The sequence below is a fragment of the Pseudoalteromonas sp. S4492 genome (assembly GCF_005886115.1).
Classification (GTDB): Bacteria; Pseudomonadota; Gammaproteobacteria; order Enterobacterales; family Alteromonadaceae; genus Pseudoalteromonas; species Pseudoalteromonas gelatinilytica.
In genome coordinates this window covers 1-57,671 of the sequence record NZ_PNCP01000017.1, presented here as the reverse complement: position 1 = coordinate 57,671, position 57,671 = coordinate 1, and the positions used below count along the sequence as shown (strand labels likewise).

General features: G+C 42.3%; 49 protein-coding genes. 34 read left to right on the top strand and 15 right to left on the bottom strand.

Features of this window, described 5'->3' with window-relative positions; genetic code table 11:
• Positions 1–77: 77 nt before the first annotated feature.
• The 3 genes from CWC28_RS05140 to CWC28_RS05130 all read left to right on the top strand — a co-directional run bounded on the left by CWC28_RS05140 (position 78) and on the right by CWC28_RS05130 (position 3,646).
• Complete coding sequence (locus tag CWC28_RS05140; protein ID WP_105174972.1) at positions 78–614, top strand: phosphatase PAP2 family protein; 537 nt, start codon at positions 78–80, stop codon at positions 612–614.
• Entirely contained in the window at positions 611–1,660 is a 1,050-nt protein-coding gene (locus CWC28_RS05135) for an MJ1255/VC2487 family glycosyltransferase (protein ID WP_138624835.1), read from the top strand. The genes CWC28_RS05140 and CWC28_RS05135 overlap by 4 nt, the downstream gene beginning before the upstream one ends.
• Before the next feature lie 105 nt (positions 1,661–1,765).
• Positions 1,766–3,646: a methyl-accepting chemotaxis protein gene (locus CWC28_RS05130; RefSeq protein ID WP_105174970.1), complete on the top strand. Its 1,881-nt coding sequence runs from the start codon at positions 1,766–1,768 to the stop codon at positions 3,644–3,646.
• 93 nt (positions 3,647–3,739) lie between these two features.
• On the opposite strand, the gene CWC28_RS05125 is transcribed toward CWC28_RS05130, so the two are convergent.
• The 5 genes from CWC28_RS05125 to priA all read right to left on the bottom strand — a co-directional run bounded on the left by CWC28_RS05125 (position 3,740) and on the right by priA (position 8,854).
• On the bottom strand, positions 3,740–4,114 hold the full coding sequence (locus CWC28_RS05125) for a gamma-butyrobetaine hydroxylase family protein (RefSeq protein WP_105174969.1): 375 nt from the start codon (positions 4,112–4,114) through the stop codon (positions 3,740–3,742).
• 76 nt (positions 4,115–4,190) lie between these two features.
• Positions 4,191–5,519 carry an ATP-dependent protease ATPase subunit HslU gene (gene hslU / locus CWC28_RS05120; RefSeq protein WP_063699943.1) on the bottom strand — a complete coding sequence of 443 codons (1,329 nt, stop codon included), beginning with the start codon at positions 5,517–5,519 and terminating at the stop codon, positions 4,191–4,193.
• A gap of 11 nt (positions 5,520–5,530) precedes the next feature.
• Entirely contained in the window at positions 5,531–6,049 is a 519-nt protein-coding gene (gene hslV / locus CWC28_RS05115) for an ATP-dependent protease subunit HslV (RefSeq protein ID WP_008115012.1), read from the bottom strand.
• Positions 6,050–6,129: 80 nt separating this feature from the next.
• Positions 6,130–6,657, bottom strand: a complete 528-nt coding sequence (locus tag CWC28_RS05110; RefSeq protein WP_063699941.1) for an SPOR domain-containing protein — start codon at positions 6,655–6,657, stop codon at positions 6,130–6,132.
• A gap of 16 nt (positions 6,658–6,673) precedes the next feature.
• Entirely contained in the window at positions 6,674–8,854 is a 2,181-nt protein-coding gene (gene priA, locus CWC28_RS05105; protein ID WP_138624834.1) for a primosomal protein N', read from the bottom strand.
• 234 nt (positions 8,855–9,088) lie between these two features.
• On the opposite strand from priA, the gene rpmE reads away from it, so the two are divergent.
• Together rpmE and CWC28_RS05095 are read left to right on the top strand one after the other, a co-directional pair.
• Complete coding sequence (rpmE, locus tag CWC28_RS05100) at positions 9,089–9,304, top strand: 50S ribosomal protein L31 (RefSeq protein WP_036973208.1); 216 nt, start codon at positions 9,089–9,091, stop codon at positions 9,302–9,304.
• Positions 9,305–9,830: 526 nt separating this feature from the next.
• Positions 9,831–11,072 carry a malic enzyme-like NAD(P)-binding protein gene (locus CWC28_RS05095; protein WP_063699937.1) on the top strand — a complete coding sequence of 414 codons (1,242 nt, stop codon included), beginning with the start codon at positions 9,831–9,833 and terminating at the stop codon, positions 11,070–11,072.
• 102 nt (positions 11,073–11,174) lie between these two features.
• Here the strand turns inward: CWC28_RS05095 and metJ are convergent, their stop codons facing one another.
• Positions 11,175–11,495 carry a met regulon transcriptional regulator MetJ gene (metJ, locus tag CWC28_RS05090; protein ID WP_063699935.1) on the bottom strand — a complete coding sequence of 107 codons (321 nt, stop codon included), beginning with the start codon at positions 11,493–11,495 and terminating at the stop codon, positions 11,175–11,177.
• A 224-nt stretch (positions 11,496–11,719) separates the two neighbouring features.
• Between metJ and metB the strand changes: the two genes are divergently transcribed.
• Both metB and metL read left to right on the top strand, forming a co-directional pair.
• Positions 11,720–12,979, top strand: a complete 1,260-nt coding sequence (gene metB / locus CWC28_RS05085) for a cystathionine gamma-synthase (RefSeq protein WP_138624833.1) — start codon at positions 11,720–11,722, stop codon at positions 12,977–12,979.
• Between the two features lie 5 nt (positions 12,980–12,984).
• Positions 12,985–15,330, top strand: coding sequence for a bifunctional aspartate kinase/homoserine dehydrogenase II (gene metL, locus CWC28_RS05080; RefSeq protein WP_138624832.1), 2,346 nt, complete (start codon positions 12,985–12,987; stop codon positions 15,328–15,330).
• Between the two features lie 83 nt (positions 15,331–15,413).
• Here the strand turns inward: metL and CWC28_RS05075 are convergent, their stop codons facing one another.
• A complete protein-coding gene (locus CWC28_RS05075) occupies positions 15,414–17,924 on the bottom strand; it encodes a penicillin-binding protein 1A (protein WP_138624831.1) in 2,511 nt (836 codons plus the stop codon).
• 132 nt (positions 17,925–18,056) lie between these two features.
• Between CWC28_RS05075 and CWC28_RS05070 the strand changes: the two genes are divergently transcribed.
• From CWC28_RS05070 to CWC28_RS05030, 9 genes are all read left to right on the top strand, one after another.
• Complete coding sequence (locus CWC28_RS05070) at positions 18,057–19,136, top strand: pilus assembly protein PilM (RefSeq protein WP_063699931.1); 1,080 nt, start codon at positions 18,057–18,059, stop codon at positions 19,134–19,136.
• On the top strand, positions 19,124–19,696 hold the full coding sequence (locus CWC28_RS05065; protein ID WP_063699929.1) for a PilN domain-containing protein: 573 nt from the start codon (positions 19,124–19,126) through the stop codon (positions 19,694–19,696). The genes CWC28_RS05070 and CWC28_RS05065 overlap by 13 nt, the downstream gene beginning before the upstream one ends.
• Positions 19,686–20,291, top strand: coding sequence for a type IV pilus inner membrane component PilO (locus CWC28_RS05060; RefSeq protein WP_063699927.1), 606 nt, complete (start codon positions 19,686–19,688; stop codon positions 20,289–20,291). The genes CWC28_RS05065 and CWC28_RS05060 overlap by 11 nt, the downstream gene beginning before the upstream one ends.
• Positions 20,288–20,824, top strand: coding sequence for a pilus assembly protein PilP (locus CWC28_RS05055; protein ID WP_063699925.1), 537 nt, complete (start codon positions 20,288–20,290; stop codon positions 20,822–20,824). Before CWC28_RS05060 ends, CWC28_RS05055 begins: the two co-directional genes overlap by 4 nt.
• On the top strand, positions 20,811–22,904 hold the full coding sequence (locus CWC28_RS05050; protein ID WP_105174967.1) for a type IV pilus secretin PilQ: 2,094 nt from the start codon (positions 20,811–20,813) through the stop codon (positions 22,902–22,904). The genes CWC28_RS05055 and CWC28_RS05050 overlap by 14 nt, the downstream gene beginning before the upstream one ends.
• Before the next feature lie 179 nt (positions 22,905–23,083).
• Positions 23,084–23,602, top strand: coding sequence for a shikimate kinase AroK (gene aroK, locus CWC28_RS05045; protein WP_036973192.1), 519 nt, complete (start codon positions 23,084–23,086; stop codon positions 23,600–23,602).
• A gap of 27 nt (positions 23,603–23,629) precedes the next feature.
• Positions 23,630–24,700: a 3-dehydroquinate synthase gene (aroB, locus tag CWC28_RS05040; RefSeq protein WP_063699923.1), complete on the top strand. Its 1,071-nt coding sequence runs from the start codon at positions 23,630–23,632 to the stop codon at positions 24,698–24,700.
• Positions 24,700–26,109: an AAA family ATPase gene (locus CWC28_RS05035; RefSeq protein WP_138624830.1), complete on the top strand. Its 1,410-nt coding sequence runs from the start codon at positions 24,700–24,702 to the stop codon at positions 26,107–26,109. The genes aroB and CWC28_RS05035 overlap by 1 nt, the downstream gene beginning before the upstream one ends.
• A 53-nt stretch (positions 26,110–26,162) precedes the next feature.
• Entirely contained in the window at positions 26,163–27,005 is an 843-nt protein-coding gene (locus tag CWC28_RS05030; protein WP_063699919.1) for a Dam family site-specific DNA-(adenine-N6)-methyltransferase, read from the top strand.
• On the opposite strand, the gene CWC28_RS05025 is transcribed toward CWC28_RS05030, so the two are convergent.
• Both CWC28_RS05025 and CWC28_RS05020 read right to left on the bottom strand, forming a co-directional pair.
• Positions 26,977–27,162, bottom strand: a complete 186-nt coding sequence (locus tag CWC28_RS05025; protein ID WP_138624829.1) for a DUF2970 domain-containing protein — start codon at positions 27,160–27,162, stop codon at positions 26,977–26,979. The genes CWC28_RS05030 and CWC28_RS05025 overlap by 29 nt on opposite strands.
• 5 nt (positions 27,163–27,167) lie before the next feature.
• Positions 27,168–27,464, bottom strand: a complete 297-nt coding sequence (locus tag CWC28_RS05020) for a hypothetical protein (protein WP_063699915.1) — start codon at positions 27,462–27,464, stop codon at positions 27,168–27,170.
• 333 nt (positions 27,465–27,797) lie between these two features.
• Here CWC28_RS05020 and rpe point away from each other — a divergent pair, with 333 nt between their 5' ends.
• From rpe to trpS, 3 genes are read left to right on the top strand one after another with little or no spacing between them, the layout of a single operon-like run.
• On the top strand, positions 27,798–28,484 hold the full coding sequence (rpe, locus tag CWC28_RS05015) for a ribulose-phosphate 3-epimerase (RefSeq protein WP_138624828.1): 687 nt from the start codon (positions 27,798–27,800) through the stop codon (positions 28,482–28,484).
• Positions 28,481–29,146 carry a phosphoglycolate phosphatase gene (locus tag CWC28_RS05010; RefSeq protein WP_063699909.1) on the top strand — a complete coding sequence of 222 codons (666 nt, stop codon included), beginning with the start codon at positions 28,481–28,483 and terminating at the stop codon, positions 29,144–29,146. Before rpe ends, CWC28_RS05010 begins: the two co-directional genes overlap by 4 nt.
• Before the next feature lie 51 nt (positions 29,147–29,197).
• The gene (gene trpS / locus CWC28_RS05005) at positions 29,198–30,202 is read left to right on the top strand and encodes a tryptophan--tRNA ligase (protein ID WP_054552798.1); all 1,005 of its coding nucleotides are present in this window, start codon (positions 29,198–29,200) and stop codon (positions 30,200–30,202) included.
• Between the two features lie 133 nt (positions 30,203–30,335).
• On the opposite strand, the gene CWC28_RS05000 is transcribed toward trpS, so the two are convergent.
• Entirely contained in the window at positions 30,336–31,229 is an 894-nt protein-coding gene (locus CWC28_RS05000) for a TraB/GumN family protein (RefSeq protein ID WP_063699904.1), read from the bottom strand.
• 55 nt (positions 31,230–31,284) lie between these two features.
• Entirely contained in the window at positions 31,285–31,476 is a 192-nt protein-coding gene (locus CWC28_RS04995; RefSeq protein ID WP_063699902.1) for a hypothetical protein, read from the bottom strand.
• Between the two features lie 277 nt (positions 31,477–31,753).
• Between CWC28_RS04995 and CWC28_RS04990 the strand changes: the two genes are divergently transcribed.
• Positions 31,754–31,999, top strand: coding sequence for a hypothetical protein (locus tag CWC28_RS04990; RefSeq protein ID WP_138624827.1), 246 nt, complete (start codon positions 31,754–31,756; stop codon positions 31,997–31,999).
• Between the two features lie 14 nt (positions 32,000–32,013).
• Here CWC28_RS04990 and CWC28_RS04985 read toward each other — a convergent pair whose 3' ends face one another.
• Both CWC28_RS04985 and uvrA read right to left on the bottom strand, forming a co-directional pair.
• Positions 32,014–33,069: a hypothetical protein gene (locus CWC28_RS04985; RefSeq protein ID WP_138624826.1), complete on the bottom strand. Its 1,056-nt coding sequence runs from the start codon at positions 33,067–33,069 to the stop codon at positions 32,014–32,016.
• A gap of 12 nt (positions 33,070–33,081) precedes the next feature.
• Complete coding sequence (gene uvrA / locus CWC28_RS04980; protein WP_138624825.1) at positions 33,082–35,901, bottom strand: excinuclease ABC subunit UvrA; 2,820 nt, start codon at positions 35,899–35,901, stop codon at positions 33,082–33,084.
• 162 nt (positions 35,902–36,063) lie between these two features.
• On the opposite strand from uvrA, the gene CWC28_RS04975 reads away from it, so the two are divergent.
• From CWC28_RS04975 to CWC28_RS04960, 4 genes are all read left to right on the top strand, one after another.
• A complete protein-coding gene (locus tag CWC28_RS04975; RefSeq protein ID WP_063699895.1) occupies positions 36,064–37,431 on the top strand; it encodes an MFS transporter in 1,368 nt (455 codons plus the stop codon).
• A gap of 20 nt (positions 37,432–37,451) precedes the next feature.
• Positions 37,452–38,138: a single-stranded DNA-binding protein gene (ssb, locus tag CWC28_RS04970; RefSeq protein ID WP_105182086.1), complete on the top strand. Its 687-nt coding sequence runs from the start codon at positions 37,452–37,454 to the stop codon at positions 38,136–38,138.
• A gap of 406 nt (positions 38,139–38,544) precedes the next feature.
• Complete coding sequence (locus CWC28_RS04965) at positions 38,545–40,455, top strand: methyl-accepting chemotaxis protein (RefSeq protein ID WP_158679773.1); 1,911 nt, start codon at positions 38,545–38,547, stop codon at positions 40,453–40,455.
• A gap of 286 nt (positions 40,456–40,741) precedes the next feature.
• Positions 40,742–42,466 carry an EAL domain-containing protein gene (locus CWC28_RS04960; RefSeq protein WP_171038289.1) on the top strand — a complete coding sequence of 575 codons (1,725 nt, stop codon included), beginning with the start codon at positions 40,742–40,744 and terminating at the stop codon, positions 42,464–42,466.
• Here CWC28_RS04960 and CWC28_RS04955 read toward each other — a convergent pair.
• The gene (locus CWC28_RS04955) at positions 42,463–43,359 is read right to left on the bottom strand and encodes a 1-aminocyclopropane-1-carboxylate deaminase/D-cysteine desulfhydrase (protein ID WP_138624823.1); all 897 of its coding nucleotides are present in this window, start codon (positions 43,357–43,359) and stop codon (positions 42,463–42,465) included. The genes CWC28_RS04960 and CWC28_RS04955 overlap by 4 nt on opposite strands.
• Before the next feature lie 238 nt (positions 43,360–43,597).
• On the opposite strand from CWC28_RS04955, the gene CWC28_RS04945 reads away from it, so the two are divergent.
• The 10 genes from CWC28_RS04945 (at position 43,598) to CWC28_RS04900 (ending at position 56,696) form a co-directional block, all read left to right on the top strand.
• Positions 43,598–45,625, top strand: coding sequence for an SUMF1/EgtB/PvdO family nonheme iron enzyme (locus tag CWC28_RS04945; protein ID WP_063699886.1), 2,028 nt, complete (start codon positions 43,598–43,600; stop codon positions 45,623–45,625).
• Between the two features lie 132 nt (positions 45,626–45,757).
• Positions 45,758–46,801, top strand: a complete 1,044-nt coding sequence (locus CWC28_RS04940; RefSeq protein ID WP_054552787.1) for a rod shape-determining protein — start codon at positions 45,758–45,760, stop codon at positions 46,799–46,801.
• Positions 46,801–47,643 (top strand): rod shape-determining protein MreC, encoded by an 843-nt coding sequence (gene mreC, locus CWC28_RS04935; RefSeq protein ID WP_054563354.1) that lies wholly within the window; start codon positions 46,801–46,803, stop codon positions 47,641–47,643. Before CWC28_RS04940 ends, mreC begins: the two co-directional genes overlap by 1 nt.
• A complete protein-coding gene (mreD, locus tag CWC28_RS04930) occupies positions 47,636–48,115 on the top strand; it encodes a rod shape-determining protein MreD (RefSeq protein ID WP_054552785.1) in 480 nt (159 codons plus the stop codon). Before mreC ends, mreD begins: the two co-directional genes overlap by 8 nt.
• Positions 48,115–48,684 carry a Maf family protein gene (locus CWC28_RS04925; RefSeq protein WP_063699884.1) on the top strand — a complete coding sequence of 190 codons (570 nt, stop codon included), beginning with the start codon at positions 48,115–48,117 and terminating at the stop codon, positions 48,682–48,684. Before mreD ends, CWC28_RS04925 begins: the two co-directional genes overlap by 1 nt.
• A gap of 1 nt (position 48,685) precedes the next feature.
• A complete protein-coding gene (rng, locus tag CWC28_RS04920; RefSeq protein ID WP_063699882.1) occupies positions 48,686–50,158 on the top strand; it encodes a ribonuclease G in 1,473 nt (490 codons plus the stop codon).
• A complete protein-coding gene (locus tag CWC28_RS04915) occupies positions 50,158–54,015 on the top strand; it encodes a YhdP family protein (protein WP_138624822.1) in 3,858 nt (1,285 codons plus the stop codon). Before rng ends, CWC28_RS04915 begins: the two co-directional genes overlap by 1 nt.
• The gene (locus CWC28_RS04910) at positions 54,005–54,835 is read left to right on the top strand and encodes a carbon-nitrogen hydrolase family protein (protein ID WP_138624821.1); all 831 of its coding nucleotides are present in this window, start codon (positions 54,005–54,007) and stop codon (positions 54,833–54,835) included. Before CWC28_RS04915 ends, CWC28_RS04910 begins: the two co-directional genes overlap by 11 nt.
• Positions 54,832–56,271: a metalloprotease TldD gene (gene tldD / locus CWC28_RS04905; protein ID WP_063699876.1), complete on the top strand. Its 1,440-nt coding sequence runs from the start codon at positions 54,832–54,834 to the stop codon at positions 56,269–56,271. The genes CWC28_RS04910 and tldD overlap by 4 nt, the downstream gene beginning before the upstream one ends.
• Before the next feature lie 176 nt (positions 56,272–56,447).
• Positions 56,448–56,696 (top strand): hypothetical protein, encoded by a 249-nt coding sequence (locus CWC28_RS04900; protein ID WP_171038288.1) that lies wholly within the window; start codon positions 56,448–56,450, stop codon positions 56,694–56,696.
• 54 nt (positions 56,697–56,750) lie between these two features.
• Here CWC28_RS04900 and CWC28_RS04895 read toward each other — a convergent pair whose 3' ends face one another.
• Positions 56,751–57,485 (bottom strand): MauE/DoxX family redox-associated membrane protein, encoded by a 735-nt coding sequence (locus tag CWC28_RS04895; RefSeq protein ID WP_138624820.1) that lies wholly within the window; start codon positions 57,483–57,485, stop codon positions 56,751–56,753.
• Between the last annotated feature and the right edge of the window lie 186 nt (positions 57,486–57,671).

Genomic DNA, 57,671 nt, shown 5'->3' with positions numbered 1-57,671 from the left:
TCACCTAATTGTTATTTTTAGCACCTAAGCTGAGATAAGTATAAAAATTAGACGCAAAGTATGACAAGGAGCTCACCATGGCAAACAACATACTTACTAAATTGGCCAAAGTCGATGAACAGCTGTTTTTAAGCGTGTTTAACGATGCTTCGCCAATTTGGCTCAGAAGATCAGCGCTTGGGTTATCTAAAAGCGGTGATGGTGGACTTTACGTGGTGTTGTTTCTTGGTTTTTGGTGGTTTACCGAGCAGCTGCATTTCCAACAACTGGCGATGAGTATTTTGGTGGGATTTGCCATTGAGCGGCCTATTTACTTTCTCGCTAAAAAGCGCATCGCGCGGGTTAGACCTTGCGACTGCTTAGTGCAAGGTGCTTATTTAGTGCCGAGCGATCAGTTTAGCTTACCGTCGGGGCATAGTGCAGGAGCGTTTGTGGTGGCGACTATTTTGACTATGTACTTTCCTGAATTTGCTGTGCTGTGGCTGATATGGGCATCTGGGGTGGCGGCTTCAAGGGTGGTTATTGGTGTGCATTACCCCGCTGATGTAGTGATTGGCGCGGTGATGGGATCAAGTTGTGCGGTATTAGCAGTGATGGTGGTGGAATCTATATGAGAATTTTGTACGGTATTCAAGGCACGGGTAATGGACATATAACTCGCGCACGCGTGATGGCAACGACTTTTAAAGCATTGGGAGTCGATGTTGACTATGTGTTTTCGGGTCGTAAAGAGCAAGACTACTTTGATATGGATGACTTTGCCGATTACCGGTCTTTTCGAGGCTTGTCGTTTACCAGCAAATCGGGGCAAGTTGATAGCTTTAAAACTTTAAAGAATGCGCGCCCACTTCAGCTAATTAAAGATATAAAAAACCTTGATTTACGTCACTATGACTTGGTGTTTAATGACTTTGAGCCGATTACTGCGTGGGCAGCTAAACAGCAAGGTATCCCTGTTATTGGTATGAGCCATCAAGCAGCATTTTTATCTGATAAAGTGCCAATGTTTGGCCGAGCTTTCTTTCGCCGTGCGCTGATCCGTAATTATGCGCCAGCGAGTGTTTACTTGGGGGTGCATTGGCAGCCTTATGCAGAAAATATTATTCCGCCATTTATTGCAAACCATCATCATGATAACCCGGTAATGGTCGAAAATAAGGTATTGGTGTATCTACCTTTTGAGAATCTAGACAGTGTGGTTGAGTATTTAATAGATTTTCCTGAACGAGAGTTTTACTGTTATCACCCAGATGCGCAGGATTGCTCAATCGGAAATATTCACCTTCGAGCACCTTCACGCGTTGGCTTTTTAAATGATCTCGCTAATGCCGGTGGTGTAATTGGCAATGCTGGATTTGAACTTGCGAGTGAAGCATTGCAGCTTGGTAAAAAACTTTTACTAAAACCGCTTGGTAAGCAATTTGAGCAGGGAATTAATGCGCAGACGCTATTGTCGATGGGAGCAGCTCATGTCATGAGCTATTTAAACCCTAATGCGATGGATGATTGGTTGCAATCGCCACAGAACAAAAAACTGAATTTTCCGAGCGATCCAGCACCTTTGGTTGATTGGTTGCAAAAAAAGCAATGGGAAAAGCTGGATAAATTGCATAAACACCTATGGCAACAGGTTGATTTAGAACAAAAACTGATTGTTTAAAAGTACCTTATATTGGAAAATGCGCGGCAAGTTTAACCACTTTTTATTAGCTGCTTTAAATAGTTTAGCTATACTTTAAATGCATGTTTCTATAGGGCACTTTGAATGAATGTATTACAAAACTTAACTATAAAGCGACGTTTGCAGTTAAACGCGCTCGTTGTTGGTCTTGCAATGATTGTGATGCTATGTGTAATTATCCTTGAGTCGCGCATGATGCTAAAGCTCAATGAAACAATTCAAAATGCGGAGGAGCTCGACATTCATGAACTTGCGATGCGTAAACATGAAAAAAACTTTTTGTTTTACAAAGATGTCGACAGCCTAGAGCTTTTTGAGAAAGAGTATTCGCAGCTAAAAAATAAAATGGCGCGACTAGACGAGTTAGTGAAAGATTTGTCGATGGATTCATCGAAGCTAAATGAATTTAGACGCCTTGCGAAAACTTATTACGATGACTTCAATGAGGTTGTGGTACTACAAAAGAAAATTGGTTTACATCCAAAAGATGCCTTATACGGCGATTTACGTGGTGCGGTGCATCAAGTAGAAACATTATTAAGTGAGCGCGAAAACTATAAATTACTCACTTTAATGCTTCAGCTTCGCCGTGCAGAAAAAGACTTTATGCTGCGCTTTGACTTAAAGTATATGGGCAAGTTTGATGAGCTTGTCACAAACTTTCAATCAGAGATCAAAAGTGCTGGCTTCGATGCAAACTACGAAAACCAGTTACTTAGTTTGCTTGCGACTTATCAAAGCAAATTTAAAGCCTTAGTTGATGCGCAAGTGGCATTGGGCCTTAATTTAGAATCTGGTGCACTTGGTGAAATGAAACGTAGTGTCGAAATGAGTGATGCTATTGTTACAGAGCTTACAGATCAAACAAAAGCGTTTGTTGAATCAAGTGCATCGCGTGCACAAATGATTGCGCTAGCTGTGTTCATTATTGCAAGTATCATTGTAATGCTGTTGGTGTACTTTACCAGCCGTTCAATTATTCAGCCTATTGAGCGTGTGTACCACACGATTAACGAAATTCGTCGCAATAATGATTTAAGCATGTCGATTACTCAATCGGGTAAAGATGAAATTACCACCATGACGATCGACTTTAATAGCTTGATCAGTGATTTTAAAAAGCTGATTTATGAAGTAAATACGGCGCTAAGTACACTTAACGTGGCAACAGAGCATCTATCAGAAACGACGGCAGCAACTAGCTCTGGTATGCAAGAGCAGCTTCACGAAGCGGATATGGTTGCCACAGCAGCCACCGAAATGCAGGCAACGATTCAAGATATCTCGCACAATACTGAAGCTGCAGCGAAAAAAGCCGAGTCGACTAACTTAAGTGCGCAGCAAGGTCGCTCTGAGGTTGAATCAACGGTAGTACAAATTAATCACTTATCAGAGTCACTGGGTAATGCGTCAAGTGTGGTGTCGCAGTTAGAAAAAGACGCTGAAACCATTGGCTCTGTCCTTGATGTTATTCGTGGCATTGCTGAGCAAACAAACTTACTGGCACTCAATGCGGCTATTGAGGCAGCACGTGCTGGTGAGCAAGGCCGTGGCTTTGCGGTAGTAGCAGATGAAGTTCGCTCACTTGCGCAGCGTACCCAAGATTCAACGCAAGAGATTGAGAGCATTATTTCGACCTTACAAGGGCGTACGCAAGAAGTAGTAAGTATTATGCAGCAATGTCGCACGCAAGGTGGCGAAAGTGCGGCACAGGCAAGTAAAGCAGGTGAACTGCTTCGCTCAATCACCGAAGATGTACAAACCATTATGGATATGAGTACCCACATTGCCACAGCGATTGATGAGCAAAGCCAAGTGGCTTCTGAGGTGAATAAAAACGTGGTACGTATTCGTGATATTGCGCAAGAAGCATCGGGTCACGCGGCAACCAATGCACAAACCAGCGAAGAGGTGTCTGAGCAAGCACGTGTGCTTTATCAGGCAATCGATAAGTTTAAAGTTTAATAATTACTTGATACTTTGTATATAAATAGAGCGCGGTGACGGTTTCGTCATCGCGCTTTTTTGTTGCTTGGGTGTGTATAGCGCGGCTAGGTATTAAGGCACAAACTTAATAGGCACGCTGTCTTTGCTTGCTTCGTGTTCTGAGACCCTTGTTTGGTATTGCTGCCAAAGCTCATCATGGTTAGCTTGCAGCTCACTTAAATAGTGCCAGCTGAATAAGCCACTATTATGATTATCGCTAAACACTAATCGAATTGCATAATGACCAACCGGCTCAATCTTGCTAATTCCTACGTGTTGCTTACCAAGTACGAGTTTCATTGGTTCATTACCATGACCTTGCACTTCTGCAGACGGTGAGTGAACACGCAAAAATTCAGCACTAAATTGGGCAATAGCCTGATCATCAAAATGAACATCTAATACTTTACTAACGCTGTGATAATGCACTTTAGTGACTTCTTTCATGTGAGCCTCGAATCCACGATTTATAAACTAAAAAGCCTCCAACTGGAGGCTTTTTAGTATAACGCTAATTTGTTGATTAAAGAATGAAGCGACTTAGGTCTTCATCTTCAACAAGGGCACCTAAGTGCTGCTCAACGTAGTTGGCATCAATAGTCAGTGTTGTGCCTGCTTTTTCTGAGGCATCAAATGAAATTTCTTCCATTAGTTTTTCCATCACTGTATGTAAACGACGTGCACCGATGTTTTCGGTTTTTTCATTTACTTGCCAAGCCGCTTTTGCGATACGTTCAATTGCATCATCGGTGAACTCAACGTCAACTTGTTCTGTTTTTAACAGCTCACGTTGTTGCTCAGTTAATGAAGCATGAGGCTCTGTTAAGATACGCTTAAAGTCATCAGCAGTAAGTGCTTCAAGCTCAACGCGAATTGGTAAACGACCTTGCAGCTCAGGGATCATGTCTGATGGTTTTGCCATTTGGAATGCGCCAGATGCAATAAACAACATGTGATCTGTTTTAACCATACCGTGTTTAGTGCTCACTGTTGAGCCTTCGATTAATGGTAGTAAGTCGCGCTGAACACCTTCGCGGCTCACATCTGGACCAGACGCTTCACCACGTTTACAGATTTTATCGATCTCATCGATAAACACGATACCGTTTTGTTCTACAGCGAAGATAGCTTGCTCTTTTAACTCTTCAGGGTTAACAAGTTTTGCTGCTTCTTCTTCAACTAATAGTTTGAAGGCTTCTTTGATCTTCAGTTTTCGCTTGCTGCGCTTATCGCCACCCATGTTTTGGAACATGCTCTGTAGCTGGTTGGTCATTTCTTCCATTCCAGGCGGAGCCATGATCTCGACATTAGGTTGAGCTTGTGCAACATCGATATCGATTTCTTTATCGTCTAATTGGCCTTCACGTAATTTTTTACGGAATGTTTGACGAGTTGAAGAGTTCTCTTCTGTTTTTGACTCACCAAATGTATCGCGTGCTGGTGGTAAAAGGGCATCTAGAATACGCTCTTCTGCCGCTTCTTCAGCGCGGTGTTTAAATTTTTTGGTTTGCTGTTCGCGGGTCATTTTAATTGAGATATCAACTAAATCACGAATGATAGTCTCAACTTCTTTACCAACATAGCCCACTTCAGTGAACTTTGTTGCTTCAACTTTAATGAAAGGCGCATTAGCAAGTTTTGCAAGGCGACGAGCAATTTCTGTTTTACCCACACCAGTAGGACCAATCATTAAAATGTTTTTTGGTGTTACTTCGGCGCGTAGCTCGTCGCTTAGTTGCATACGGCGCCAGCGATTACGTAGCGCGATTGAAACTGCTTTTTTAGCTTTAGCTTGGCCAATAATGTGTTGATCTAGCTCGTGAACGATTTCTCTTGGTGTCATCTCAGACATGGCAGTTCCTATTACAATTCTTCAATAGTTTGGAAATTATTCGTGAATACGCAGATGTTGCCGGCAATAGTAAGGCTTTTCTCTACAATTTCACGTGCACTTAGGTCGGTGTTTTCTAGCAGCGCTGTAGCTGCTGATTGTGCGAAGTTACCACCACTGCCAATCGCAATAAGGTCGTTTTCTGGCTGCACAACATCACCGTTACCTGTGATGATCAATGAAGCGGTTTCGTCAGCTACCGCGAGTAGTGCTTCGAGCTTTCTAAGTGCACGATCACTACGCCAATCTTTAGCCATTTCAACGGCAGCCTTGGTTAAGTTGCCTTGGTGCATTTCTAATTTGCTTTCAAATCGTTCGAAAAGGGTGAAGGCATCAGCAGTACCGCCAGCAAAACCAGCGATTACTTTGCCATTATAAAGACGTCGAACTTTGCGGGCGTTGCCCTTCATTACGGTGTTACCAAGTGAAACTTGGCCGTCGCCACCAATAACGACCTTGTCGTCGCGGCGTACACTTACAATAGTGGTCATGATTATTCCTCATCATCGAGCGGCAAGGCCGCTCGTAAAAAGCGATTGATGAGGTGTTTATATGGGTGAATGAACTAAAATCAAGTCCAAAGCCAAATTCCGCAGCCCATTATTTTGATACGTTTAAGTTTATTCTTATCACTTTCGGCCATACGTTTGGTTTCGTATGGGCCTAAGCGCACTTTATACCACGTACCATTACTGCCTTCGGTGCGTTTAACTTCAGCAACTAATCCAGCAAAAGCGATTTTAGCTTTCAGCGCTTGTGCCTGATCCATAGTTCTAAAAGAGCCGCATTGCATTACATACGGGCCTTTTTGCTCAATTTCTTTTACTTCAACCTGAACTTCGTGGTCTTTAATTTCCTGAATAAATTCAGGAGGCTCAGGGAGTGGAATAACTTCTTCTTCTTTTTTAGTAGGGTTTGCTTGTTGCTCTACTAACTCAGGATCGGCATTGTGTTTGATAAACCACAAGCCATAACCAAACCCGCCTACTAAAATAAGCGCAATTAAAACAAGGAGAACAGGGAAGGGCTTTTTCGCCGGGGCTTGTTTTTTATTATTTCGATTTGCTGGTTTTTTATTTATGTAATCGTGTTGTGCCATGACTCTTAATTGGCCTTTAAATCATATCTATAGGATCAACATCTAAGCTCCAACGCACCTTTTGCGCTAATTTACTGGTGCTTATATAGTCGACCATTTGCGCTAAATATTGGTGTAAGTGGGAGCGTTCCTGCGCCTGAATATGTAATTGAAAGCGATATTTACCTGCCACACGTTCCAGTGGCGCAGGTATCGGACCGAGCAATTGTATACCAGATATGTTCTGGACAGGAACCAAATCAGTTAAAAAATCCACCACTTGATTAATGTTATGCCCTTCTGCACGCACAATGGCCATATTGGTGATTGGAGGTAGTTGGGCATCTTCTCGTTCTGTCAGTGCATAGCGGGCAAAATCCTGATAGCCATTGTTTACTAAGTCTTGCAGTAGCGGGTGCTCAGGAAAGTGCGTTTGTAATAATACTTGCCCAGGTTCACCACTGCGACCAGCACGACCAGCCACCTGCGTGACAAGTTGCGCTAAATGCTCGGTTGCACGAAAGTCGCATGAATATAAACCACTGTCGACATCTAAGATCAAAACAAGGCTAACATCAGCAAAGTGGTGGCCTTTTGCTAACATTTGCGTACCAACAAGAATGCGGGCACCGCCTTGATTGATATCATCAAGGGCTTTTTCTAAGCTGCCTTTACGACGAGTTGAATCTCGGTCGATACGACTAATTGGAATATCAGGGAAGGTTTGCGTTAAAAACTCTTCGATTTGCTCTGTGCCTTTACCATTAGGGAAAATCTGTGTGCTACCGCAATCAGGGCACTGATGAGGCACTTGATGTTGCTCACCGCAGTGATGACATATCATCTGGCCAATGGCTTTATGAAAGGTTGCACTGGTGCTACAACGTGAGCACTCACTTAGCCAACCACACTCATGACATATAAGAGTAGGTGAAAAACCGCGACGGTTTAAAAACACCATCACTTGCTTACCACGTTCTAAATGCTGGCGCATATAGGCGAGGCTAGCATGGGCAATACCTGCTTGCTCAGGTTGCCCTTTCATGTCCATTAATTGGAACTGGTTAGCTGTGCTGGTTTGGGCCCGCTCAGTAAGACTCAATAACTGGTATTTGTTATTTATTGCTTTATGTAAGGTTTCAAGTGCTGGCGTGGCACTGCCTAAAACCAGCGGGATATTATGCTGATATGCTCTATAAGCGGCTAAATCTCTGGCATGATAACGTAATGTGTCTTGCTGCTTAAATGAGCTGTCGTGCTCTTCATCAACAATGATCATACCAAGTGATAAAAAAGGTAAGAAAATACTCGAACGTGTGCCGATCACTATGGCACAGCTGCCTTTTTCACAGAATCGCCAAGTTTGTAAGCGTTCGTTATCTGTTAGAGCTGAGTGCCATAGCATAATCGGAGTATCGGGAAAGCGGCGACGAAAACGGTTGACCGTTTGTGGCGTTAAGCCAATTTCAGGCACTAATACTAAGGCTTGTTGGCCTTTTTTAAGTACTTCTTCAAGGCATTGTAAGTAAACTTCGGTTTTACCACTACCGGTGACACCTTCAAGTAAAAAGCTAGTAAATCCGATGGCTTGATTAATGCTGGTACAAGCAACAGCTTGTTCTTTATTAAGGACGGGTTTGTCACCCACCGTTGGCGCGCGCTGCTGCCACTGATTATCATGCTCGATAAACTGGGTGATTAGTTCTTTATCGAGCAGGCTATCGATGGTTTTTTTTGTAAATCCAAGTGCTTTTAATTCGGTAACCGATGACTTGCCCGATTCGGCTAACTGCTTTAATAAACTTAACTGGGTTTTTGCTTTTAGTGACGGAAGTTTTGCCCCTTTATCAGTTAATTCAACCATATTAATGCTGGTTTTATCTGGGCATTCGCCTTGTCTTAATGCAGCCGGAAGCGCTGTATGAATGGTCTCGCCCAATGGATAACAGTAGTAACGAGCAGTAAATTTCAGGAGTGCTAAATGCTGAGCCGATAAAACTGGGGTCTCGTCTATGATATCGATAATCGGCTTTATTTTGTCAGCAGGTACATCTGTTGATGTTTTTAATGCCAGGACCACCGCTACCTTTTTTTGACTACCAAATGGTACTCGAACGCGCATGCCAGGCTTTAACTCAGGGCTATGCAGCAGCTGTTCAACTTTATAATCGAAGGTACGCTGTAAAGGGACTTTTATGGCAACTTCTACAAAGTGCATAACAACTCAACTGAAACAAAGATAGGAAGATAATGTACTAAAATTACAGTTAAAAACCTACCAACAAATTACTGAACAACCAGTCATTTGATTAATTTTTTAGCGAAAGATGCATTTAAAGCTTGTCGCAAGGTCGCTTGAGCTATAAAATACGCGGCCTATTAATTGTATTAACTGCGTATGGTGCCAGACTTCGGGTTTGGAGAGCGATACGGCCTTAACTAGAGGTTCCCTATGAAAGAAGGTATTCACCCTAAGTACGAAGCTATCACTGCAACTTGTTCATGTGGTAACAAATTCGAAACTAGCTCAACTCTTTGTAAAGACATCCACTTAGACGTATGTTCTGAGTGTCACCCGTTTTACACTGGTAAGCAAAAGATTTTAGACACTGGCGGCCGTGTTGATCGTTTCAACAAGCGCTTCGGTGCACTTAGCAGCAAGAAGTAATTTCTGCTGTTTTGTTAAAAGAAGCACCTTAGGGTGCTTTTTTTATGCCTAAAATTCTTAACACTGCCACTCACTCGCTCATCATCTTCACTTGTGTATCTTGCATAACTATTTCTGGCTGTTATGCCCATTATGTCGCTAATTTTGCAGACAAAGTGCCACCCCTTGGCTATATTCTTTTTTGTATAAACTTTCATAAAAGTTATTAAAAATAATAAATTTAAATAACTTTGTGAGTAAATGCTGTGAACTTCGTTGAAATGGCTGTTTTGGGCTAATTTCGGCTAATTGCAGTGTACGTGCGTATAAAATACAAAAACACGTGCTTAAAAGGTCATAAATAGGTGAATTTTTATGTCTGATTAATCGCAACTATGCGCAGAAATTGTTGGGAAATCCTTTAAAATTAAGCGATATAGCATATAACAGGATAGACCTGATAATACTTGGAATTTTTATACATTACAGGTATCGTACTGATGCAAGCTCTCTCACTTTTTAACTTTTTGCAGGATACTATCGCGTTATGTCAGATTTTCGTGAACAAGCATTACATTACCACGCTCACCCCGTTCCAGGTAAAATTAGTGTTGAACTAACCAAGCCAGCCGAAACGGTTAACGATCTCGCTTTAGCTTATAGCCCAGGTGTGGCTGAACCAGTCCGTGAAATTGCTGCCGATCCAGCAAATGCCTATAAATACACAGGTAAAGGCAACATGGTTGCGGTTATTTCAAACGGTACCGCAATTCTAGGTTTAGGTAACTTAGGCCCGCTTGCATCAAAACCTGTAATGGAAGGTAAAGCGTTACTATTCAAACGTTTTGCAGGCCTTGACTCAATTGATATTGAAGTTAAACACCGCACAACAGAAGATTTCATCAATACGGTTGCAAATATCGCTGATACGTTTGGTGGTATCAACCTAGAAGATATTAAAGCTCCTGAGTGTTTTGAAATCGAAAAAGCACTTATTGAACGCTGTAGTATCCCAGTTTTCCACGATGACCAACACGGTACAGCGATTGTTACTGCGGCAGGTATGCTTAATGCCCTTGAAGTTCAAGGTAAAGATATCGAAGATGCCATCATCGTGTGTTTAGGTGCTGGTGCTGCAGCCGTTGCCTGTATGGAACTACTTATTAAGTGTGGCGCACTGCGTGAGCATATCTATATGCTTGACCGTAAAGGTGTGATCCATACTCGTCGTGATGACTTAAATGAGTACAAGCAATTATTTGCTAACAACACTGATAAACGTACGTTGCAAGACGTTATTGCTGATGCCGATGTATTTGTAGGTGTATCGGGTCCTAACTTATTAACTGCTGATGATCTTAAATTGATGGCAGACAAGCCTGTGGTGTTTGCATGTTCAAACCCTGATCCTGAGATCGCACCAGCGCTTGCACACAGTGCACGTAATGATTTAATTATGGCAACGGGTCGTTCAGATTATCCTAACCAAGTTAACAATGTACTGTGTTTCCCGTTTATTTTCCGCGGTGCGCTTGATGTGCGTGCAACAGCAATTAATGATGAAATGAAGATTGCTGCCGTACACGCTATTCGTGGTATCGCAAAAGAGCCAGTACCAAGTGAAGTATTAAAAGCAGCGGGCGTTGAGTCGCTTGAGTTTGGTGCTGAGTACATTATTCCTAAGCCAATGGATCCGCGTCTTTTACCACGTATTGCACGTGCTGTTGCTGAAGCGGCTATAGAGTCGGGCGTGGCGCAAATCGACATGCCAGAAGATTACATGCGTTAAACTTAATTAGCTCTATTAGCTATAACGCGCAATAAAAAACTCAGCCAAGGCTGAGTTTTTTTATGTCTGTGATTATCGGCAGTTATCCGATGGCCGAAATACTTATTCTGAATCAAGCACTGGGATTTCTAACCCCATTTCTTGCATAATTCTTTTAACTTCTTCAGGTACCTTTTCAGGGTTGTCTTTACGAAGGTCGTCATCATTTGGTAATGGTTGACCTGTAAAAGCATGTAAGAAAGCTTCACACAATAACTCACTGTTCGTCGCATGACGCAGGTTATTGATCTGGCGGCGTGTACGCTCGTCAGTTAATACTTTTAATACGTTAAGTGGGATCGATACGGTAATCTTTTTTACTTGTTCTGATTTTTTACCGTGTTCTGCATATGGGTGAATGTATTCACCGTTCCATTTAGCCATAAGTTGTTTCGTTGCCTCGGTTGTCAGTGATTTACGCCTTATTCACAGCGCAAGATGCGGAAATTCTATCGCTTTAAAAAAGATAGTCAAATACTAGTTATTTAGCCATCTAGTGGTGTAAATGTATAAACTTCTATGTGTGAGCGATAAATGCTTTGACTTCTCATATTTGATCATCTAACCTTTTAGACGTCTAAACATCCAATTAAAGAATAGGTGATGAAATGAGCGAAAAAAATAAAGCGACGATTGCTGTTCGTCACGGCATCGAAGCCGATAAACATCATGGTGCGGTTGTGCCACCTTTATACTTATCAACCACCTATTCATTTGCTGACTTTGATACTAAGCGCCAATATGACTATGGCCGCAGCGGTAACCCAAATCGCGACATTTTAGCTGAAACCTTAGCTGAGCTTGAAGGTGGCGAAAAAGGCATTATCACTGCTACTGGTATGTCAGCAGTACACTTAGCGACCCAATTATTAAACAGTGACGATACCTTAGTGATCCCACATGACTGTTATGGCGGTAGCTATCGTTTATTCACCTCGCTTGAAAAACGTGGTCTATTAAAACTAAGAGTATTGGATTTAACGAATACAGATAATCACCAAGAAATTTTGGCGATTAAACCTAAGCTGATTTGGATTGAAACGCCAAGTAACCCAATTTTGCGTTTAACAGACATTAAAGCAATCACTCGCATCGCTAAGCAGTGCGGTGCTTTGGTTGCGGCTGATAACACCTTCTTATCACCTGCATTACAAAACCCAATTGAGTTTGGTGTTGATATTGTTGTGCACTCAACCACGAAATACATCAATGGTCACTCTGATGTAGTTGGCGGTGCGGTGATTGCTGCAACGCAAGAGCTAGGTGATGAGCTGGCTTGGTGGGCAAATAACATCGGGATTACTGGTGCGCCATTTGACAGTTACTTAACGCTTCGTGGTTTACGTACTTTAAATGTGCGTTTAAAGCAGCACCAAGAAAATGCCTTTGCTATTGCTGAGTATTTAGAAAACTCTCCTTATGTAAGCCAAGTTTATTACCCGGGTCTTGCTTCTCACCCGCAGCATGAGCTTGCTAAAGCACAGCAACGCGGTTTTGGTGGTATGGTGAGCTTTGATATTAAAGGCGACATTAACGATGCAGCAGCGTTTTTAACTAGCCTTAAAGATTTTAGCCTTGCTGAGTCACTAGGTGGGGTAGAAAGTTTGATTTGTCACCCTGCAACAATGACACACGCAGGCATGGAGCCTAAAGCGCGTCTTGAAGCCGGTGTAGGCGATACGCTGATCCGTATTTCTGTAGGCATTGAAGACGTAAAAGATCTCATTGCAGATTTAGACCGTGTATTCAATTTAGTTAAGCCTGGTCAAGGCCAACAAGTTACAAAGGCGGCTGTAGAGCAAACACAGCAAGATACACAGCAAAACGCGTCATTCAAGTTAACGCCAGCACATACGGCATTGTGGTAGAAGAAATGGTAAATATTGTTCATAAATTTGGTGGCTCAAGCTTAAGCTCAGCAGATCGTTATCATGCGGTAGCGAACATTGTTTTAGCGAATACAGAGCAGGGCGACTGCATCGTTGTGTCGGCATCGGGTAAAACAACCGATACCCTAGTGAAGCTATGGCAAAGTTACCAGCAGCAAGATAGCCAAGCTGTTAGCGATATTCTACTGCTTATTGATAACAACCAACGCGCTTTAATTGAGCAGCTACTCACAGGCCAGAATAAACAACAGGCGTTAGCACAGCTAAAAGATGAGCTTGCTGTTTTAAATGAATTAATTAGTCAGCAACAGTTACTTGAAGCCCCTTTACTTGCACATGGTGAAGTGTGGTCAGCACGTTTGTTAGCCGCTTACTTAAATCAGTTAGGTGTCGCTGCGCAAGATGTTGATGCAAGGCAGCTATTTACTTTAAATGATGGCCAGCTTTTACATCAAAAAAATCAGCAGCAATGCACAAGTGCAATAAGTAAATCGCATATCAACGTAGTAACGGGCTTTATTGCCGCAGATTGCCAAGGTAATACGGTAACTTTAGGCCGTAATGGCAGTGATTATAGCGCCACGTTACTGGCCAGTTATACTTTTGCCAAGCAAGTGTCTATCTGGACAGACACGCAAGGTGTATTCAGCACTGATCCTCGTAAAGTTAAAAATGCGGTTAAATACGCCAAGGTATGCCGTGAGCAAGCTAACCTATTAGCGCGCTTGGGCAACCCAGTATTACATGCAAAAACCTTGTCACCGCTAAAAGAAACAGAGATCAAACTTGTGGTTAGAAGTAGCTTTGATTGCGATGCAACGCCAACCGAAGTAGTTAAAGAAGGTTATAGCAAAGCGAAACGGTTTATTACGACCTTAGATAACATCGATTTATTACGGGTTGATAAACTAAGTGGTGGTGAAGTTGGTGAATTAAGCCAGTTAATTCAACACAGCCTGCATCACTTTGTTAAAGAGGGCGATACCTACTTATTAGTGCCTGGTCAAAGTACTCATCAGGTTGTGAGCCATTTAGCGGGCCGTGCAAATATTGTTGAGTCTAATTTAAGTGGTTGTGCAGTGGTAGCACCAACTGCTGATGTTAGTGTTCTTGCAGAGCAAGCAACAGCGCTTTTAAAAGAGCAAAGCATTCATCCACGCTTTGTACAGCAAGACGATAACTATGTGTTGATCTTAAATGATCAGGCAATTGATAGTGACGTTTTGACTTTATTACATGACAAGTTGGTAAACAAAGGCCAAGAGTTGGCCATTATAGTTGCTGGCCTTGGTAATGTAGGCGAAGTGTTCTTAGCGCAGCTCCAAGCTCAGTTTGCTCGTTTATCAGCTCAGTACAAGGTAAAAGTGGTTGCTCTTCTTCGTTCACAGCAAATGCTTTTTAGTGCTAGCGGTTTAAATACCGAAACATGGCAAGAGCAGTGGCATAACGAAGCGCAAAGCTACGACAAGGCAGAATTATTAGCACGTATCAATGAACTTGATTATGAGCATAAAGTGGTGATTGATATCACTGCCAGTGAGGCGTTCAGTCAGTTATACCCTGACTTTGTTGAACTTAACTGTCATTTGATCAGTGCAAACAAATATGCGGGTACTGCCGCGCATAGTTGGTATCAAAACTTACGTACTAATTTAGCTGAGCGAAATCTACTATGGCGCTACAACACCAGTGTAGGCGCAGGTTTACCGATTAACTTTGCTTTAGCTGATTTACAAAATAGTGGTGACAGTATTAACCGTATTGAAGGGGTATTCTCGGGTACTTTATCGTGGTTATGTAGCAGTTACGATGGGAGTGTGCCGTTTTCAGATTTAGTGCTTCAAGCTCAGCAAATGGGTTATACAGAGCCAGATCCTCGTGAAGATTTATCTGGCCGCGATATGCAGCGTAAACTGCTAATTTTAGCGCGTGACTTAGGCCTAGATTTAGAGCTTGATGACATTGCTTTAACACCTCTAATGCCAGAAGCGTTGGCAGCAGGTAGCTGGCAAGATTTTCTTGCAAACAAACAGCTGCTCGATGAATTCATGACAGAAAAAGCAGCCCAAGCTGCAGCTCAAGATAAAGTAGTGCGCTACACAGGCGCAATTACACTCGTTGATGGCAAGGTTCAGGCGCAAGTTGGTTTAGTTAATGTTGGCAAAGATGATGTATTAGCAAGCCTTAAACCGGGCGATAACATCTTTGTTATTAATTCACAGTGGTATACAGACAATGCATTAGTGATCCAAGGCCCTGGAGCAGGTAAAGAAGTCACTGCGGCTGGGGTTCATTCAGACCTGTATTGGCTGGTAAATAACCTAAAATAATTTTGCTGATCTTAGTTTAAATAGCTAAGCAAAAAGCGCCCCAAGGGCGCTTTTTTATTGTTTCAAAATAGCAACTCAGTTATTTAGAATAACTCTTCCTCTGTGCTGAGCTTTTCTTCAAACACGTCAGTAGGCTGTGCAAGTACATATTTAGTTGGTGCAGTGCCTTTAATGAAGTACTCAAAACGGCTGGTGTAGTCATTTTTGTGACTCAATAGACCTGTCTCTAAGTCGATACGTACTGATACGAGTCCTTCAGGGAGTTCAATCGGTGCTTCAGGCATGCCATCAAGCGCTGCTCGCATAAAGTCGACCCATGCAGGCTGCGCTGTTTTAGCGCCTGACTCTGCGCCCGAAATCTGAGATTTATCGAGGTTGTTATTGTAAGTTGAACGACCAAGCGTGATGCCTGGATTATCAAAACCAACCCATACAGAGGTAAGCACATTACGATTGAAGCCACTAAACCAAGTATCGACAGAATCATTGGTGGTACCTGTTTTACCTACTAGATCGCGACGATCCAATGCTTGAGCTCGCCAACCCGTACCGCTCCAACCGGTTTTGTGAGTCCAGCTACCGCCACCCCAAATCGCACTGTGCATAGCTTGTGAGATCAAGAATGCATTTTGTTTTGAAATAATTCGCGGTGCACAACGAGGCGCATTAGTTACAGCTGTATCAGTGATGTTTAGCTGATTATTATCAAGTGATGCAAACTCAGGAGTAATTGCTGGTTGTGGTGCATCACAGGCAAGTTCTGGTTCTGTTTTAAATAACACAGTGCCTGCTGAATCCTGAATCTCAGAGATAAAGTAAGGCTTAATTAAGTGGCCGCCATTGGCAAAGGTACTCATTCCTCGTGCTAGCTCAAGAGGGGTGATTGAGGCACTACCAAGAGCTAATGACTCGCTGCGGTTAATATCACTATTTAAAAAGCCAAATTTAAGCAGGTGATCGGCTGTACGCTCTAAACCCACACCGCGTAATAAGCGCACTGAAATAACGTTTTTCGATTGCGCTAATGCTCGGCGGATACGAATAGGGCCATTATAAACCGCCGGGCTGTTCTTCGGACGCCATGCCACACCTTGGCTTTTATCCCATTGGTTGATTGGCGCATCGTTAAGAATTGAAGCGAGTGTGTAACCGTTTTCAAGCGCTGCCGAATAAATAAAGGGTTTAATGTTTGAACCTACTTGGCGTTTTGCTTGTACGGCACGATTGTATTGGCTTTGTTCAAAACTGTATCCACCGACAATCGCTTTAATACGACCATCTTGTGGGTCAAGAGACACAAGAGCACTTGATGCTTCAGGAACCTGGCTTAATATGTAGCTTTCATCCGCATTTTTGCGAAGCCAAATTTGCGCGCCTTCGGTTAGGATGTCAGCCGCTGTTTTTGGTGCGAAGCTTTGACGGTAACGGGTAATATATTTGCGAGCCCATTTTAAGCCATCCCACTCAACAGTAACTTGTTCGCCGCTTTTTAATAGCACATCAATTGATTGCTCAGCGACATTAGTGACAACACCCGCTAATAGTGGGCCAAACTCTTTAACGTCTTTAAGTTTATTTAAAATGTCTTCTTGGCTAAGCGGGCTTTCGCTCTCGGTATCCCACAATTGTGCAGTTGCACCACGGTAACCATGACGCATATCGTATGCATGAAGGTTATCAACAATGGCATCTTGCGCGGCTTGTTGAATGTTCGAATCAACACTGGTGTAAACTTTAAAACCCGTATTATAAGCACGCTCATGACCGTAGCGTTTAACCATTTCAGCGCGAACCATCTCAGAAATATAAGGTGCATATACTTCAATTTCAGCGCCATGGAATTTAGCTGTAATTGGTGCGTTGATAGCCTCTTCATATTCGCTTTGAGTGATGTACTTTTCTGTAAGCATACGCCCTAGTACAACGTTACGGCGGGATTTGGCTCGTACAGGGTTGCGAATTGGATTAAGTGCTGATGGGGCTTTTGGTAGACCCGCAATCATCGCCATTTGCGCTAAGGTTAGTTCATTTAGGTCTTTACCATAATACACCTGTGCAGCAGCACCGATACCAAAAGCGCGGTTACCTAATTCAATTTTATTCAAATATAATTCGAGGATTTCGTCTTTACTTAATATACTTTCGATATGAAGAGCGATGAAGATCTCTTTGACCTTACGAATGTATGCTTTTTCTCGGGTTAAGAAGAAGTTACGGGCAAGCTGCATGGTTATAGTACTTGCGCCTTGTTTCTTTTCACCGGTAGATATGAGTACAATGGCTGAACGCACGATACCAATTGGATCGATACCGATATGCTCGTAAAAACGGTTATCTTCTGTTGCTAATATTGCATTGATTAATGGTTGGGGTATTTGATCTATTGTAACGGGAATGCGGCGTTTTTCACCGAATTGGTTAATCAATAATCCATCACGTGAGAATACCTGCATAGGTGTCTGTAACTGAACGTCTTTTAGAACCTGTACGCTAGGAATATCAGGTTTGACGTAATAGTATAGACCAACTAAAGTGATTAGTCCTAAAAATGAGCAGATGATAATAAATTGTAAAGTTCGCTTTAATAAAATCACTTATATTTTCCCTAAATGGACTCCCAATTAGAATCGGAGACTGCTAGTATATATTGATTAAAAAATGAATAATATTTTTTCAGATAAAAATTATAACTTGTTTATTATTAAAACAAAGGCCAAGTTGCAAACATGCTAAGTCAGCTATTTAAAAAGCCTTCATCTATGATGGTAGGAATCGACATCGGATCGCACTGTATAAAAGCAGTGCTGTTGCAAGAGACAGACGCAGGTTTGCGGCTTGAAGCGTTAGCTATTGAACCTATGCCAAAAGGCGCTATGTCTGAACGTTCCATACAAGACATAGAAGCGATAGGTAATGTTATCGCTAAACTAAAAAGAAAAATTCCTAAATCAGTTCAAACCGCAGCTGTAGCCGTTTCAGGCCAAACGGTAATTACGAAAGTGATTTTTATGGATGTATCATTAACAGATGCTGAATTAGAGTCACAAATAGCAATAGAAGCTGATAGTTTAATCCCATATCCACTCGATGAGGTTAACATTGACTTTGAAAAGTTGGCTATCAACGAAGCTGATCCAAGTAAAGTGAATGTACTGCTCTCTGCCGCTCGAACTGAAAGTGTGCAAGCGCGAGTAGGTGCCTTAGAAACTGCCAACCTAAAAGCAGCGGTTGTTGATGTTGAAAGCTATGCACTGAGCCGTGCGATGGATGTTTATTACCAACAACTGCCAAGTGATGCTTTTAACAAGTGTGTTGCTGTTGTTGATATTGGTGCTGTGCTGATGCTTGTGAGCGTTGTGCAAGAAGGTGAAACAATTTACACCCGTGACCAAGTGTTTGGTGGTGACCAATACACAAATAGCATTGTTGCATACTACAACAAGAGCTTTGATGAAGCTGAAATTGGTAAAACGACGGGTGACTTACCACCAAATTATACTTTTGAAGTATTAGCTCCATTCCAAACGTCACTGCTACAGCAAGTTAGACGCGCAGTGCAAATGTTCTTAACGACCAGTGGTAAAGATCAAGTTGATTACATTGTACTCACTGGTGGTACTGCTATGATCGAAGGCTTAGATAGGCTCCTAATTGAAGAGCTAGGCATTCACACTGTTGTTGCAGAGCCATTTGCTAACATTGAAATTTCGCCAAAGATTGATCGCAATATGTTGCAGCGTCACCGCACTCAATTTGCGATAGCCACAGGATTGGCATTAAGGAGCTTTTCACCATGCCACATATAAATCTGCTGCCTTGGCGCGAACAACATAGAAAAGACTCACAAAATAAGTTCGTTACCGTGCTATTTGGCGTTGTTGTCGTTAGCTTCTTAAGTATGTATTTACTAAGCTCTTTTTATGGCGGCTTGCGTGATGGACAAAACGTGAAGAACAATTTCTTAAATACTGAAATTGCATTATTGAACCAACGTATTCGTGAGATAAACGAACTCGATAAGAAAAAAGAAAACTTACAGCAACGTATGCGCCTCATCGAAGAGTTACAAAGTAACCGTAACTTAGGGACGCAAATTATGGATGAGGTCGCTAATATTGTTCCTGCCGGAGTTTATTTAACCAAGCTTGAACGCCGTGATGATCGTATTCATGTAATCGGTCGCAGTGAGTCTAATAACCGCTTATCAACTATGCTGCGTCAAGTACAAGGCTCATATTTGTTAGAGCGTCCTATTATGCAAGGCATTGTTGCTGGTGAACAAACGTCAAGATTATTGAGTGACTTTAATATGGATTTTTACGTTAAACCATTTGATCAGATAGGTGAGGCACGCAATGAACCTTGATATCAAAGCGTTAACTGAAATAGATTGGAATGAAATAGAGCTCGAAAATATGGGCGATTGGCCCATTGCTGTTAAGGCTTTGTGCTGTGCGTTTGTGGCTGCGCTGGTTTTATACTTTAGCTACAGCTTATTAGTGTCTGACGAAATAGCCAGTTATCACAGTGCGGTAGCGAAAGAGACAGAACTACGCAAAACTTATAAAGAAAAATATGCCATTGCGAGTAACTTAGAAATATATCGCCAGCAAATGGTTGAGATGGAAGATAAGTTTTCACAGCTATTAAAGCGCTTACCAACCTCAAACGAAACACCAGGCTTGTTGGACGATTTATCTTATGTTGGTACCACCAGTGGTTTAACATTTTTAAAAATTGGCTGGTTACCTGAAGTTGAAAAAGAGTTTTATACAGAGCTGCCGATTAAAATTGAAGTGGTAGGCACGTATCATGAGTTTGGTGAGTTTGTAGGTAAAGTTGCTCAATTACCTCGTATTGTGAGTTTACACGACTTTACTATTCAAACCCTGGGTGATGGTGAACTCACTTTCAGTGTTGTTGCTAAGACTTATCGTTATGAAGGGGGAGCTAAAAAATGAAGAAACTTCCCTTAATTATTGCCATGACTATTGTGCTAAGCGCGTGTAATGACGATACTTCAGAACAAAAAGAGTTTATTGATCAAGTAAAAGCGAGTACAACGCCTAAAGTTGAACCGATACCAGAGATCACAAAGTTTGAGCATTTTGCATATAGTGCTGGAAAATTACGCAGCCCGTTTGTGGCACCAAAGCCGGAAATTATCCAAAACAACTTAGTACAAGTTAAAAACTGCTTACACCCAGATCCTAATCGTGTTCGTCAACCACTTGAGAAGTACCCATTAGATAACCTAGTTATGCAAGGGACTATTGGCCGTGTTGGCAACAATTGGGCGCTGATTAAAGCAGCAGACAATACGCTCTATCGCGTCACTGTGGGTAATTATATTGGTCTGTACCATGGTGAAATTAAAGAAGTGCACGACAATTATATAGAATTATTAGAATTAATCCCGGATGGGGCTGGTTGTTGGAAGGAACGCCTGACTAAGCTGGAAATGTTAGAGGCGGAAACAAATGGTGCAAGTTAATCTTATGAAAGGTAAAAAGAAGATGCATAAAGGAATGGCTTGGTTAAAACACATGCATAAATTCATGTTAGCTGCATTAGCCTTAATCGTAGCACAGACGGCAATTGCCGCCCCTTTACTGTATGACGTACGTTATAACCCATTAATGAAAGGTGAAACACAGTTACAGCTGGTGTTTGATGAAGCGCTAACATTTGAACCTAAGGTTCAGGTTTATAATTCGCCAGCACGTATCGAAATGCTTTTCAGTAATGTGGGTGTGGATAATGAAGTACGCGATGTTCCAGTTAACCAAGCAGGCATTAAGCATGTAACCAGCACCTTGACCGCTGATGGTTTGAAGGTTGTTGTTAACTTAGACAAACTGAAAATCTATAAAACTTCAGCGAAAGACAACATTGTTACTTTGCATGTTTCAGATAACCCAATTACGAGCGAAGACAGTGCCAGTGGTTTGACAGCATCAAATAACTTTATCAATACAGTTCAGTCGATTGATTTTCGTCGCGGCGAAAAAGGTGAAGCACGTCTTTTAGTCTTCTTACAAGATACACAAGCTGCAATTGATGTGCATGAAAGTGGCGGCAAAATTATTGCAGAGTTCCACCACACAGATATTTTAGACGATTTATTGTATCAATTAGATGTCATGGACTTTGGCACCGTTGTTAGTAATATCGAAACCTTCAAAGAAGGCAATATGACGCGCATCGTGGTTGAACCAAATGCAGCGTTCAAGTTTACTCATCAACAAATTGAAAACATCTTTACACTAACCGTTGAAAAAGATGATACGCAGCGAGCTTACCTTGATGGCGGCATTGAATATCAAGGTCGCCCAATGAGTCTTAATTTCCAAGATATTCCAATTCGCTCTGTGCTACAGATTATTGCAGGCTATAACGAGTTTAACTTAGTAACTAGTGACTCAGTCACAGGCAATATCACGCTGCGCTTAGATGGTGTACCTTGGGATCAGGCACTTGATGTCGTGCTTAAAATTAAAGGTCTTGATAAGCGTATGGACGGTACTATTTTGATGGTTGCACCATCAGAGGAGCTTGCCGCTCGTGAAGCGAAGGAGCTTAAAGCTAAACAACAAGTTGAAGATTTAGAGCCGTTATACAGCGAATATATCCGTCTTAACTATGCTAAAGCTGAAGAATTTGCAGACTTATTGAAAACAGACACCAACAGCATTATTTCTGCGCGAGGTAGTGTGTCTGTTGATAAACGTACTAATACATTACTGATTAAAGACACAGCGAAAAGCATTGAAAGCGTGCGCCGTATGGTGGAAACCCTAGATATTCCTGTTAAACAAGTGGTCATTGAATCACGTATGGTGACAGTGAATGATAACGTGCAAGAAGACTTAGGTGTTCGCTGGGGGATTAGCGATGTGGGCAGTGACGGTGCTATCTCTGGCACATTAGAAGGTGCTGGTGGCATGGTCGGCGCGGGTTCATACGATAATATTCCAAGCTTGTCTGACCGATTAAATGTTAACTTACCGGTTTCAAGCCCTGCGGGTAGCATTGGTGTACAAATTGCTAAATTGGCCAATGGCACTATCTTAGATTTAGAGTTAAGTGCTCTTGAAGAAGAAAACCGCGGTGAGATTATCGCAAGTCCACGTATCACCACAGCGAATCAACAAAAAGCCCGCATTGAGCAAGGCACAGAGATCCCGTACGTTGAAGCTGCATCAAGTGGTGCAACAACAGTAACGTTCAAAAAAGCGGTATTAAGTTTAGAAGTAACACCACATATCACGCCAGACAACAAGGTCATTCTGGATCTTGTGATCACGCAAGATACCCGTGGTGATACGGTACAGACACCAACGGGTTCAGCGGTGGCGATTAATACTCAAGAAATCCAAACACAAGTATTAGTAGAAAATGGCCAAACTGTGGTGCTTGGTGGTATCTTCCAGCAGCAAATCGTTAACTCAACTAAGAAAGTACCTCTGTTAGGTGATATTCCTTACTTAGGTGTATTGTTCAAAAGCACCAGTGAATTTAACGAGAAAAAAGAGCTGCTAATCTTTGTTACACCAAAAATTCAAATCGATTAAGTGATTTTTTCTTAAGCAACGAGCAATTTGCATGTTTAATTGCTCGTTATCTGGCTTTTTATGCTAATTGACTTGAAATACCCAAGCAATTACTGAGATAATCCCCTCCTTAATTTTGGGGCCAGGTCGTTAGGCGGGGTTTTATTTCAAATTTTAGAGTTCGTTTGTACTAAAAAGATATGGCTGAGAAACGTAATATATTTCTAGTGGGCCCTATGGGGGCTGGCAAAAGCACAATTGGTCGTCACATTGCTGACCAATTACACCTTGAATTTTTCGATTCAGATCAAGAGATCGAGCGTCGTACTGGAGCAGACATTGCTTGGGTATTCGATCTTGAGGGTGAAGAGGGCTTTCGACTTCGTGAAGAAACTGTAATTTCAGACCTAACTGAGATGCAAGGTATTGTTCTTGCAACAGGTGGTGGTTCTGTGATCAGTAAAGAAGTACGTAACAAGCTATCTGCTCGTGGTATTGTTGTATACCTAGAGACACCAATCGAAAAGCAAGTTGCACGCACACAGCGCGACAAGCGTCGCCCATTATTGCAAACAGAAGAAGCACCGCGTGATGTACTAGAGCGCTTAGCTGAAGAACGCGAACCGTTATACAAAGAAGTTGCTGATTTTGTTGTCCGCACTGATGAGCAAAGCGCGAAAGTTGTTGCTAATCAAATCATCGAGAAATTAGATTTTTAAAAACCAATAATAAAAAGGAAACTAGCTATGCTTGAATTAACAGTTAATTTGGACGAGCGAAGTTATCCTATTTATATTGGTCAATCTGCTCTTAAAGAGACTGGTCGGCTGCGTGAGCACATCGGCGATTGTCGACCAATCATTATCACTAACGACACCATTGCACCTTTATATCTTGATGATGTAATGACGTCGTTAGCTGATCTTAACCCGTTATCTTTTATTATCCCTGATGGTGAGCAATACAAATCACTTGAGTGGTTTGAAAAGATTTCGGCGTTCTTACTTGAACATAACTGTGGTCGCGATACGTGCCTTATTGCATTAGGCGGTGGTGTTGTGGGTGACCTCACAGGTTTTGTTGCTGCATGTTATCAACGTGGCGTGCCTTTTATTCAAGTACCAACTACCTTGCTCTCGCAAGTTGACTCATCAGTAGGTGGTAAAACGGCAGTAAACCATCCGCTTGGTAAAAACATGATTGGTGCTTTTTATCAGCCGCAAGCAGTATTTATCGATACACAGTCTCTTCATACATTGCCAGAGCGTGAATTCGCAGCGGGCATGGCTGAAGTTATCAAGTATGGCCTCATTTACGACACAGAATTATTTGCTTACCTTGAGCAAAATATTGCCAACCTTAAATCACTCGACGAGCAAACATTACAGCACGTAATTTACCGTTGTTGTGAAATCAAGGCCTTAATTGTTGCACAAGATGAAAAAGAAGCAGGTTTACGCGCATTACTAAACCTAGGGCACACCTTTGGTCATGCGATTGAAGCGCAAATGGGTTACGGTAACTGGTTACACGGCGAAGCTGTTGCGGCAGGTATGGTACTTGCAGCACGTCTAGCCCATACCCGTGGTGATTTAACCGCAGCTGAACTTGAGCGCGTCGTTAAATTGATTGCAGATTATGACTTACCTGTTGATATTCCAGCAGAAATGACCAGCGAGCAATTTTTAACGCACATGCGTAAAGACAAGAAGAATAAGAAAGGCACGATACGCTTTATTCTTCCTACCCAATTTGGTCAATGTGCGCTGGTAAGTGATGTTACTGATCAGCAGGTTTGTGATTTAATAGCGCGCTAATGCAATCGCAAATATTGCCTAGCCGTGCTGCGCTAGTTGATCGAATCGCTCTGCAGTTTGAATATGGGCAAAATCTAATTTGCTTGCTTGGCCCGTCAGGCCTTGGTAAAAGCTATTTATTAGAAACCTTCATTACTGATAAATACCACAACTTTAATAAAGCGTTTGTTCAGTTGTCTGGAAAAATGACTGACCAGCAGTTTATGACTGAATTGCTAGAACAAAGCTTTAGTAACCCGCTGATTGATCACGCTTTAAGTTTGTCTGAAAATTTCTATCAACTCTATAAACAACAACCTTGTGGTGATTGTTTATGGGTGATTGATGGAGGCCGTCATTTATCGGAAGAGTTAATTCAGCAATTAGAAATTCTTGCTAAGCAAAGCCCAAGCACGTTATATATATTGATTGCATCACAATCGGTTGGGCAATTTAGCCAAGCCGTCGAGATCCACCTTGAAGCGCTAAATATAAGTGAAAGTAAACAGCTCATGCGTTGGTTTTTCGATAGCCTCCCTGTGGAAGAAGATCCTGTTTTTCGCACTTTCTTACAAGAGGCGCATGGTAATCCTGCCTTATTACTTGCATGGCAACCAGAACAACAAACCGCAGACATTCGCGCACCCGAAAAAAGCTATAAACTGCTTTATTTAATTTTGCTCTTAATCACAACCATGCTGCTTATTATTGGCTTTCTATATAAAGCAGACATGACCGAGTGGTGGAAAGCGCACTACCAGCAAGATACAACGAGCACTGTGGCAACCGCATTACCTGCAGAAGCGGTAATTAATGGTCCAGTAGAAAGCAAAGAGCTAGCTTCGGAGCACGCTCAAGGTGAGTCTCAAGCCGAGCAGCAAGTTACCAATCATGATGCTGTCGACACGACTCAAGCTGCTAATGTGCCGGTTGATAACTCTGTAATAGAAAACCGTGAAAAAGAAAGTCATAACAATAATGTCGCTGCGATTGTAGATAGCCTATTACCTGCAGAGCAAGTAGCAGAAGAGACTGATCAGCCAACGCCTGATGAAGTAGCGACAGCCATCATGAGTAACGCTGAGCCAATTGCAGACGAGGTAACTGAATCAGAACCTCAGCAGTCGTTAGTGGGTAACGCGTGGTATTTAACTCAGCCAGATGACAATTTTGTAATCCAATTACTTGCGGTGACTAAGCAAGAGATCAGCGATAAGTTTATTAATGAAAATGGCTTGCAAGGGCAGGTAAAGACTTACCAAAGTTTACGTAACGGTAAGCCGTGGTGGATTGTCACTTATGGCAGTTATAGCACACTCAATGACGCGAAGAAGGGCGTAACAACACTTTCTGATAATGTGCGTAAAAATCAGCCGTTTTATAAAAAAATAAGTAAAATTAAACAAGAAATCGCTTCACTAAATCAGTAAATTAAAACTGATTAGTGTAAAATCGCGCAACACCGAATTGAAGTTAAGAGCAGATGCAGCAAAAGACCAGAGCCTTCCTTAAATGGGCGGGTGGAAAATACAGCCTAGTTGAAGATATTCATACCCGCTTGAAGCAAGCGAGTGTGGATGCTGACACCTTAGTTGAACCTTTCGTTGGTGCTGGCTCTGTATTCCTTAATACGGATTTTAAGCATTATATTTTAAACGATATCAATGCGGATCTGATCAACCTTTACACTGAGCTTAAACGCACGCCTGATGAGTTCATCAGTGATGCAAAAAAGTTGTTTGTAGAGCTCAATAACCATCCTGAAGCCTATTATGAGTATCGTGTTCAATTTAATCAGAGCAGCGATGTGTATGAGCGAGCGATTTTATTTTTATATATGAATCGTCATGGCTATAACGGTTTGTGTCGTTACAATCTAAAAGGTATTTTTAATGTGCCTTTTGGTAAATATAAGCGCCCGTACTTTCCTGAAAAAGAAATGCATTTCTTTGCTGAAAAAGCACAGCAAGCAACCTTTACCTGTTTAGGTTATGACGAGGTGTTTAAGCTTATTCCTGAAAACGCAGTAGTGTATTGCGACCCACCTTATGTACCGCTGAGTAAAACGGCATCATTTACTTCCTACGCTAAAGGCGGCTTCAATTTAGATGATCAAGCTAACTTGGCTAATTTAGCTGAGCAAGCGGCATTCGAAAATAACACGCCGGTGCTTATTTCTAACCATGATACTGTATGGACTCGTAAAATCTATAGCCAAGCATCACTGGATGAAATTCAGGTAAAACGCACGATTAGCCCGAAGGGAGGTTCACGTAATAAAGTGAATGAGCTAATGGCTATGTATTTAGCACCAAAGAAACGGTGAAATAAATCGCTGCTACAAACAGGCTGAATAACACCAGGGCAATGATGATAATTGTACTGAGCGAATGCTCTTTGAAATCAGCTTGACGCTTGTCTTCTGATTGCACACCAAAAAATGCCGCGAAGACACTTTGTAATGCACTAATGAATTTGTTCATGCGATTTAGAACTTAGAACCTAAACCGCTAACTTTCTTTGATTCTTCGTTACTTGTTAATAGTTCAAGTAAATCAAGGTAATGGAATTGAGCGCTGCGGCTATCACCCGTTAACCAAGAAAACCATCCTGTTTCTTGTTCTGCTTTCATACATTGAGCAGAAGATGATGATGCGCTAACTGTGTTGCACGAGCAACCAGACGCCACTGCTAAAAAGTCGTCTTCATCAGCCGATGAAAAAGATACAAACGCAGCAACAGAAAGTGCGGACGCGATTAAGATCCCTATTTTAAAAGCACGCATGAGAATAACCCTTGTTTGTGTTATTTAGACAAGCATACATAACAATTGCTCAAATAACAAACTTAATTACTGCTGAATTAAATAAAAATTTAATAAAATTAACCCTTTAAAGTAAATTTTATGTTTATATTTTGTTTCATATGCATGTATTGTTACATCTTGATTAATAGAGTTTTAGCTCAACTTTTGATTAATTCACCTTAAATTCAATAGGCTAAAAGGATTAGCTTCTCTCTATCGCATTCTAACAACCTGCTGTGGTGTTTTAATCAGCTGTCGATTGGGTTACATTATGCGCTCTTCTTGCAGTCGCAAATTATGATGGAATCTCTCATGTTGGAAACATTACAAAAGTATTTAATAGCCCCTTCTATTTTATCAGCTGACTTTGCCCGTTTAGGTGAAGATGTTGATCGTGTATTAGCAAGTGGGGCAGACGTTGTACATTTTGATGTAATGGATAACCATTATGTGCCAAACCTAACTTTTGGCCCGATGATTTGTAAGGCACTGCGCGATTACGGTGTCACAGCACCGATTGATGTGCATCTTATGGTGAAACCTGTCGATCGCCTAATTCCCGACTTCGCTGAAGCGGGCGCTTCTATTATTAGCTTTCACCCTGAAGCAAGTGAGCATATTGACCGTACCTTACAGCTTATAAAAGTCAGCGGTTGCCAAGCAGGGCTTGTATTTAATCCTGCGACCAGCCTTAGCTACCTTGAGCATGTGCTCGATAAAGTTGATGTGGTGCTATTAATGTCGGTTAACCCTGGTTTTGGTGGTCAAAGTTTTATTCCGCATACGCTCGAAAAGCTTCGCCAAGCGCGTAAAATTATTGATGATTCAGGTCGTAATATTCGACTAGAGGTTGACGGTGGTGTTGGTGTTAATAACATTGCTGAAATTGCAGAAGCGGGCGCTGATATGTTTGTTGCTGGCTCTGCAATTTTCAATCAACCAGATTACAAAGCCGTTATCGATGCGATGCGTAGCGAACTGGCAAAGGTTGAATCATGAAATACGATGCAGCATTTTTTGATTTAGACGGCACCCTAGTCGACAGTGTTTATGATTTATATATTGCGATGAACCTGACTCTTACTGACTTAGCGTTTCCGGTTGTTACGCAGAAGCTAGTTGAAAGCTGGGTCGGTAATGGTATAGAAACACTTGTTAAACGTGGTTTGAGTGGCGATATGCAAGTTAGTGAGCATTTAGATGAAGCCCTTGCTGAGCGTGCAATTAAGTTATTTTATCAGCACTATGACCAAGTTGTAGGTGACTATAGTGCGCTTTATCAGCATGTAGAAACAGGGCTTGCCGCACTTGCTGGTATTCCTAAAGTGGTGATCACCAATAAGGCGCGCCGTTTTACCGAAAAGTTACTTGATAAACTGTCACTGACCAGCCATTTTCAGTTTATTGTCTGTGGCGATGATATGGCTAAGAAACCTTCACCAGAACCATTGCACTTTGCTTGTCAGCAATTAGATGTTAGCCCTGAAAAAGCGGTTATGATTGGCGATTCAAAAAGTGATATTTTGGCAGCAAAAGCTGCAAATGTTGACGTTGTCGCGCTTGGTTATGGCTATAACCAAGGTGAAAACCTCGCTGATTTCAATCCAGAGTACCTCTGCGAGAATTTCTTAGATATAATACCCGTTCTTACCCAAAGGTAAGTGCATTTTAATTTCGTCTTTTTAGTTTAGTAAAAAATATAAAGGAACATCATGAGTAAACCAGTAGTGTTAAGTGGCATTCAGCCAACCGGTGGTATGACAATAGGCAACTATGTTGGCGCTATTAACCAGTGGCTTAAGCTACAGGAAGACCACGAAAGTTTCTTTATGTTAGTTGATTTACATGCCATTACGGTACGCCAAGATCCAGAGCAATTACGTTCGCGCGTTCTTGACGGTATTGCGCTATATGCTGCATGTGGTATCGATCCAGAGAAAGCGGCGTTATTTGTACAATCTCAAGTACCAGAACATGCACAGCTAAGCTGGGTATTAAACTGTTACGCGCAAATGGGTGAGCTTAATCGTATGACGCAGTTCAAAGATAAGTCATCTAAGCATGCGAATAACGTGAATGTGGGTTTATTCTCTTACCCAGTGCTGCAAGCAGCTGATATCTTGTTATATCAAGCAGATCAAGTGCCAGTGGGTGAAGATCAAAAGCAACACCTTGAATTAACACGTGATATCGCAACACGTTTTAACAACCTATACGGTGACGTGTTCAAACTACCTGAGCCGTACATTCCTGAGTTTGGCGCACGTGTAATGAGCTTACAAGATCCGCTGAAGAAAATGTCTAAGTCAGATGAAAATCCAAACGGTTACATCATGTTATTGGATGAGCCGAAGAAGATTGAAAAGAAACTGAAAAAAGCAGTAACCGATTCAGACGAGCAAGCGCGTATCTACTTTGATCGTGAAGAAAAACCAGGTGTATCTAACCTACTTACTTTATTATCAGTTGCAACTAAGCGCTCAATTGAAGACTTAGTACCTGAATATGAAGACAAAATGTATGGTCACCTGAAAAAAGACACCGCAGCAGCGGTTGTGAATATGATTGAGCCAATCCAAGCGCGCTTTAAAGAGATTCGTGAAGATCAATCATTGCTTGATAGCATCATGAAATCAGGTGCTGAAAAGGCGAGTATTCGCGCTGAGAAAACATTAAAAGCTGTGTACGATGCGGTAGGTTTTATCCCTCGCCCGTAATCTTTCAGCAAATAATTGAAATAAAAATACCGCTATAAAGCGGTATTTTTTTAGCTATTAAAAACTAAGCACGATTAATACTGTAAACAAACAGATAAGTGCAGCAGCGGTTTTGTCTGTTTTTTCCATTTTCTTATTCCTCATCTGTGTTCAACTGTTTAATTGCATAGCCTTTATTTTTTAGTAAGCCTAACAAGCTATCGTCACCGGCCAAGTGGGCTGCGCCAACAAGCACCAGCTCTTTTTGATGATTAGTAAAATAGCGCTCTATCTTGCTAAGCCAGGTTAAATTACGCTGCTTAATTAGCATGTTATAGGTGAGTAGATCATGCTCTTTGAGCGGCATAATAGTGAGTGTATTCATTGCCTGCATATCGCCATTTCGCCATGCATCAAGCAGGGCAGCATAATGATGCTGATAGTGAGATATTTGCGCTAATTGTGATTCAATAAAGGCACTTTCGTCTTGGCTACCTAATTGCTTAAATAGGTGTAATTGAAACGCTAAGGTTTCAAGGAAAGCCAACTCTTTATCATCTTGTTTTGCTAATTTAGTTAGGTAGCTGTCGACACCTTCACCTAGTAGTGATTGCTTTTGTAATTCTAATGACGTCATTAACAAACTTACCAAAAATGGGCGAAAGCTATCGAACTCACTCAGTTTCATACCGTAACGGTTTAGCTGCTCTTCTAACTGCAGCTTCACTTTTGCTGTTAGCTTGCTACTTAATGTTTCACCTGCTTGGTAGCTAAGCGTTTTTAGCATTGTGAGCTGTGCCGAACTATCGCTTGGTGCAGGTACATCGGCTTCAAGTACTAAGGTATCTACTTGTTTATAAGCTTGATTAAATTCTACTGGGAGTGGTAGCTCTTTTGGAGGCAAAATATGAATTGAACCTGCAATGTAAATATAGTCATCGCCTTTACTTACCTGCCAAACAGCACTTTTAGCAGCGCCAAACCCACTTGTTAATAAGCCAGATGCAGCAACTGATGAGATGAGAAAGTGTCGAGTCAGTGTTTTCATTATTTACGCCTGTTAATTGAAAGAAGCTTGCTCAGCACTCTGAGCAAGCCAACGATTACTTATTGAGTTGTTGCTCAATTTGCAAATCAATTTTATTGTTCATTTGCTCAATAGACGCTTCGATAGAAGTCTCTAATTGCTGATTTAGTTTTTGAGCACCTTGCGTATTAAGTAAGGTATTAGGCGATGTAATAATGATTGCAGTGACAGCTAAAAGTGACATCATTTTTAATACTGAGTTAGTCATAATTTAATTCCTTTCATTGGTTGATTAGTTTTATCAGCGAAGCAAAATTGGTTGGTAGCCCGTTGATGGAAACTACAATAGCGAGGAATTTACATAGAGTCGCTTATCTAGTTCTAAGCGATTTATTTATAAGGTTTTAAAATTTTAATTTGTTTTATTTCAGTGTTTTATGTCTAATTCTTACGGAGTGAAATAAGGTTTTAAAGCCTATTATTTTGAGGCTGTGTATTTTGATGCTAGTGTAGGTGTATCAAAATAGGAACTGGTAGGTTTTGCTATGGGCTTTAAAGTAAAACATTATGCGACTAAAACAGTGGCAGCGAATAGCTCATTAGAATGGGAACTAATTTTAACTGAACTTATTATTGGTAGCCTTTGCGCAGCTTTCGCAAAGGTCGGCTATGACGCAACAATGCTGCTTATTTTTATACCCAACTTAGTAATCGCCTTAGTTTGCTTTGGCTTTATTGGGCTTTCCATATTTCATTTCATCAGAGAAAAGCGCAGTAAGCCAAGCGAGTAGTATTGATTGCTGCGTTACTTTGCTACTGGAGTGACACCAGGTGAGTCACACGCAATCACTTCAAATCGATAGCCATATTCGGCATTGTGATCAGGGGTTACTTGTACTATTTCGTAATCATTCAGCTCAACGGCTTTACTGTTTTCTGCTTTTAAACAGCGTGAATAACTATCGGCTTCAAAGCTGTAAGCAAACATCGCAATTAAACGTTTGCTGCGTTCAAAGTAACCTTTGGTATCTAAAAACTGGCGAAGGTTTTCGGCGGTTTCGCTGTCACCTTTTATATCTACGTCTTGGCTTGGAGCTGAGCTTTGTGTACTTTCAGGAAGTTGTTGCTCGAGCTTTTCACCGAGTTCTTCGACCGCTTTTTGCTGCTCTTCACCGGATTCTTTGGCAATGACTTTGCTATCGAGAAAGGTACTGACCATGTTGTCGAGCACTTCTTCAGGGGGCTTATCATCAAGAAACGAAATCAGGTTAATAAAGACCACAGACGCTAAAACAAAGCGCACAATAGCGGTTAACAGCGGCGAATAGCTTTGACTAATAAATTTAACTCGCTCAGAGCCGAATGGCTTTATCAGCAACAAGATAAAAATGTAGAAAGGCAAAAAAAGTTGAAATAACAATAAAGTACCTAGTGTTATTCCCATTGCCCAGGGTGGTAAATACAACAGGGTAGCAAAGTTATGTGTGTAGTTAAAATGACTGGAAGAGACATGAGTCACATCATTAACTATGCCGCTCGCACCGGCCAAGACAAAATTAGCGATACTGGCATAGAAGATTAAAATCAGTGCTTTGCCAGCAAGAGAGTGCCAAAGCTGGTTAAACTTGGGCCAAAACTCAATAACAAGCGCAATGATAGTGATGGTGGCACTTAGCCAGCCCGATTGCAGAACAATCAGGCTGCTTAATGCTAAAAGGTAGAGCTTTTGTGCGGTACTTAAGTTAAACCAAATGGCTTGTAATCGTTCAACCAGCCTTGTTTTATGAGGCTGCCAGCTACGTTGCTGTTGTTGAAACTGTTTATTAGCGCGCCATTTTGCAATTTTTAAATACCTACGCACGCAATATCCTTTTTATAGTAATGGTTTTAAGTATCTTCCCGTGTGTGAGCGCTCACAATCGGCGACGTCTTCAGGTGTACCAGAAATTAAAATTTCACCACCGCCTGAACCACCTTCTGGGCCTAAATCGACAATCCAGTCAGCAGTTTTAATCACATCAAGGTTATGCTCAATAACAACAATGGTATTACCGTGATCGCGTAAGCGGTGAAGTACTACTAATAATTGCTGAATATCAGCAAAGTGTAAACCCGTAGTTGGTTCATCAAGGATATACAGCGTTTTACCGGTATCGCGCTTTGAAAGTTCGCGAGCCAGTTTCACACGCTGTGCTTCACCACCCGAAAGGGTAGTAGCTGCTTGACCTAAGCGAATATACGACAAGCCAACATCCATTAAAGTTTGCAGTTTACGTGCAATGGCCGGAATTTTATCAAAATAGTCACGGGCATCTTCAACGGTCATTTCGAGTACTTGGTGAATGTTTTTACCTTTGTACTGTACTTCGAGGGTTTCGCGATTGTAGCGCTGACCTTTACACACATCACAAGGTACATACACATCAGGTAAAAAGTGCATTTCTACCTTGATCACCCCATCGCCTTGGCAAGCCTCACAACGGCCACCTTTAACGTTAAAGCTAAAGCGACCGACTTTATAGCCACGCGAACGGGCTTCTTGAGTGCCTGCAAATAGCTCACGAATACCAGTAAAAATACCGGTGTAAGTGGCAGGGTTTGAGCGCGGAGTACGGCCAATAGGGCTTTGGTCAATATCAATCACTTTATCAAAATGATCTAGACCCTTGATTGACTTATACGGGGCCGCTTCAGCGGTCGTTGCGCCATTTAACTCGGTATGAGCCAGTTTAAATAAAGTGTCGTTGATAAGTGTCGATTTACCTGAGCCTGACACACCGGTGATACAGGTCATTAAGCCAAATGGAATACGTAAATCAACGTTCTTTAAGTTGTTACCTGTGGCACCAAATAGCTCAAGCCATTTGTCGTTGGTTTGATGGCGAGTCGCTGGTACTTCAATTTTCTTCTCACCAGAAAGGTACTGACCCGTGATTGAATCTTTGCTGGCAAGAATATCGTCATGGGTACCTTGTGCAATAACATGACCGCCATGAACACCTGCACCTGGGCCGATATCGATAATATGATCCGCAGCGCGAATGGCATCTTCGTCATGCTCAACTACAATGACCGTATTGCCCAAATCACGTAGGTGAATAAGGGTTTGTAGTAGGCGGTCGTTATCGCGTTGATGCAAACCAATTGATGGCTCATCCAGTACATACATTACACCAACTAGACCTGCACCAATTTGACTTGCTAAACGAATACGCTGCGCTTCACCGCCAGACAGGGTGTCGGCACTTCGCTCAAGCGATAAATAATTGAGACCTACATTAATGAGGAAAGATAAACGGTCACGAATTTCTTTAAGGATCTTATCGGCAATTTGGGCGCGCTGGCCTGTTAGATTTAAACCATCAAAAAATGCCATGCTTTCACCAATACTCATTGTGGTGATTGCTGGTAGATTGGTTTGGCCTATAAATACATGGCGAGCTTCTTCGCGTAATCGAGAGCCATGACAGCTCGGGCACGCTTGGCTTGTTTGGTATTTTGCGAGCTCTTCGCGCACTGAGTTTGACTCTGTTTCACGGTAGCGGCGATTCATATTATTTAAAACGCCTTCAAACTCATGGTTACGCGTAATTAAATCACCACGGTCGTTACGGTAATTAAAGGCAATTTTAGTTTTACCTGAACCTTCAAGAATCACCTTTTGCGCATCTTTACCAAGTTCTTGGAAAGGCACTTCTAGGTCAAACTTATAATGCTCAGCGACAGCTTGCAGCATTTGGAAGTAATAAAAGCTACGTTTGTCCCAACCTTTAATTGCACCACCCGATAGGCTTAGCTCAGGATTTTGCACAACACGGTTTGGATCAAAATACTGACGCACACCTAAACCATCACAGCTTTGACACGCACCCGCAGGGTTGTTAAACGAGAATAAACGCGGCTCAAGTTCACTCATTGCATAGCCACACGTTGGGCAGGCAAAATTAGCAGAAAACAGCATGTCTTCGCTGAGTGAATCGTCCATTGCCGCTACATGGGCAATACCAGATGAAAGCTCAAGGGCTGTTTCGAATGATTCAGCTAAACGCTGTTGTTGGCCATCTTTAACTTTAAAGCGGTCAACCACAACTTCAATCGTATGCTTTTTATGAAGCTCAAGGGTCGGTGGATCTGATAAGTCACAGACTTCGCCATCGATACGTGCACGAATAAAACCTTGGCTTGCTAGTTGCTCAAGCAGCTTAACATGCTCACCTTTACGGTCTTTTACCACCGGTGCTAACAACATTAGCTTACTTCCTTCAGGAAGCGCTAAAACGGTATCGACCATTTGGCTGATCGTTTGTGCTGCAAGCGGTAAATCGTGAGTAGGGCAGCGAGGCTCACCGACACGGGCAAATAATAAACGTAGGTAATCGTATATTTCGGTGATGGTACCGACCGTTGAACGCGGGTTATGCGACGTCGATTTCTGCTCAATAGAGATAGCAGGTGATAAACCTTCAATGTGATCAACATCGGGTTTTTCCATCAGCGATAAGAACTGTCTTGCATACGCTGACAATGATTCAACATAACGACGTTGCCCTTCTGCGTACAAAGTATCAAACGCTAAAGACGATTTCCCTGAACCAGATAGGCCAGTGATAACTATCAGCTTATCACGGGGAATGGTTAGGCTGATGTCTTTTAAATTGTGCGTACGGGCGCCTCGGACTTCAATGTTTTCCATGCTATCTCGTTTTATTACCTAATTATTTTTTCAGTATCTCATAATACGCGATAAGATTAATCCTTGATCAAAGAAAAAATCATCGCTTACAGGTGATTATTTAGTTTTCGCTTGTGGTAGAATCCACGCTCAAATTTTAATAGACAGCAAGATCAGTAATTCATGACAGCATCTTCACTCAACTCTCGAGAAAAACGCGCTGCCGTTTCGTTGGCGAGCGTCTTTGCATTCCGTATGCTTGGCCTATTTATGCTGATGCCAGTATTGGCGATTTATGGTCAGCAACTAGAAGGTTTTTCGCCGCTTTGGATTGGCTTTGCTATTGGTGCCTACGGTTTAACGCAAGCGGTGTTACAAATACCGATGGGGTGGTTGTCTGATAAAATTGGCCGCAAAAAAGTGATTATTGGTGGCCTTTGTATGTTTGCTCTTGGTTCAGTGATTGCGGCAACTGCTGAGTCTGTTCAAATGGTTACGCTAGGGCGTGCACTTCAAGGCATGGGGGCGATTGCCAGTGCCTTATTGGCACTTGCTTCTGATTTAAGCCGTGATGAGCAACGTCCGAAAGTTATGGCCGTGATTGGTATGTGTATTGGTATGAGCTTTGCTGTTGCTATGTTACTTGGGCCAATTGTTGCTGCATCGTGGGGAGTCGCTGGGGTATTTTGGCTTACCGCAGGGCTTGCCATTTTAGGTATTCTAATCGTGTTATTTTTAGTTCCTAATGCGGTAAGTAAAGCCCCAAAAGGGGATACGCTTGCTACTTTAGATGACATTAAACAACTGATTAAACACCCGCAATTAGCACGCCTTGATTTTGGTGTAATGCTGCTGCACCTGACATTAACCACTGTATTTGTCGCCTTACCAGGCCAGCTTATCAAAGATGGCTTAGTTGCAGACCACCATTGGTATTTATATATTCCTGTGCTGTTTTTAGCGTTTTTCTTAATGGCGCCTATGATGATTGTGGCGATTCGTAAAGAAAAAGAAAAACAAGCGTTTATTGGCTCAATCGCGCTGCTTGTTTTAAGCATGCTAGCAATGTCGTTATGGGTTGATTCAGTGATTGGTATTGGTATTTGTATGCTGGTTTACTTTATTGCTTTTAACTTTTTAGAAGCAACCATGCCTGCACTTGTGTCACGTATTGCTCCTGCAAACCAGAAAGGCTCTGCGATGGGCGTATTTTCATCAACACAGTTTTTTGGTGCCTTTTTAGGTGGTTTATTAGGAGGTTACGTTGCTCAAGCATTAAGTGCGCAAGCAGTGTTTGCGGCGGCGGCACTTGTTGGGGTAATATGGCTTATCCTTGCTTGGAATATGCAAGTCCCACCAAGAAGTAAAATAATTAGCTTAATGACTGAATTAAGTTCAGAGCAGCAGGCACAAGCGCTTGCTTCTCGTCTTGTTGCTTTACCGGGCGTAATTGAAGCAACGGTTGTCTGTGATGAAAATCGCAGCTATTTAAAGATTAATGATAAAGAATTTGACCTAGACCAAGCACGCAAAGTGGCTGGTTTAATCTAACGTTTTATAGGAGAAGTTCCATGGCACGCGGTGTGAACAAAGTTATCTTGGTTGGTAATTTAGGCCAAGATCCAGAAGTACGTTATATGCCTAATGGCAATGGCGTAGCGAATATCAGCATTGCTACGACAGATAGCTGGAAAGATAAAAACACAGGGCAAATGCAAGAGCGTACTGAATGGCACCGTGTTGTGTTGTTTGGCAAACTAGCAGAAGTTGCTGGTGAGTATCTTCGTAAAGGTTCACAAGTTTACATTGAAGGTCGCCTACAAACACGTAAATGGACTGATCAATCAGGCCAAGAAAAATTCACTACAGAAATCGTGGTAGACATGGGCGGTCAAATGCAAATGTTAGGCGGTCGTGGTGAGCAGCAAGGTGGCGGCTATCAAGGTGGTCAATCACAAGGCGGTTACCAAGGTGGCCAACAACAAAGTGGCGGCTACGGTTCTGGCCAGCAAATGCAGCAAAGCAACAATAATAGCTATGCGCCACAGCAGCAGTCTGCACCTGCGCAACAACAGCGCCCGCAGCAACAATCTGCACCTCAGCAAAGCAATAACCAATACGGTGGCGGCTATGGTCAGCAGCAAAACAGTGCGCCTCAACAAGGCGGTTTTGCACCTAAGCCACAAAATGCACCACAAGGCGGCGCATCAAACCCAATGGAACCACCTATCGACTTTGACGACGATATCCCGTTCTAATTGGTGACATAGCAAAAGCTGTATAATTAGTTTTTAAGAAGCCCCGCATTAGCGGGGCTTTTTTATGTGTGAGAATTAATGCTTAATCTAATACCAACCCGCAATAATACTTAATCATTTTGAGGGATTAAACCTATCGCTAACTGCGTTAAAAATTTCTCATTTAGAACAACTAAATAACGAAATTTTTGCCTTGTTATCAACGAGGTTTTATTGCCTCAAAATAGACTACTTAATTAAGCGGGTTGGTATAAAAGCAAGTTGGTAGTCCGAATTGGCTATATTTAAAACCTGGTCTAAATTTATAAAACCCTAACCCACTACTTTTCTATTAACTATGCAATTTTTAAGGAAGATAAGTTTTCAACAGGCGCTAGCAGCGGTTATCGCTTTTGCTTTGGTTGTCATGATTGCAGCTTCTTATACTGTTATTAATGAGTCACTGGCTAGAAAAAGCACAGTCGAGAAGGATGCTGTATTTATACGTGAAGCTTTGATGGTTGATGAGATAGCTCACGAAACGGCAGTTGAACGGGGGTTAACGGCTGGTCTCATCGGCTCGGGCTACAGTCAAAATAAAGAGCGTGTTGCTCAGCAGCGTTCAGTAGTCGATAAAGCGTTTAATAAATTTGCTCGCTATACCCAAGAACAAAAGCTTTCATCAACATTATTCAAAGCTGTATTGGCGAAACATGAAGTGATCACAACGCTTAGGGAGAGCGTCGATAAGCAACAAGGTCAACATGCATTTGTTGTTTATTCAGATTCAAACAAGTTCATGCTTGATGTGGCTAACCGACGCGTTTCGCAGGTCAAACAAAGTGAAGCGATTGCGTCTGGTCTTGCGATAGTCGAAATGTCTTTATTAAAGGAAAGACTGGGGCAGGTGAGAGGTAAAGTGAATGGCGTTTTATCTTCTAAGTCTATTTCTGAAAGTAATCAAGTGCTTATCAGAAGCTATTTTCACAACATTGAAGAAACCTTGTTTCTGCTTTCTTTAACACTTACAGATGAAGCGGATCAAAAGTGGTTAGCAGAATTGACTAACTCACAAATTTATCAAGATGTAAAAAGCATTGTTGAAAAACTTAACCAAGAAAGCGGCGAATTAGCCCAAAACTATCCAACGCCAGCAGATTGGTTTGCTCAGTCGACCGAGTTAATAGGCAAGATCCGCAAGCATATTCTGCAAAAGCAGCAAAACCTAGAAGCGCTCATAGAGCATAGCCGCAGTAGCGCAAATACAGCGGTATATGCCACAACTGGCTTTGCCATTATTCTTATTGGTTTGTTCCTCGCGTTTGGATTATTCGTTATTAAGTCGCTGGCTAGAAAAGTAACGAGGGTGCGAGATGTTATTGGTAACATCGCCACGAGCCATGATTTGGGAGTAAGAATTAACGATAATTCAAGTGATGAAATTGGTGCAATTTCCAGAAGTGTTGATGAACTTGTCGATGCGCTTACTGATTTAATTAGGCAAGTTCAGCAAGCAAATAACACCAGTGAATCCAGTGTTAAGTCGTTAATCTCGTTTGCTAAAGAGCTGTCTGTACGTGTTGAAAATATCAACTCAACAACGACAACGTTGCACGATAACTTCACAAGGTTATATAGCCAGATTGAACAAATCGCGGTATCTGCGGAAGAGAGTTCTAAAAACACCACAAAAGCCAATGATTTATCCGCAAGCACCAAGCAAATTATTGGCAAGAATAAAGCAAGTATTAGTTCGTTGTCAGATTTGATCCAGCAAGCGCATGAGCAATCGGATGCCTTAAGTGCCAAGACTAATAGTATTCAATCTGTGCTTGATACGATTTCGAGCATTGCAGAACAGACTAATTTACTGGCTCTTAATGCAGCAATAGAGGCTGCTAGGGCAGGAGAGCAAGGCCGTGGCTTTGCAGTGGTTGCTGATGAAGTGCGTGGTCTAGCTACACGCAGTCAGGCCTCAACATCTGAAATATCTTCTGTATTAGATGATATAAAACAGCAAGTTCAGCAGTTGCAGGTGTACATGGAAAATACCTCTGAATCAACGCAAATGGTCAGTGATAATAGCGAGAAAGCGTTAACAAACATTGATATTTTAACTGACAATATCAGCGATGTGAGCAGGCAAACAAACACGGTGTCAGACGCGATTGAGTTGCAAAGCCAGCTTGCTGAAGAAGCAAGCAAAGCAAGTCAGGATATCACGGCAAATATGCATGATGTGCAAAATGAATTAACGTTACTTTCAAAGCTTATCGTTGATTTAGAAAATGCCCAACAAAGAACCTCTAATGCCGTCAATATGTTTAAAGTCAATTAGCAAGCAAGACTAACTGAACTACTGCGTCAGTATTATTAATATCCTTCTGAAAGTAATTGGTAAGATTTAAAGCCAGCCCATGTGTTGGCTTTATTAATAACTCAAACTTTGTTGCTACTCCTTTAAGGTGGACTTTGCTGGTTACAAAATAATTATCATTAACCCTTTTTGCTAGGTGTTTAAAATTACAAAACTTTTGACAGCGTTAGTTCTAGGATAATTCTGAAATTGCTTTTAATCGCCCTGCAGCCTTGTATTTATGGGGTTCTTGAACAACACTTTGTGTATGTTTGGGCAACTAACCTGTGAAATGAAACAAGACTTAACTTCACAAATAAAGCAACCGGAGGCCATTTATGTGGCGGCCGCGTTTTTGCTATTAGTTGTTTTTAATATTTTCTTAAGTGATGTGTTGCACGATAAAGTTCATCGCACAGGTACTGAGCTTGCAAAGCAAGTGTATGAATTAAATCTCGACCCGATTGCCTCGCAAGATATTATTGCGACCTTGGTAAAGAGCCAAGGCTTTGCAATGAGTGCCAGTGATGTGCCACATAACTTTGCAAATTTTATCAACCTTGAGCAAGAGGTGTTTAGCTATAAAACGGTTAATCTGCGCTTGTTTCATTGGCCTTCTTGGCTGGTTGAAAGTCACTTATTTTTGTTCTTGAATTTAATATTGCTTGGCACTGGGTATTGGGGTTTCCGCTGGTGGAAAAAAATGTTCAAGCAATTAGCGGTGGTTGAAAAACCAGTTATTAAACCATTTGAGCCCTTGGGCACTCAGTTGGCGGCAAAGAAAATAGCCCCACCAAAACCTTTAGGTCATCAAGATTTAAATATTTTGTATGGTGTGCCAACTAACTACAATCATTTGTTTGCACTGTTTTTTTGGAAAAATCCATTTCCTGCTAATCTCGACGTTGATAATTACTTTAAATTAGTCATAGCAAAGGGGTTTGGTGAGCTAGTAAATCGCTCTGTTAAATTACTGCCATCGGGTGGCGTTGCTGTGACATTAAACAGTGTGCCTGCCACAGAAGTTGATAAATACACTAAGCGATTACATCAGGTTATTTATCAAGCCTGTTTAAACTACCGTAGTGACCTGTCGCGATCGGATATAAAAATAGGCGTGTGTAATTACCGTACGGGAGCTGATCAGGCGGTAGTTTATCAGCTTACTAAATCGGCATTAGCACTGGCTAAACAAAGCGCTTGGCAGCATATTCATCGCTTGCCTTTTGGGCATACGCAGTCAAGTATGCTCGCAGATAGTAAAGAACACCTGTTTGAGTACATAAAGAAAAAGCACTTTATGTTGTTTTTTCAGCCTTTATTCGACTTACAAACCGGCGATATTTTACAGCATGAGGCGTTGATCCGTATTCGTCACAAGAGCTTAGGCTTGCTTGCGGCTCGGCATTTTATTCCTCATATGAGCAGTAAAAAAGATGTCTTGTTATTGGACCAAACTGTCATTTCTCAAGTGAAGAAAATGCTGAAAAACGAATCAGGCCCGTTGACTGTGAGTATAAACTTGCACGCAATGAATTGGTTTAATGACGAGTTTTGGGAATGGTTTAAACAACAAATGGTCGATTTTAATAGTGCAGAAAAACTGCAGTTTGAACTCAGCGAAGACGATTATTTAAAACAGCACAAAAAGCTCAGTGAGCAGTTCGAGTGTTTAGAAAAACTGTCGGCAGGCATTGTCATTGATAATGTGCGCACTGCTGAGCATTTAGCGACCTACAAAGATATTAAAAATGTATGCAGTATTAAGTTGGCTTTTGAGCTGATCCACAATATTGACACCAACACGCAGCAGCAAAAGATGGTTAAGCAGATAATCAACAAAGGCACTGAGTTAAACTTTCCTGTTTATGCAGTTGGAGTAGAAACTCAGAACGAGCTAGCGACTTTAAAAAACCTAGGTGTCATTGCAGCTCAAGGTTTTTACTTTGCCGAGCCATTACAAAAACTGGCGGATATTACGCCTTATAGTTAGTCAATGAGGCCTCGGTATTTCAAGCCATCTAACCCCTGTAGTCCGCCAGTATGAACCGCAATGATGTGCGTTCCTTCAGCAAAGTAACCTTGCTCTATAAGTTGCCATACGGCATAGAGCATTTTACCGCTGTAAATAGGTTCAAGAGGGATTGCGTGTTGCTTGCTAAAGGTTTGGCAAAACTGCCATAAATCATCGCTAAATTTTCCGTAGCCGCCATCATGAAAATCACATAACAGTTGCCAGTTTTGTTGTTTAGCTTTATTGCTGAGCAGCTTAATTTCTTCTATTAAATAGTCCGCTTGCTTTAACACTGCGACACCTAACAGCTTTGTATGCTGCGGTGCGCCTTCAATTAACCCCGCTAATGTGCCGCCACTACCGGTTGGGCAAGCAATCACGTCACAACTTGGCAAGCTTTGCGCTAATTCTTTGCAGCCTAAAAGCGCAGCAGCGTTAGTGCCGCCTTCTGGCAATATGTAAGCATTGGGGAATTGCGCTTGTAACTGCGCTAAATAAGCTTGGTCGTGCCTTAGTCGGTAAGTTATACGGTTAACCGGGTGTAAGCTCATACCGCATTGCTTTGCGTAGTGGAGTGTTGGGTTGGCTTCGTCTAGCTCTGGGCCGCGAATAATACCGTGGGTTTTAAAGCCAAATAGTTTACCCGCTGTCGCTGTGGCATGAATATGATTTGAAAATGCCCCCCCAAAAGTGAGTAATTCAGATTTACCCTGTTGCTGCATCGCATCTAAGTTAAATTTGAGCTTACGCCATTTATTACCACTAATTTGCGGATGAATTAGATCATCCCGCTTGATGCTAAGCTGAATTTTACGCGCAGCTAATAAGGGGTGATGAATTGTTTGTACTGGTGACTCAAAAGAACTATTCACGGCATCATTTTTAGTAAAAAAACACGCCTAATTGTAGCAAAGTCGTCATACAGATAGAAATTAGTCAATTAAACTAAAATGATTTTGTTATTTACTGGCATCAACTAAGGTAATAGAGGTAAACTCAGATAATAATTGAACAAAGCTTGTGTTTTGCCTTGCAAGTACATAGCATAAGAGTTTAATTATAAAAAAATAATAATGACCAAATAATTGCCGCTTTTTGGGAATGGAATATATGCGAATTGCTCCTTTATCTCTGTTAATTTCAGTTAGTTTGCTAGCAACTAGTGCATTTGCACAAGATACTGCTACGGTAACTGGCATTGAATCAGAGATCAGTAAAAAACAAGCCGAATACGATAACTCGACCCTAATCCTCGAAAAACACCTAAAAGAAGAAAGTCAGTTACAAAAACAACTCGAATTATTGCGCGCCCGCTCAACAGAGCTAGACAAAGAAAAGAATCAAGCGCTAGATGCAATGAACGAGATGTATCGCCGATTGATTGATGACCCAACGCTTGATATCAGTAATGCACAGTCGCGTTATCAAAAAGCGGTGGTTGATCATAAACAAAACAAAGATGATATTTCGATGCAATTGGCGGCAATTGCTTCGCATAGAAAAGATATCGAGCAAATTCGTGTATCAAAGCATACCCAGTTAAACACCTTAGAAAGTTTAAAAGAGCAGTTAGCAACGGCACGTGTTGAGCGTTTACGTAACGAGTTTACGCGTGAAGGCACGTTAGAGGTTAATCATACGATTAACTGTAAGCGCACCGAAACACTTGCTGCCTGTGAACAGCGTGGTCAGCAAATGGGCTTACAAAAAGCCACTAAACGTTTTGTAGACCAAATTTTTGCTAACTTAACTGAAGAGCGTTTAGTTGAACCAAAACGTAACCTTGCTGGTGCACAAGTTAAGATTTTAAGTAGTCATGTAGTGAACAGTGCTTTCAGTGGCCAAGGTAACTACAACGTTAACTTAAGTGTGACGATGCGCGGTGATGTAAACAGCAGCCGTTTATGCAGTTTACTTAATTTAGATAACCGTTTTTGTGCAGATTATGGCTCGCCACTGGCAGGTAACTTTCAGCCAAACTACGGCACCACATATTCTGATAGTCAGTTAACATTCAGTGACTCTCAGGATAATAGCCAGGTGGTATCGGTTTCGCGTATGAGCGAACAACCAGTAAGCGATTACTCTGTAAAAAAGCCAGTAAAGGTTGAACCATTACCTGATCTAAAAAAATCTAAAATGGTTGAAATAACACTGCGCTCAAATGTTTATGATGACGAAGTGTTTATTGATGGTGTGAGCTATGGCGCAACTAGGTTAACGACATCATTACCAAAAGGTTTTCATGATATTGAAATTCGCAAACGTGGCTATAAAAGCTACAAAGCGCGAATTGATCTGCGTAAAGCACAAACCATTAATGCAAACCTAGTAAAAGTGCCTGAACCTGTTGTTGCAGAAGTGACTGCGGTACCAGAGCAACCAGTCACAGCACCTGTTGCGAGTATTGTTAGTAAAACCAGTTCTGCCAGCATAGTGGTTATCCCTGCTGGTAAATTTAAAATGGGTGATATTAACGGTAATGGTTTAGCGAATGAGCGCCCAGTAGTAGAAAAAACGATTGCAAGTTCATTTGCAATGCAAAGCAAAGAAGTAAGCGTTGGTGAGTATGAGCAATTCGTTGCGAATACAGGCTACAAAACAGAAGCAGAAAAAGATCGCGGCTGTGCGTATTACTTAAATGGTGAACCAGTATGGGAAGCAACTCTAAACTGGCGTAACCCAGGCTTTGATCAAGAAAGTGATTTTCCGGCGGTTTGTTTAACTTATAACGATGCCAAAGCGTATGCAGATTGGTTATCGGGTCAAACAGGTCAGCTATTTCGTTTACCAAACGAGGTTGAGTGGGAATACGCTGCACGTGCAGGTAAAGAAACTGAATACCCTTGGGGTAACGAAATTGGTAAGAATCTAGCGAACTGTGGCTGGTGTGGTAGCGAATGGTCAAACAAGAGCGCTGCACCAACAGGGTCGTTTTCTCCTAACGCATTTGGCCTATACGATACAGTAGGTAATGTGTGGGAATGGACTAACAAAAAGTCAGGACAGTCTGATGTGGCTGTTCGAGGCGGTGCATGGAATTTTGCTCCTAGCCTAGCACGCGTTTCAACGCGCTTAATCTTAGCGCCAGATTTTCGTGCAAACTATATCGGTTTCCGTTTAGTACGCGAACGATAAGAATTTAAAAAGGAAGCAATGGATGCTTCCTTTTTTAGCAATTTAATTAAAGCAGTTGCGCTTTTTCATGATTAGCATGATAGAGTGAGAGCAGCTAGTATAAGAACGAATTTTCAAAGGTCATCCAGCCTCATGTTTAAAAAACTCCGTGGTATTTTTTCAAACGATCTATCGATCGACTTGGGTACAGCCAATACCCTAATTTATGTAAAAGAAGAAGGTATCGTATTAAACGAGCCTTCAGTTGTTGCTATTCGTCAAGAGCGTGCTGGTGGCCCTAAGAGCGTAGCATCTGTAGGTACCGAAGCTAAGCAAATGTTAGGTCGTACTCCGGGTAACATTAAAGCGATTCGTCCAATGAAAGACGGCGTTATTGCTGATTTCTACGTGACCGAAAAAATGCTACAACACTTCATCAAGCAAGTGCATAACAACAACTTTATGCGCCCAAGCCCGCGTGTTCTTATTTGTGTGCCTTGTGGTGCAACACAAGTAGAAAAACGTGCTATTCGTGAGTCTGCAATGGGTGCAGGTGCTCGTGAAGTATATCTAATCGAAGAGCCAATGGCTGCGGCTATCGGTGCAGGTTTACCTGTATCTGAAGCAACCGGTTCAATGGTTGTTGATATCGGTGGTGGTACAACTGAAGTTGCTATTATCTCATTAAATGGTGTAGTTTACTCTTCATCTGTACGCATTGGTGGTGACAAATTTGATGAAGCTATCATCAACTATGTACGCCGTAACTTTGGCAGCTTAATTGGTGAAGCAACTGCTGAAAACATCAAGCACCAAATCGGTTCGGCTTTCAAAACAGATGAGCCAATTGAAATTGAAGTACGTGGTCGTAACCTAGCCGAAGGTGTACCGCGTTCATTCACGCTGAACTCACACGAAATCTTAGAAGCACTACAAGAGCCATTAATGGGGATTGTGAGCGCGGTAATGGTTGCTCTTGAGCAGTCTCCGCCAGAGCTTGCATCTGATATTTCTGCACACGGTATGGTATTAACCGGTGGTGGTGCATTATTAAAAGACCTAGACCGTCTATTAATGGAAGAAACAGGTATTCCGGTTGTGGTTGCTGATGATCCATTAACCTGTGTTGCGCGTGGCGGCGGTAAGGCATTAGAAATGATTGATATGCACGGTGGTGACGTATTTAGTTACGACTAATGAAGTTACTGTTTGGTCGTACCATCTCTTTGCAGCTGCGACTTTTTGTCGCAGTGCTTTTGAGTGTCGTGTTGATCGTGGGCGATCGCTACACTCAAGGTGGTACAACAATTCGCACCAGTCTAAATACCCTAGTTAGCCCACTTATTTATCTTGCCAATTTGCCGTATGAGCTATTTAGTATTGGCGCGAAGAATCTGCATACCCGCGAACAGCTATTAACCGAAAACGAAGCGTTAAAAAAGAAGCAGTTATTACAAAGCGAACAACTACAACAACTGTCATTTTTATCTCGTGAAAACGATAAATTACGCGCTTTACTAGGTTCATCGGCTAAGCAATCAAATCGTAAAATTATTGCACAAGTCCTCTCTGTTCATTCAAACCCGTATAGCCACCAAGTGGTTATTAACCGTGGTACAACGGATGGCCTAAGTGAAGGCCAAGCAGTGATTGACGAAATGGGTGTAGTGGGGCAAATCACCCAAGTCGGGTCGACGACTTCTCGCGTATTGCTGATGACCGATACAACCCATGCCACACCTGTACGTATTTTACGTAATGATGTGCGTACCGTGGTTGAGGGCATAGGCAAAATTAACGTGGTAAAGCTGTCGCATGTGCCGCATAGCCTTGATGTTCGCATTGGCGATATCTTGGTTACGTCTGGTCTTGGTGGCACCTTCCCAGAAGGTTATCCGGTTGCCGTGGTGACCGAAATTAACCGTGATGAAGGGCGTCCATTCGCACAAGTTTATGCTGAGCCAATTGCGCAACTTGACCGTATTCGCTTATTGGTTGTGCTGTGGCGTAATCAGCAGGAGAGCATCAGCAATGAATAGTCGTCACTCTTTGCTGATTGCTATCAGTATCTTCTTTGCATTGGTAATGGCACTAATGCCGTTACCAATTTCGTTTGAACCATACCGCCCAGACTGGGTGTTAATGGTATTAATGTATTGGTCGTTAGCAGTGCCGCATCGTTTAAATATTGGCACAGCTTGGGTCGTTGGGTTATTGATGGACCTTGCCTCTGGCTCGCCTCTCGGTGTGAACTCACTGACTTATTCGGTGTGTATATTTATCACTGCGAGTAACTTCCAAAAAATTAGAAACTTTTCTTTATGGCAGCAAAGCATTTTAATTGCTTTGTTTTTAACGCTTTACCACCTTATGCAATTTTGGCTAAACCACTTTTTAATGGGCGTTTACTTTAGCCCGCATTATATGTGGCCAGTGCTAACCGGCATGCTTTGTTGGTGGTGGATATTCTTAATTTTGCGTAAATATCGCCGTCATTTCAGGATTAGATAATGCAAACCGCAATTTATTTGGCGTCTGCATCACCGCGCCGAAAAGAGTTGCTCAGCCAACTTGGCGTTGAGTTTTCTCAATTTAGCGTTGATGCTGATGAAAGCCAATTCCCAAACGAAGCCCCTCGTGATTATGTAGAGCGCCTAGCCAGACTCAAGGCACAATCGGGCGTTGCTATGGGTTACACAGACCGTCCAGTGCTTGGCAGTGATACCGTGGTTGTCATTGATGACACTGCACTTGGTAAACCGCTAGACCAAACTGATTTTACCGCCACCATGAAGCGCTTATCTGGCCGCACTCATCAAGTCATGACGGCTGTGGCAATTGCTGATAGTGAGCAAGTAAAAAGTTGTCTTGTGATCACCGATGTTACATTCAAGCCACTTAGTGATGCTGAAATTGATGCTTACTGGCACAGTGGCGAGCCACAAGATAAAGCCGGTGGTTATGGTATACAAGGCCTAGGTGGGCGCTTCGTTAGCCATATTTCGGGTAGCTATTTTGCGGTTGTCGGCTTACCTTTATATGAGACAGAGCTGTTATTAAACGAATTTTTAAGAGGGTAACATGAGCACTGAATTACTGATCAACGTTACACCGAGCGAAAGTCGCGTTGCGCTAATTGAAAACGGCGTACTGCAAGAGATCCAACTAGAGCGAATTGGCAACCTTGGCATCGTCGGCAATATTTACTTAGGTAAAATTAGTCGCGTACTTCCGGGTATGCAGGCTGCGTTTGTCGACATAGGCTTAGATAAGGCGGCCTTTTTACATGCCTCAGACATTGTTAACAGCGCCTCAATTGTAGAAGGTGTTGATGAGCAGCCAATCAAAAAAGTACAAGATATCCGTGAGCTTGTGCGCCAAGGTCAATACATCATGGTGCAAGTGGTTAAAGATCCTCTGGGCACCAAAGGCGCACGTTTAACGACCGATATCACTATTCCTTCTCGCTACTTAGTGTTTATGCCAGATGCAACACATGTGGGTGTAAGCCAGCGCATCGAAACTGAAGAAGAACGTTTACGCTTAAAGAAAATTGTTGCTGAGTATGGCGACGAAGATGGCAGCTTTATTGTTCGTACAGCGGCTGAAGGGGCGTCTGAAGCAGAGCTACGTCATGATGCGGAATTCTTAAAAAAGCTGTGGCAAAAAATCGTCACTAAGCGTAAAAAGATCAGTAAAGAAAGCATTTTGCATGAAGACTTAACACTGGCGTTTCGTACGCTACGTGACTACGTAGGCGAAGACATGGAGCGTATCCGTGTTGACTCTAAATTAACGTATCAAGAGCTTAAAGAGTTTACTGAAGAGTTTGTGCCGATCTTATCGGGAGCGCTTGAATATTACCCAGGTGAGCGACCTATTTTCGACTTGTTCGATGTGGAAACCGAAATCCAAAAAGCGCTACACCGTAAAGTTGAGCTTAAATCAGGTGGTTATTTAATTATCGACCAAACTGAAGCGATGACGACTGTTGATGTCAATACCGGGGCATTTGTTGGTCATCGTAACCTCGAAGAAACCATTTTTAATACTAATATCGAAGCAACGTCTGCCATTGCCCGTCAGCTGCGTTTACGTAACTTAGGCGGCATCATTATTATCGATTTCATCGATATGATCAGTGATGAGCACAAACGCCGAGTCTTGCATTCGCTTGAGTCTGCGCTCGCAAAAGATCGTGCAAAAGCCAACATAAATGGCCTATCTGCACTAGGCTTAGTAGAGATGACCCGAAAACGTACCCGCGAAAGCTTAGAGCATATCCTTTGTGATGTATGCCCTGCGTGTTCTGGGCGTGGTTCACAAAAAACCGTAGAAACAGTTTGCTACGAAATCTTGCGTGAAATTGTTAGGGTAAACCGTGCTTATGCAGCTGATAAGTTTATGGTTTATGCCTCTCCATCGGTAAGTGAAGCACTGATTAATGATGAATACCACAACCTTGCCGAGCTGGAACTATTTATTGGTAAGCAAGTCAGTATTCAAACAGAGAGTTTATACAACCAAGAACAGTTTGATGTGGTAATGATGTAATGAAGGCAAAAACGGTCTGCTTTTATTGTTTACGTAAGTTATGGCAAGTCTTTGCTATCACTCTCGTACTGCTGGCCGTTATTGTCTCGCTAGTGAAGTACTCACTGCCTTACGCGAATGACTATAAAGATGATATTGAAGCGTTTTTGTATGAACGCTTTGACGTAAACTTAGCGATCGGTTCTATCTCAGCCAGCTGGCAGGGTAAGGGACCCGCTTTAGTTATCGAAGATATTTCGTTTGAAGATAACCAAACCTCACCCATCGCACTCACCATCGATAAAGCAAGCCTTGAGGTTAATTTATGGGAATCTATAAAAACCCGTCAGCTTAAATCAAGCTACTTTGTGATCAATGGTTTTCATGCTGATGTTGATTTACCCAACATGCTTGATCTGGGCAATAACCAGCAAACAGGCAGTTTTGAACAAAAAGAATTGATCGAAAACCTGTTCCTTGGTGAAACGGGTCACTTTGCGGTGCAAGACAGCAGTTTGAACTTTACCCTCAGTGACGGTAAAGAGCGTAAGCTGATCCTTGAGAACATTGTCTGGCAAAATACCCCTGAGCAACATCAAGGTTCGGGCACATTAGCGTTACCGGGAATTTCAGTGGGTAGCTTTGATGCCCGCATGGCATTGAATGGCTCGACCCTCGAAACCATGGCTGGTGATATCTATGTGCAAGCGGCGAATGTCGATGTGTCTAAATGGCTTGCACAATATATTAATACCGACAAGCAGCAGCTTAATTCCGACATCAATTTACAAACCTGGTTTAGCCTTGAGAAAGGCCTGATCAGCGATGTGAAAGTGCAGTGGCTACCGAGTTTCATCAACTGGCAACAAAACCAAGAGGCACATCAAATTAGCTTGAGTGAAGGTGGTTTTCATTTATTTCCAAAACAAGACGGCTGGCGCTTAAAAAGCACCGGACTCACCTTTGAAAGCGATTTAAAACAATGGCCGACCTTACAATTTGAAGCTCAACTTGGTGATAAAAGTCAAATTTGGTTAAAGCAATTTGATTTTGCATTGCTGGCAAAGTTATCACAGTTAAGTAACTTTGAAGTGCTTGCCCCGTTTTTAGCACGTCAACCCAATGGTCAGTTAAGTGATGCCTACCTTGAGTTCGGTCAACAAGATAAATGGCAGCTTTGGTTCCAAGGCGAGCAAATTAATTGGCTGGCGCTACAAGGTATTCCGGGCGGACAAGCTATTCGTGTTGATGGCTTAATTAATCAATCAGCTGGGCGAATTCAGCTATATGGCGAGAACAATCAACTGCTAACGAACGGCAGCTTTAGTCAAGATATTGCCTACAATCAATTAAATGTTGAACTCGACCTACACCATTACGATGATGGCTGGCGTATCAGTAGCGATAATATTTGGCTTGATAACGACGAAGTGACTGTGGCTGCAGAGATGATGCTAAGCCTGACTGATGAGCCGCGGTTAGATTTATATGCCGAAGCTTACGCAGCGGATGCTAAAGTCGCTGGGCATTATTTTCCGTTACCTGTGATGAGCGAAAACCTAGTTAATTACCTCAATGGGGCAATCAAAGGCGGTGAAGTAGACAAGGCACAAGTGCTGTTCTCAGGGCCATTTAAAGGATTTCCGTTCAAAGAGCAGCAAGGCCAATTTGAAGTATTGGCGAATGTTGAAAACGCTAAGTATAAGTTTTCACCAAGCTGGCCAGAAGTTGAAGATGCCAACGTCATTTTACATTTCGAAAATGAGCGCATGGATATCTATAGTAAGTCGGGCAAACTGGTTAACCTCTCTCTAGGGGAGAGTGTCCATGTCAGTATTGCTGATTTAATGAATGCAGAAATCCTAAAAGTTGCCATTAATAAACGTGCTCATGGCGATAAGCTTAATCCTTTCTTCACGGCGACTCCGCTTGCCAAGCCTTTGGCGAGTGTTTTTGAAGTTGTGCAACCACAAGGCGAAGCAACTGCCGATATTGAGTTGTTAGTTAATTTACGTTCGGGTCATGTTGATGCGATAGGTGAAGTTGAATTGGCTAATATTCCGGTTTACCTTGCACAGCCAGGTATCACCCTTAACCACATGACCGGTATTGTTAAGTTTAATAACGATAAAATCGACTTAAAAAATGCCAAAGCAGATTGGATGGGCATGCCACTTACTGCCAACTACAACAGTGAAAATGTGGCTGATACCTATCGCGCCGAAATTGCGATAAAGCTGGCCCTTGAAGCTGACCCTTTGATTGAACAAGCCCATGGTTTATTGGGCGGTTACTTAAGCGGTCAAAGTGATGTTGATATAAATGTGTCGCTTAACTTTTTACCTAATGACTTTAATTACCGCGCCGATGTGAGTGGTAATTTAATCGGTGTAACTAGCCAGCTACCTGCACCTTATAACAAAGGCGCAGAGCAGAAATGGCCATTAACTGCGATCGTGCAGGGTGACCATATCTCTAATTTGATCACCGCAAATATCGATGAGCAGTTATTCTTTAATGCGATTTTAGATAATGGCGAAAAGAAATTTAGTAATGCCCATTTAATTTTGGGGGCACAAGATTTAGGGCTTAATCGTGAAGGTTTTGCAGTATCTATCGATTTACCTGAAACCGAAATAGTGCCTTGGTTTGGCTTAATTGATCAGATTATTGCGCTTACCAAAGTTAAGTCAGATGCGCCAAGTGTGATGCCGGCGTTCAACAACGTAACGGGTAAATTTAATAAACTGGCACTACACAATATCGACTTTAATGATTTTGAATTTCGCTTAGCGCCAAAACAATCAGACTTAGAGCTAAAGCTAAATGCCAAAGAATTACGTGCCGACGCACTTATTCCAACCGGTGAAACGCGCAGACCAATTCAAATTTTTACTGACTACCTGCGTATTAATTTTAACGAAGTCGCAGAGCAAACAGAGCAAGACTCAGAACCAGAAGATTTAAGCTGGTTAACCCGAGTCCCAGCCATCGAGTTTAACTGTGAAGATTGTAAAGTGGCTGAGTATCAGCTCGATAAAATTAAAAGTAGCTTAGTTGGGGAGAACGATAAACTCTTGTTTACTGAGCTGGTCATCGACAAAGGCGATCACGTATTACGTGGTAAAGGGCAATTTGCTGATGGGCAAACACGCTTTAGTGGTAACTTACAAAGTGACGATATTGGCGAGTTATTTGATGAGTTTGATATCACCACCACAGTAAAAGATTCAGATGCCAATATTAAGTTTGATCTTGCTTGGCAAGGTGCACCTTATAGCTTTGATGTACCAAGTTTAGCTGGTGAATTAGATTGGCGTTTAGGTGAAGGGCACCTTGCAGAAATAAGTGATGGTGGTGCGCGAGTATTCTCATTACTGAGTTTAGATTCGTTAGTGCGTAAGCTGAAACTGGATTTTAGAGATGTATTCTCGAAAGGCTTTTTCTATAACAGTATGCAAGGCACCATGCAGCTAGAAAAGGGCATTGCTTACACTCAAGATACCAAACTTGATGGTGTGCCTGCCGATTTAACGATTAAAGGCCACACTAATTTAAATACCTTTGAAATTGATTACGACCTAGCAGTTGCACCGCAGGTGACGTCGAGTATTCCAGTGATTGTGGCCTGGATGGTTAACCCGGTAAGTGGTCTTGCGGCGCTGGCAATCGATAAAGTGATTCACTCCGCGCGGGTGATCTCAGAGATCAACTTTAAAGTAACAGGCAGTATGAATGACCCAGTTGTGAAAGAAGTGGATCGTAAGAGCCGTGAAGTGACGTTACCGCAAGCTGCGCAAAGTCAGCCGCAGTCGTCGACGCAATTAAAATTAAAAGATGCCGCATCTTCAGCGAGTTTAGATAATAATGAAGGCTAATCCTCACCCACAGGTTGTTGCAGTACAAATGTGCTCAAGCATGAATGCTGAGCAAAACCTCGCTTTTCTAGCACAGACATTATCAACGCTTCCTGCAACTCGGCCATTGCTAGTGTGTTTACCCGAAAGCTTTTTGATCTTTAGTAAGCATAGCCAAGCCAGCTATCAATTAGGTCACCAAAGTGAGGCATATAAAGCGAAACTTGCCGATTTATGTAAGCAACATGATATTTGGTTAGCCGCTGGCACCCTGCCTGTGTCGCAGCAAAATGGTAAGTATCTAGCGGCCTCGTTTTTATTTAACAACCAAGGTGATGTGGTTGCGCAATACAACAAAATTCACTTATTTGATGTGGATGTTGCCGACACTACGCGCAGTTACCGTGAGTCTGATGCGACAGAAGCCGGCAAGGATATTGTGGTGGTTGATTCGCCATTTGGTAAAATTGGCTTAGCAGTATGTTATGATCTACGTTTTAGTGGCTTATTCACTGCCATGCAGCGCCAAGGAGCTGAGATTATTTTAGTGCCTAGTGCCTTTACCACCGTCACCGGTGCTGCTCATTGGCATATTTTATTAGCTGCGCGGGCAATCGAAACACAATGCTATGTGGTTGCTGCAGCACAATGGGGCGAGCACGAAAATGGCCGCCACACTTATGGCCACAGCATAATTATTTCACCATGGGGAGAAACGCTCAGTGAGCTTGCCTCTGGTACCGGGTTTATCAGCCATGGGCTTGATTTAAACCGCTTGAATACAATTCGCCAAGACATGCCTGTGCAGTCTCAGCAACGATTTAGAGAGCATTTATTATGAACACGGTTGAACAGCATTTATTACATGACAGCCAACTTACGAGAGAAGAACTAGAAAAAACGCTCGCTTTTATTCATCAGCACCAAGTTGACTATGCCGACCTGTATTTTCAATCGAGTCACCACGAATCTTGGGTGCTTGAAGACGGTTTAGTAAAAGAAGGCTCATACAACGTTGAGCGTGGTGTGGGTGTGCGTGCTGTTAGCGGTGAAAAAACCGGTTTTTCATACTCAGATGCGATTAACCTTGAAGCGTTAAACAAAGCCGCAACGGCAGCGCGCAGCATTGCCAATGCTGGCGAAAACAAAACGATTCAAGTATTCAGTGATGTAGCGGCTAAACAACAGTATGCGCCGCATCAACCAATTCAAAGCATGAGCAACGATGACAAAGTAAGCTTGCTACGTGAACTTGAAAACTATATTCGTCAATTAGCGCCGGATGCTGAGCAAGTGATCAGTTCAATGTCGGCGGTTTATGAAGAAGTGTTAATTGCTGCAAGTGATGGCACCTTTGCCACCGATATTCGCCCGCTTATTCGCTTAAACTGCTCAGTGTTACTTGAGAAGAACGGCCGTCGTGAGCGCGGTGGTGCAGGGGGCGGTGCGCGTTTAGATTATGGCTATTTTAAAGAGTTAGTCGATGGCAAACCGCGTTGGATGGAATACGCCGAAGAAGCTGTTCGCCAAGCAAAAGTAAATCTAGAAGCAATCGATGCACCTGCGGGTAGCATGGAAGTCGTGCTAGGCGCAGGTTGGCCGGGTGTGTTACTACACGAAGCGGTAGGCCATGGCCTAGAAGGTGACTTTAACCGTAAAGGCGCATCGGCGTTTAGCGGTAAAGTAGGTGAAAAGGTGGCATCTGAGCTGTGTACAGTCGTGGATGATGGCACCATTGCTGATCGCCGTGGTTCATTGAACGTGGATGACGAAGGGACACCTGCTGCGTATAACGTGCTTATTGAAAACGGTATTCTAAAAGGCTACATGCAAGATAAGCTAAATGCCCGTTTGATGGGGGTTAACCCTACTGGTAATGCACGCCGAGAATCGTACGCTCATTTACCTATGCCACGTATGACCAACACCTATATGTTAGGTGGTGAGCACAGCCAAGCTGATATCATCAGCTCGGTGAAAAAAGGTATCTTCGCGCCTAACTTTGGTGGCGGCCAAGTAGATATTACGTCAGGTAAGTTTGTATTTAGTGCCTCTGAAGCCTACTTAATTGAAAACGGTAAAATCACGCAACCTATCAAAGGCGCAACACTGATTGGCAATGGCCCAGAAGTGATGCAGCAAATTTCGATGGTTGGTAACGACCTAGCGCTTGATAAAGGTGTTGGCGTGTGTGGTAAAGATGGCCAAAGCGTACCTGTAGGTGTAGGGCAACCAAGCCTTAAAATTGACAACCTAACCGTGGGTGGCACGGCTTAAAACCATTTATTATATGGCAGGTTAAATTCTTGGCCTGCCTCACTTATCTTCGCTTTCTGTTTACACAAAAACTTACACAAATTTTGTATCAATAAAGGTACTTTGCCGTTAACTTAATTGTGTGAGCTAACCTATTGCTTACAGCAAAAATAAAAATAGCATTTTAGGATCAAGATATGAAAGCAATTCCAATTGTACTCGCACTTGCTATGCTTGCAGGCTGCGCATCACAGGCCGTGGTTGATGGAGCTGAAAATGAAATCTACGCTGAGCATGAATGTTTAGGTGGTGAACTCGAAACTGATTACACCTATACCATTTATAGCACCGAAGATAACGACAGCAAAAAAGGCGCGGTCAAATCGACTTGTCATCCAGTAAAAACCGAAAGTGAATTCGAGCGCGATTTACGTAACGGTGGCTAAAATCACGCTTTAAAGTGGCTTAACCGCAGATTTAAGCCACTGTTATACATGTTGCTAAATGCTAATAAGCATCCATATAGCTGCAGCAATCATAAATAGGTTCTCACTCAGTGAGATAAAGCCGAGCGGCACATTACTGTCGCCACCAACACAGGCGCATTTCAGCTCTCGCTTATCGATATACACAGCCTTAATAACCGATATCGCACCTATACCACCAATAAATAATGAAAATGGTGCAACAGCTAAGGCTGGTAGTTTAGCCACCATACCTAACGCTACATACGCCTCGATAAATGGATAAACATAGGCATAGGGCACGATACGCATCGCCAGTAAGTCGTAGGTAATAAATGAGTTAGAAAAGCTGAATAAGTCTTGCAGCTTTTGTATGGCTAATACCGCCATGGATAATGCAACGAACAGCATCAGATTTTGCATAGAAAATAAAGCTTCACCGCTGGCATAAGTAAAACCGCAGCTTAGTAGCATGGTCACTGCAAAAATCGCTAAAACCGGCGTATAACTGGTACCTTGCTGACCTGCCTCAGGTAGATTAAAAAAGTCGCGCAAATCATCGTAACCGCCAATACGTTTATCATTGATAAAGGTTTGTGGTGTGGTTTTTACATCATGCTGCTGTTTGAATTCGTCAGTTTGCTCACGGCTGGTTAAGTGTCGATCATCAACATCGTAACCATGACGCTCTAATAAATCTTTTGATTTTAAACCGAATGGGCAAATATGCTCATCGGTCACCATGCGATATAAAATTGCAGACTTAGACACCGTGCCTCCTTGTAAAAATGCCTTGAGTACTGCGTAAAAGTTGCTTAATTACACAGTAAATAAGGACAAATTCTTGCTATAACTGGTTACTTTATTAACAGTTACAAGGTTTGTGCCAGCTTTAAGCATAAAAAAACCTTGTGGCAGCACCACAAGGTTTTAAAATTGACTCGCAACTCGCAACTC

Coding starts and splice junctions, on each gene's coding strand:
- CWC28_RS05140 (WP_105174972.1), top strand. CDS start 78: ATGGCAAACAACATACTTACTAAATTGGCCAAAGTCGATGAACAGCTG.
- CWC28_RS05135 (WP_138624835.1), top strand. CDS start 611: ATGAGAATTTTGTACGGTATTCAAGGCACGGGTAATGGACATATAACT.
- CWC28_RS05130 (WP_105174970.1), top strand. CDS start 1,766: ATGAATGTATTACAAAACTTAACTATAAAGCGACGTTTGCAGTTAAAC.
- CWC28_RS05125 (WP_105174969.1), bottom strand. CDS start 4,114: ATGAAAGAAGTCACTAAAGTGCATTATCACAGCGTTAGTAAAGTATTA.
- hslU (WP_063699943.1), bottom strand. CDS start 5,519: ATGTCTGAGATGACACCAAGAGAAATCGTTCACGAGCTAGATCAACAC.
- hslV (WP_008115012.1), bottom strand. CDS start 6,049: ATGACCACTATTGTAAGTGTACGCCGCGACGACAAGGTCGTTATTGGT.
- CWC28_RS05110 (WP_063699941.1), bottom strand. CDS start 6,657: ATGGCACAACACGATTACATAAATAAAAAACCAGCAAATCGAAATAAT.
- priA (WP_138624834.1), bottom strand. CDS start 8,854: ATGCACTTTGTAGAAGTTGCCATAAAAGTCCCTTTACAGCGTACCTTC.
- rpmE (WP_036973208.1), top strand. CDS start 9,089: ATGAAAGAAGGTATTCACCCTAAGTACGAAGCTATCACTGCAACTTGT.
- CWC28_RS05095 (WP_063699937.1), top strand. CDS start 9,831: ATGTCAGATTTTCGTGAACAAGCATTACATTACCACGCTCACCCCGTT.
- metJ (WP_063699935.1), bottom strand. CDS start 11,495: ATGGCTAAATGGAACGGTGAATACATTCACCCATATGCAGAACACGGT.
- metB (WP_138624833.1), top strand. CDS start 11,720: ATGAGCGAAAAAAATAAAGCGACGATTGCTGTTCGTCACGGCATCGAA.
- metL (WP_138624832.1), top strand. CDS start 12,985: ATGGTAAATATTGTTCATAAATTTGGTGGCTCAAGCTTAAGCTCAGCA.
- CWC28_RS05070 (WP_063699931.1), top strand. CDS start 18,057: ATGCTAAGTCAGCTATTTAAAAAGCCTTCATCTATGATGGTAGGAATC.
- CWC28_RS05065 (WP_063699929.1), top strand. CDS start 19,124: ATGCCACATATAAATCTGCTGCCTTGGCGCGAACAACATAGAAAAGAC.
- CWC28_RS05060 (WP_063699927.1), top strand. CDS start 19,686: ATGAACCTTGATATCAAAGCGTTAACTGAAATAGATTGGAATGAAATA.
- CWC28_RS05055 (WP_063699925.1), top strand. CDS start 20,288: ATGAAGAAACTTCCCTTAATTATTGCCATGACTATTGTGCTAAGCGCG.
- CWC28_RS05050 (WP_105174967.1), top strand. CDS start 20,811: ATGGTGCAAGTTAATCTTATGAAAGGTAAAAAGAAGATGCATAAAGGA.
- aroK (WP_036973192.1), top strand. CDS start 23,084: ATGGCTGAGAAACGTAATATATTTCTAGTGGGCCCTATGGGGGCTGGC.
- aroB (WP_063699923.1), top strand. CDS start 23,630: ATGCTTGAATTAACAGTTAATTTGGACGAGCGAAGTTATCCTATTTAT.
- CWC28_RS05035 (WP_138624830.1), top strand. CDS start 24,700: ATGCAATCGCAAATATTGCCTAGCCGTGCTGCGCTAGTTGATCGAATC.
- CWC28_RS05030 (WP_063699919.1), top strand. CDS start 26,163: ATGCAGCAAAAGACCAGAGCCTTCCTTAAATGGGCGGGTGGAAAATAC.
- CWC28_RS05025 (WP_138624829.1), bottom strand. CDS start 27,162: ATGAACAAATTCATTAGTGCATTACAAAGTGTCTTCGCGGCATTTTTT.
- CWC28_RS05020 (WP_063699915.1), bottom strand. CDS start 27,464: ATGCGTGCTTTTAAAATAGGGATCTTAATCGCGTCCGCACTTTCTGTT.
- rpe (WP_138624828.1), top strand. CDS start 27,798: ATGTTGGAAACATTACAAAAGTATTTAATAGCCCCTTCTATTTTATCA.
- CWC28_RS05010 (WP_063699909.1), top strand. CDS start 28,481: ATGAAATACGATGCAGCATTTTTTGATTTAGACGGCACCCTAGTCGAC.
- trpS (WP_054552798.1), top strand. CDS start 29,198: ATGAGTAAACCAGTAGTGTTAAGTGGCATTCAGCCAACCGGTGGTATG.
- CWC28_RS05000 (WP_063699904.1), bottom strand. CDS start 31,229: ATGAAAACACTGACTCGACACTTTCTCATCTCATCAGTTGCTGCATCT.
- CWC28_RS04995 (WP_063699902.1), bottom strand. CDS start 31,476: ATGACTAACTCAGTATTAAAAATGATGTCACTTTTAGCTGTCACTGCA.
- CWC28_RS04990 (WP_138624827.1), top strand. CDS start 31,754: ATGGGCTTTAAAGTAAAACATTATGCGACTAAAACAGTGGCAGCGAAT.
- uvrA (WP_138624825.1), bottom strand. CDS start 35,901: ATGGAAAACATTGAAGTCCGAGGCGCCCGTACGCACAATTTAAAAGAC.
- CWC28_RS04975 (WP_063699895.1), top strand. CDS start 36,064: ATGACAGCATCTTCACTCAACTCTCGAGAAAAACGCGCTGCCGTTTCG.
- ssb (WP_105182086.1), top strand. CDS start 37,452: ATGGCACGCGGTGTGAACAAAGTTATCTTGGTTGGTAATTTAGGCCAA.
- CWC28_RS04965 (WP_158679773.1), top strand. CDS start 38,545: ATGATTGCAGCTTCTTATACTGTTATTAATGAGTCACTGGCTAGAAAA.
- CWC28_RS04960 (WP_171038289.1), top strand. CDS start 40,742: ATGTTTGGGCAACTAACCTGTGAAATGAAACAAGACTTAACTTCACAA.
- CWC28_RS04945 (WP_063699886.1), top strand. CDS start 43,598: ATGCGAATTGCTCCTTTATCTCTGTTAATTTCAGTTAGTTTGCTAGCA.
- CWC28_RS04940 (WP_054552787.1), top strand. CDS start 45,758: ATGTTTAAAAAACTCCGTGGTATTTTTTCAAACGATCTATCGATCGAC.
- mreC (WP_054563354.1), top strand. CDS start 46,801: ATGAAGTTACTGTTTGGTCGTACCATCTCTTTGCAGCTGCGACTTTTT.
- mreD (WP_054552785.1), top strand. CDS start 47,636: ATGAATAGTCGTCACTCTTTGCTGATTGCTATCAGTATCTTCTTTGCA.
- CWC28_RS04925 (WP_063699884.1), top strand. CDS start 48,115: ATGCAAACCGCAATTTATTTGGCGTCTGCATCACCGCGCCGAAAAGAG.
- rng (WP_063699882.1), top strand. CDS start 48,686: ATGAGCACTGAATTACTGATCAACGTTACACCGAGCGAAAGTCGCGTT.
- CWC28_RS04915 (WP_138624822.1), top strand. CDS start 50,158: ATGAAGGCAAAAACGGTCTGCTTTTATTGTTTACGTAAGTTATGGCAA.
- CWC28_RS04910 (WP_138624821.1), top strand. CDS start 54,005: ATGAAGGCTAATCCTCACCCACAGGTTGTTGCAGTACAAATGTGCTCA.
- tldD (WP_063699876.1), top strand. CDS start 54,832: ATGAACACGGTTGAACAGCATTTATTACATGACAGCCAACTTACGAGA.
- CWC28_RS04900 (WP_171038288.1), top strand. CDS start 56,448: ATGAAAGCAATTCCAATTGTACTCGCACTTGCTATGCTTGCAGGCTGC.